This is a genomic window from Paracoccus sp. FO-3 (assembly GCF_006386455.1).
Taxonomy (GTDB): Bacteria; Pseudomonadota; Alphaproteobacteria; order Rhodobacterales; family Rhodobacteraceae; genus Paracoccus; species Paracoccus versutus.
Genome location: NZ_VCBQ01000034.1, coordinates 1 through 48,784 on the forward strand (window position 1 = coordinate 1; position 48,784 = coordinate 48,784).

36 protein-coding genes are annotated in these 48,784 nt (G+C 69.5%); 23 read left to right on the forward strand and 13 right to left on the reverse strand.

The genetic code is table 11. From position 1 onward, the window contains the following. The 3 genes from FE811_RS11415 to FE811_RS11425 all read left to right on the forward strand — a co-directional run. Positions 1–398, forward strand: a 398-nt coding sequence (locus FE811_RS11415) for an ABC transporter permease subunit (protein ID WP_140847666.1), incomplete at its 5' end; no start/stop codon positions are given. A 1-nt stretch (position 399) separates the two neighbouring features. Continuing rightward, on the forward strand, positions 400–1,854 hold the full coding sequence (locus FE811_RS11420; RefSeq protein ID WP_116222150.1) for an amino acid ABC transporter permease: 1,455 nt from the start codon (positions 400–402) through the stop codon (positions 1,852–1,854). 10 nt (positions 1,855–1,864) lie between these two features. After that, positions 1,865–2,638, forward strand: a complete 774-nt coding sequence (locus FE811_RS11425) for an amino acid ABC transporter ATP-binding protein (protein WP_036754218.1) — start codon at positions 1,865–1,867, stop codon at positions 2,636–2,638. A 711-nt stretch (positions 2,639–3,349) separates the two neighbouring features. Here FE811_RS11425 and FE811_RS11435 read toward each other — a convergent pair. Then, on the reverse strand, positions 3,350–4,210 hold the full coding sequence (locus FE811_RS11435; RefSeq protein WP_116222151.1) for a D-amino-acid transaminase: 861 nt from the start codon (positions 4,208–4,210) through the stop codon (positions 3,350–3,352). Between the two features lie 166 nt (positions 4,211–4,376). Between FE811_RS11435 and FE811_RS11440 the strand changes: the two genes are divergently transcribed. Further along, entirely contained in the window at positions 4,377–5,333 is a 957-nt protein-coding gene (locus tag FE811_RS11440) for an L-malyl-CoA/beta-methylmalyl-CoA lyase (RefSeq protein ID WP_036754223.1), read from the forward strand. Between the two features lie 411 nt (positions 5,334–5,744). Here FE811_RS11440 and FE811_RS11445 read toward each other — a convergent pair whose 3' ends face one another. The 4 genes from FE811_RS11445 to FE811_RS11460 are packed head-to-tail and all read right to left on the reverse strand — an operon-like array spanning position 5,745 to position 10,791. After that, complete coding sequence (locus FE811_RS11445; RefSeq protein WP_116222153.1) at positions 5,745–7,367, reverse strand: ABC transporter ATP-binding protein; 1,623 nt, start codon at positions 7,365–7,367, stop codon at positions 5,745–5,747. Beyond that, positions 7,364–8,173 (reverse strand): ABC transporter permease, encoded by an 810-nt coding sequence (locus FE811_RS11450; RefSeq protein ID WP_116222154.1) that lies wholly within the window; start codon positions 8,171–8,173, stop codon positions 7,364–7,366. Before FE811_RS11450 ends, FE811_RS11445 begins: the two co-directional genes overlap by 4 nt. Next, positions 8,170–9,108 carry an ABC transporter permease gene (locus FE811_RS11455; protein WP_116222155.1) on the reverse strand — a complete coding sequence of 313 codons (939 nt, stop codon included), beginning with the start codon at positions 9,106–9,108 and terminating at the stop codon, positions 8,170–8,172. Before FE811_RS11455 ends, FE811_RS11450 begins: the two co-directional genes overlap by 4 nt. A gap of 48 nt (positions 9,109–9,156) precedes the next feature. Continuing rightward, positions 9,157–10,791, reverse strand: a complete 1,635-nt coding sequence (locus FE811_RS11460; protein WP_114535292.1) for an MFS transporter — start codon at positions 10,789–10,791, stop codon at positions 9,157–9,159. Positions 10,792–11,043: 252 nt separating this feature from the next. Here FE811_RS11460 and FE811_RS11465 point away from each other — a divergent pair, with 252 nt between their 5' ends. Continuing rightward, complete coding sequence (locus FE811_RS11465) at positions 11,044–12,345, forward strand: D-amino acid dehydrogenase (RefSeq protein WP_116222156.1); 1,302 nt, start codon at positions 11,044–11,046, stop codon at positions 12,343–12,345. 66 nt (positions 12,346–12,411) lie between these two features. On the opposite strand, the gene FE811_RS11470 is transcribed toward FE811_RS11465, so the two are convergent. After that, positions 12,412–12,672: a GlsB/YeaQ/YmgE family stress response membrane protein gene (locus FE811_RS11470; protein WP_024844092.1), complete on the reverse strand. Its 261-nt coding sequence runs from the start codon at positions 12,670–12,672 to the stop codon at positions 12,412–12,414. A gap of 309 nt (positions 12,673–12,981) precedes the next feature. On the opposite strand from FE811_RS11470, the gene FE811_RS11475 reads away from it, so the two are divergent. From FE811_RS11475 to FE811_RS11485, 3 genes are all read left to right on the forward strand, one after another. Then, a complete protein-coding gene (locus tag FE811_RS11475) occupies positions 12,982–13,725 on the forward strand; it encodes a L,D-transpeptidase (RefSeq protein ID WP_072462386.1) in 744 nt (247 codons plus the stop codon). A 129-nt stretch (positions 13,726–13,854) separates the two neighbouring features. Further along, positions 13,855–14,394, forward strand: coding sequence for a hypothetical protein (locus tag FE811_RS11480; protein WP_036754248.1), 540 nt, complete (start codon positions 13,855–13,857; stop codon positions 14,392–14,394). A 71-nt stretch (positions 14,395–14,465) separates the two neighbouring features. Beyond that, complete coding sequence (locus tag FE811_RS11485) at positions 14,466–15,377, forward strand: lytic transglycosylase domain-containing protein (RefSeq protein ID WP_114535277.1); 912 nt, start codon at positions 14,466–14,468, stop codon at positions 15,375–15,377. A gap of 64 nt (positions 15,378–15,441) precedes the next feature. Here the strand turns inward: FE811_RS11485 and FE811_RS11490 are convergent, their stop codons facing one another. From FE811_RS11490 to serB, 3 genes are all read right to left on the reverse strand, one after another. After that, a complete protein-coding gene (locus FE811_RS11490) occupies positions 15,442–16,911 on the reverse strand; it encodes an ABC transporter substrate-binding protein (RefSeq protein ID WP_116222157.1) in 1,470 nt (489 codons plus the stop codon). A gap of 56 nt (positions 16,912–16,967) precedes the next feature. Next, positions 16,968–17,660 carry a phosphatidylcholine/phosphatidylserine synthase gene (locus tag FE811_RS11495; protein WP_036754257.1) on the reverse strand — a complete coding sequence of 231 codons (693 nt, stop codon included), beginning with the start codon at positions 17,658–17,660 and terminating at the stop codon, positions 16,968–16,970. 94 nt (positions 17,661–17,754) lie between these two features. Further along, entirely contained in the window at positions 17,755–18,630 is an 876-nt protein-coding gene (serB, locus tag FE811_RS11500) for a phosphoserine phosphatase SerB (RefSeq protein WP_116222443.1), read from the reverse strand. 194 nt (positions 18,631–18,824) lie between these two features. Between serB and FE811_RS11505 the strand changes: the two genes are divergently transcribed. The 6 genes from FE811_RS11505 (at position 18,825) to hspQ (ending at position 25,804) form a co-directional block, all read left to right on the forward strand. Further along, on the forward strand, positions 18,825–19,979 hold the full coding sequence (locus tag FE811_RS11505) for a phosphoserine transaminase (protein ID WP_072462382.1): 1,155 nt from the start codon (positions 18,825–18,827) through the stop codon (positions 19,977–19,979). 115 nt (positions 19,980–20,094) lie between these two features. Next, positions 20,095–21,684 (forward strand): phosphoglycerate dehydrogenase, encoded by a 1,590-nt coding sequence (gene serA / locus FE811_RS11510; RefSeq protein WP_114535276.1) that lies wholly within the window; start codon positions 20,095–20,097, stop codon positions 21,682–21,684. Positions 21,685–21,736: 52 nt separating this feature from the next. Further along, on the forward strand, positions 21,737–22,465 hold the full coding sequence (locus FE811_RS11515) for a metallophosphoesterase (protein WP_036754262.1): 729 nt from the start codon (positions 21,737–21,739) through the stop codon (positions 22,463–22,465). 148 nt (positions 22,466–22,613) lie between these two features. Further along, positions 22,614–24,242, forward strand: coding sequence for a Na/Pi cotransporter family protein (locus FE811_RS11520; protein ID WP_072462380.1), 1,629 nt, complete (start codon positions 22,614–22,616; stop codon positions 24,240–24,242). A 475-nt stretch (positions 24,243–24,717) separates the two neighbouring features. Further along, a complete protein-coding gene (locus FE811_RS11525) occupies positions 24,718–25,179 on the forward strand; it encodes a CreA family protein (protein ID WP_116222158.1) in 462 nt (153 codons plus the stop codon). A 292-nt stretch (positions 25,180–25,471) separates the two neighbouring features. Then, positions 25,472–25,804 carry a heat shock protein HspQ gene (gene hspQ / locus FE811_RS11530; RefSeq protein WP_072462378.1) on the forward strand — a complete coding sequence of 111 codons (333 nt, stop codon included), beginning with the start codon at positions 25,472–25,474 and terminating at the stop codon, positions 25,802–25,804. Positions 25,805–25,806: 2 nt separating this feature from the next. On the opposite strand, the gene FE811_RS11535 is transcribed toward hspQ, so the two are convergent. The 3 genes from FE811_RS11535 to mutS form a co-directional block, all read right to left on the reverse strand. Beyond that, entirely contained in the window at positions 25,807–26,364 is a 558-nt protein-coding gene (locus tag FE811_RS11535) for an ATP-binding protein (RefSeq protein ID WP_072462377.1), read from the reverse strand. Further along, on the reverse strand, positions 26,361–26,708 hold the full coding sequence (locus tag FE811_RS11540; RefSeq protein WP_036754272.1) for an STAS domain-containing protein: 348 nt from the start codon (positions 26,706–26,708) through the stop codon (positions 26,361–26,363). Before FE811_RS11540 ends, FE811_RS11535 begins: the two co-directional genes overlap by 4 nt. A gap of 195 nt (positions 26,709–26,903) precedes the next feature. Next, positions 26,904–29,540 carry a DNA mismatch repair protein MutS gene (mutS, locus tag FE811_RS11545; protein WP_116222159.1) on the reverse strand — a complete coding sequence of 879 codons (2,637 nt, stop codon included), beginning with the start codon at positions 29,538–29,540 and terminating at the stop codon, positions 26,904–26,906. Positions 29,541–29,696: 156 nt separating this feature from the next. On the opposite strand from mutS, the gene FE811_RS11550 reads away from it, so the two are divergent. From FE811_RS11550 to FE811_RS11570, 5 genes are all read left to right on the forward strand, one after another. Continuing rightward, positions 29,697–30,536 (forward strand): 2-keto-4-pentenoate hydratase, encoded by an 840-nt coding sequence (locus FE811_RS11550; protein ID WP_116222160.1) that lies wholly within the window; start codon positions 29,697–29,699, stop codon positions 30,534–30,536. A gap of 126 nt (positions 30,537–30,662) precedes the next feature. After that, entirely contained in the window at positions 30,663–31,769 is a 1,107-nt protein-coding gene (locus FE811_RS11555; protein WP_116222161.1) for an ABC transporter substrate-binding protein, read from the forward strand. A gap of 53 nt (positions 31,770–31,822) precedes the next feature. Then, a complete protein-coding gene (locus tag FE811_RS11560) occupies positions 31,823–32,671 on the forward strand; it encodes an ABC transporter permease subunit (RefSeq protein ID WP_116222162.1) in 849 nt (282 codons plus the stop codon). Continuing rightward, entirely contained in the window at positions 32,668–33,450 is a 783-nt protein-coding gene (locus FE811_RS11565; protein ID WP_072462372.1) for an ABC transporter permease, read from the forward strand. Before FE811_RS11560 ends, FE811_RS11565 begins: the two co-directional genes overlap by 4 nt. Then, complete coding sequence (locus FE811_RS11570; protein WP_116222163.1) at positions 33,447–34,481, forward strand: ABC transporter ATP-binding protein; 1,035 nt, start codon at positions 33,447–33,449, stop codon at positions 34,479–34,481. Before FE811_RS11565 ends, FE811_RS11570 begins: the two co-directional genes overlap by 4 nt. 10 nt (positions 34,482–34,491) lie before the next feature. Here FE811_RS11570 and FE811_RS11575 read toward each other — a convergent pair whose 3' ends face one another. Next, on the reverse strand, positions 34,492–35,256 hold the full coding sequence (locus FE811_RS11575) for a WecB/TagA/CpsF family glycosyltransferase (RefSeq protein WP_116222164.1): 765 nt from the start codon (positions 35,254–35,256) through the stop codon (positions 34,492–34,494). Between the two features lie 108 nt (positions 35,257–35,364). Between FE811_RS11575 and FE811_RS11580 the strand changes: the two genes are divergently transcribed. The 4 genes from FE811_RS11580 to FE811_RS11595 all read left to right on the forward strand — a co-directional run. Then, positions 35,365–36,789 carry a hypothetical protein gene (locus FE811_RS11580; RefSeq protein ID WP_116222165.1) on the forward strand — a complete coding sequence of 475 codons (1,425 nt, stop codon included), beginning with the start codon at positions 35,365–35,367 and terminating at the stop codon, positions 36,787–36,789. Between the two features lie 99 nt (positions 36,790–36,888). Further along, on the forward strand, positions 36,889–43,188 hold the full coding sequence (locus FE811_RS11585; protein WP_116222166.1) for a type I polyketide synthase: 6,300 nt from the start codon (positions 36,889–36,891) through the stop codon (positions 43,186–43,188). 2 nt (positions 43,189–43,190) lie between these two features. Next, positions 43,191–44,183: a glycosyltransferase family 2 protein gene (locus tag FE811_RS11590; RefSeq protein ID WP_116222167.1), complete on the forward strand. Its 993-nt coding sequence runs from the start codon at positions 43,191–43,193 to the stop codon at positions 44,181–44,183. Beyond that, the coding region (locus tag FE811_RS11595; protein WP_140847669.1) for a MupA/Atu3671 family FMN-dependent luciferase-like monooxygenase at positions 44,180–48,784 on the forward strand (4,605 nt) is incomplete at its 3' end. The genes FE811_RS11590 and FE811_RS11595, both read left to right, overlap by 4 nt.

Sequence of the window (48,784 nt, forward strand, 5' to 3'; positions counted from 1 at the left end):
AGCGACTTACTTGGAGAATGTGGGTTTATACCGGCGCCTTCATCGCCGAGATCGTGCGCGCCGGCATCCTGGCCGTCAGCAAGGGCCAGACCGAGGCGGCCTTTGCCCTGGGCCTGCGGCCGCGCCGGACCATGTCGCTGGTGGTGCTGCCGCAGGCGCTGCGGGTGATCGTGCCGCCGCTGATCTCGCAATACCTGAACCTGACCAAGAACAGCTCGCTGGCCATCGCCGTCGGCTACATGGACCTGCGCGGCACGCTGGGCGGCACCACGCTGAACCAGACCGGGCGCGAGATGGAGGCGATGGTGCTGATGATGGGCATCTACCTGGCGCTCAGCCTCATCATCTCGGCCGGGATGAACATCTTCAACGCCCGCGTCAAGCTGAAGGAGCGGTGAGATGAGCGAGACGCATTCCGAAACCGTCGCCTATGTGCGCGAGACGATGCTGCCGCCCGAGCCGCCGCCCCTGGCCGAGACCGGCGCGATCAAATGGCTGCGCGAGAACCTGTTTTCCGGGCCGCTGAACATCGCGCTGACCTTCGTCGGGCTGGGCATCGTCTGGCTGGTGGTCAGCACCGTGGGGCCGTGGCTGTCGCATTCGGTCTGGAACGCCGGCAGCATGGCCGAGTGCCGCCAGATCATCGCCCAGACCTGGGGGGAAGGCGCGACGGGCGCCTGCTTCGCCCTGATCAAGCATCGCTGGAACCAGTTCCTGTTCGGCTTCTATCCGCAGGCGCTTTACTGGCGGCCGGTGCTGGCCTTCGGCCTGCTGTTCCTGGCGCTGGCGCCGGTCTTGTTTTCCGAAAGCACCAGGGCGCGGCGCATGGTGCTGGGCTTGTCGCTGGCGCTGACCTTCGTCTTTGCCGCGCTGCTCGGGGCGCCCATGGGCGCGCTGCTGGGCATGGCGGTGCTGATGCTGCTCTGGGCCGCGCTGATCGAGACGCGCCCGCGCTGGTCGCTGCTGGCGAGCCTGGCCTATCCCTTCATCGCCGTCTGGCTGCTCTGGGGCGGCTCGCTCTGGAGCGAGGCGATGGTGCTGGCGGGCTTCTGCCTGGGGTTCGTGGTCTGGCGGCTGCTGGCGGCGCGGTTCGGGCTGCTGGCCTTTGCGCTGGCGGTGGTGGCGACGGCGGCCTGGTGGCTGCTCTTGGCCGGCCCGCTGGCCTCGGCGCTGGCCGGGGTGCTGCCCTTGCGGCTGCGTCCGGTGTCCTCGGACCAGTTCGGCGGCTTCGTGCTGTCGATCACCATCGGCGTCGCCGGCATCGCGCTCTCTCTGCCGCTGGGGGTGATCCTGGCCTTGGCGCGGCGCTCGGACCTGCCGGTGATCAAGCTGCTGGCGGTGATGTTCATCGAGTTCATCCGCGGCGTGCCGCTGATCACGCTGTTGTTCGTGGCCTCGCTGCTGCTGAACTATTTCCTGCCGCCGGGGACGAATTTCGACATCATCCTGCGGGTCATCATCATGGTGACGCTGTTTGCCGCCGCCTATATGGCCGAGGTGATCCGCGGCGGCCTGGCCGCCCTGCCCAAGGGCCAATACGAGGCCGCCGACGCGCTGGGGCTGGACTACTGGAAGGCGCAGCGGCTGATCGTGCTGCCGCAAGCGCTGAAGATCAGCATTCCCGGCATCGTCTCGACCTTCATCGGCATGTTCAAGGACACGACGCTGGTCGTCTTCGTCGGGCTGTTCGACCCCTTGAAGGCCATGGCCGACACCATCCGCGCAAGCTTCGAATGGAAGGGTGCCTATTGGGAGCCCTATATCTTCGTCGGCGCGATCTTCTTCATCCTCTGCTTCGGCATGTCGCGCTATTCCATGTATCTGGAACGCCGGCTGAAGCGCGACCACCGCTGAGGAGGCGCATATGACCACCCGAACCACCGCGATCCCCGCCGCAAGCGACGAAGCCGCGATCGAGATCGTCAAGCTGAACAAATGGTATGGCACCTTCCACGTGCTGCGCGACATCGACCTGGTCGTCGGCAAGGGCGAGCGCATCGTCATCGCCGGGCCCTCGGGTTCGGGCAAGTCCACGCTGATCCGCTGCATCAACCGGCTGGAGGAACACCAGTCCGGCAAGATCATCGTGGACGGGACCGAGCTGACCCACGACCTGAAGAACATCGACAAGGTGCGCTCCGAGGTCGGCATGGTGTTCCAGCATTTCAACCTGTTCCCGCACCTGACCATCCTGGAGAACTGCACGCTGGCGCCGATCTGGGTGCGCAAGATCCCCAAGCGCGAGGCCGAGGAGACGGCCATGCATTTCCTGACCAAGGTCAAGATCCCCGAGCAGGCGCATAAATACCCCGGCCAGCTGTCGGGCGGCCAGCAGCAGCGCGTGGCCATCGCCCGCGCGCTGTGCATGCGCCCGCGGATCATGCTGTTCGACGAGCCGACCTCGGCGCTGGACCCCGAGATGATCAAGGAGGTTCTGGACACGATGATCGAACTGGCCGAGGACGGCATGACCATGCTTTGCGTGACCCATGAGATGGGCTTTGCGCAGGCGGTGGCGCATCGGGTGATCTTCATGGACCAGGGCCAGATCGTCGAGCAGAACACGCCGAAGGAGTTCTTCAACAACCCGCGGTCCGAACGCACCAAGCTGTTCCTGAGCCAGATCCTGGGGCATTGAGCGGCGCAAGCGGCGCGGCCGCGGGGGACTTCGCGTCCCCCGTCCGCCGCCGGCGCGGCGGACTCCCCCTGCGGGATATTTCTCCACGGAAGAATGCCAGGCGGGCGGGCCGGCGCCGGGAATGACGAGATCGACCTGGGGAGCGACGACGATCTTTACGGCGCCCATGACCTGGGCGCCCTCGACGGCGGCTCGGGCAATCACGCGATCATCGGCGGTGCGGGCCGCGCCCGGATCGAGGATCACGGCGGCGCGGTCTTCATCGATGGCGAGCATGGTAACGACCTGATCTTGTCGCCCGACGCCTCGGACCCCGAGCGGCCCGACACGCTGCTGGGCGGCACGGGCGACGATGCGATCCATGCCGGGGCGGGCGATCTGATCGAGGGCGGCGATGGCGCCGACCTGATCGTGCTGCGCAGCGATGCGGGCGGTGCGGCCGACATCGCCTATGCCGGCGAAGACACGATCGCCATCAGCCTGGCCGAGGACTATGCCGGCGCCGAGGAATATGTGCTGGTGCAGGACGGCGACGATATGCGCGTGGTGCTGGACGGCGACGACGTGGCCATCCTGCGCGATACCCTGGTTCGCGACGTCGGCACGATCACCCTGGACGCAAGGGCGCGGAGACCTGATCGGGGGCAGGGGTCATGGAGAAGGCGCGCGGGGCCGGCCCGTGCGCCTTTTCGACTATCTGCGCCCAGGGGGTCAGATCGCGGACTTGCGCGATTCCTCGAGGTAGATCTCGCGCAGGCGGGTCGCCACCGGGCCGGGCCGGCCGCTGCCCAGCGCCACGCCGTCGATCTCGACCACCGGCATCACGAAGGCCGAGGCCGAGGTGAAGAAGGCTTCGTCCGCCGCCTGCGCCTCGGCGATGGTGAAGGGGCGTTCCTCGATCTGCATCTGCGCCTCGGCCGCATAGCGCAGCAGCGAGGCGCGGGTGATGCCGTGCAGGATGTCGTTGGACAGCGGGCGGGTGACGATCCGGCCGTCCTTGACGATATAGGTGTTGTTCGAGGTGCCCTCGGTCACGAAGCCGTCCTCGGTGAACCAGGCGTCGTCGACGCCCTGGTGCTTGGCCTCCATCTTGGCCATCGAGGGATAGAGCAGCTGCACCGTCTTGATGTCGCGCCGGTGCCAGCGCAGGTCGGGGATCGAGATCACCCGGATGCCGGTCTTGGCCTGCGGATTGTCGGCAAGGCCGGGCTTGGACTGGGTGAACATGACCACGGTCTGCGGCGTGTCCTCGGGCGGATAGGCGAAGTCGCGGTCGCCGGGATTGCCGCGGGTGACTTGCAGGTAGACCATGCCCTCGACCACCTCGTTCAGCGCCACCAGCTGGCGATGCGCGGCCAGCCATTCGTCGTCGCCCAGCGGATTGCCCATGCCGAGTTCGGCCAGCGAACGGGTCAGCCGCGTCATGTGGCCGGCAAAGTCCAGCAGCTTGCCCCCCAGCACGCTGGTCACTTCGTAGACGCCGTCGCCCATCACGAAGCCGCGGTCGAAGATCGACACCTTGGCTTCGGCTTCCGGCAGATAGTCGCCATTCAGATAGACGGTGCGGGTCATGTCGTTTCTCCTGTCCCAGGGCCTGCTAGCGCGGTCCTGCGCCGAAAGCGGCAGGGCGTCAAGATGCGGGGGTTTTCGCAGGTGCAAAATCAGCTTGATGCAGCCGCAGCAATTATCTATCAGTTTCGCAGCGCCGTTTGAAACATCCTTACCCGAAAGGCAAGCCATGTCCTTCCGCACGCAACCCCCCGCGCCCGCCCGCCTGAACCGCTGCCAGCTTTTCGGCCCCGGCTCGCGCGCGGCGCTGTTCGAAAAGATGGCCGGCTCGGCCGCCGATGTCATCAACCTGGACCTGGAGGATTCGGTCGCCCCCGACGACAAGGAGCAGGCGCGCCGCAACGTGATCCAGGCCGTCGGCGACATCGACTGGGGGACCAAGACCCTGTCGGTCAGGATCAACGGGCTGGACACGCCCTGGTGGTATCGCGACGTGGTCGACCTGCTGGAGCAGGCCGGCGAGCGGCTGGACCAGATCATGATCCCCAAGGTCGGCAATGCCGCCGACATCTATGCGGTGGACGCGCTGGTGACGGCGATCGAGGCGGCCAAGGGCCGGCAGAAGCGCATCGGCCTGGAGGTCATCATCGAATCCGCCGCCGGCATCGCCCATGTCGAGGAGATCGCGGCATCCTCGCCCCGCCTGCAGGCGATGAGCCTGGGTGCGGCGGATTTCGCCGCCAGCATGGGCATGGCCACCACCGGCATCGGCGGCACCCAGGAAAACTACTACATGCTGCATGAGGGCGCGAAATACTGGTCCGACCCCTGGCACTGGGCGCAGACCGCCATCGTCGCCGCCTGCCGCACCCATGGCGTGCTGCCGGTGGACGGCCCCTTCGGCGATTTCAGCGACGACGAGGGCTTCCGGGCGCAGGCCCGCCGCTCGGCCACGCTGGGCATGGTCGGGAAATGGGCGATCCATCCCAAGCAGGTGGCGCTGGCCAACGAGGTCTTCTCGCCCAGCGAAAAGGCCGTGACCGAGGCGCGCGAGATCCTGGCCGCGATGGAGGAAGCCAAGCGGACCGGCGCCGGCGCGACGGTATACAAAGGTAGACTGGTTGACATAGCGTCCATCCGTCAGGCACAAGTGATCGTGCGTCAGGCAGAGTTGATCGAAGCCTGATCGGCAAGAGATACCTGGGCGGCTACGCGGGGAGGCTGGCCGCCATGACAGGGGAGGAGCAACAGGCCCTGCGGCTGCGCGGGGCCTGTTGTCATTCAGGCCCCGCGGCTGGAATTTCGCCGATTTTCATGCAGATTCAATGCGGTTGCCGCAGCGTTCCCCCCGCGCCGGCAGGGGTCCGGCTTTCCGCGCCGTCCATGGCCGGGCGCGGCTGCAGCGGATCGGGCGTGCGGTTGCGCCGGGCCAAGTCGGGAATCGGTGATTCGGGCATGGCCGGCAGGCCGCTGCCCATCAGGGAACGGAAGGCGGGCTTTCCCGCGGAAGCCGGGCGATTCCTGCGGCCGGCGGCGGGGCCCTTGCCGTGATCTTCGCGTGTCATGTCCCGTCTCGCTTAGAACAAGTCCGCAGCAGTTATGGAGCGGGTGGCGAAAGCGCAAGGCCGTTGACCGGAATGTGAGCCTGCCACGCCGCCGGGATGCGGGGCGTCGCCGCCAGCAGGCTTTGCGTATAGGGATGCTGCGGCTGCCCGAGCACCTGGTGGGTGGGGCCGGCCTCGACGATGCGGCCCTTTTCCATCACCAGCACCCGGTCGGTGATCTGGCGCACCACCGACAGGTCGTGGCTGATGAACAGATAGGCCAGCCCGTGGCTGCCCCGCAGCCGCGCCAGCAGGTCCAGCACCTGCGCCCGCACCCGCACGTCCAGCGCGCTGACCGCCTCGTCCAGCACGATCAGCCGCGGCTTGATGATCAGCGCGCGGGCGATGGCGATGCGCTGGCGCTGGCCGCCGGAAAATTCGTGGATGTGCCGGCGCATGGCGTCGCCGGTAATGCCGACCTCGTAAAGCGCCTCGGCCACCTGCTCGCGCCAGTCGCGGGGCAGGCCGGTCAGGTGAAAGGGCTCGGCCACCAGCCGCTCGACCCGCCAGCGCGGATCGAAGCTGCCGAAGGGATCCTGGAACACCACCTGCATCCTGGCGCGCAGCTCCGCGGCCATGGCGCGGCCGGCGCGCACCTCTTGCCCGTCCAGCAGGATGCGGCCGCCCTGCAGCGGGTCGAGCCCCAGGATCGCCCGCGTCAGCGTCGATTTCCCGCAGCCGGATTCGCCGACCAGCCCGACCGATTCCCCGGCGTCGAGGCGAAAGCCGACCCCGTCCACCGCCCGCAGGGTTTCGCGCGATGCGGCCAGGCCGCGGCGGGGCAGGGGGTATTCGCGCACCGCCCCCTCGACCTGCAGCAGCGGCCGCGGCTGCGCCGGGGGCAGCACCAGCCGCGGCTGGTGGGTCGAGGCGGCGAAGAGCGCGCGGGTATAGGCGTGGCGGCGCTGGCGGAACACCTGCTCGGTCGGGCCTTCCTCGACGATGGTGCCGCGCTGCATGACCGCCACCTGGTCGGCGATGCCCGCGACCACCGCAAGGTCGTGGGTGATCAGCAGCAGCGCCATCCCCTCGTCCCGGACCAGCCCCTTGAGCAGGTCGAGGATGCGGGCCTGCGTGGTCACGTCCAGCGCCGTCGTCGGCTCGTCGGCGATCAGCAGGTCGGGACGCAGCGCGATGGCCAGGGCGATGGCGACGCGCTGGCGCTGGCCGCCCGACAGCTCGTGCGGGTAAAGCGTCAGCGGAAAGCGCGGCGCGGCCAGGCCGACGCGGTCCAGCCGGTCGCGGGCACGCTCCTGCGCCGTCTTGCGGTCCAGGCCCTGGTGGATGCGCAGCACCTCGGCCACCTGATCGCCGATGGTCATCAGCGGGTTCAGCGCCGTCATCGGTTCCTGGAAGATCATGCCGATGCGCTTGCCGCGGATGCGGCACAGCTCGCGCTCGGGCAGCTCCAGCAGGTTCTGGCCGTCCAGCTCCACCCGGCCGTCGGCAGCCATGCCCTGGGGCAGCAGGCCCATGATCGCCAGCGCCGCCATGGACTTGCCCGAGCCGCTTTCGCCGACCAGCCCGGTGATCCGGCCGGGCGGCAGCGCCAGGTCGATGCCGCGCAGGATGTCATGCCCGCCGATGCCGACGGCCAGCCTGCCGGTCCTGATCATGGCGACCTGCGCAATCTGGGGTCCAGCGCGTCGCGCAGCCCGTCGCCCAGCAGGTTCAGCCCCAGCACGGTCACGACGATGGCCAGGCCGGGGATGACGGCGACATGCGGGGCCAGCGCCACCATGGTCTGCGCCTCGGCCAGCATCCGGCCCCAGCTGGGCGTCGGCGGCTGCGCGCCAAGGCCGACATAGGACAGCCCCGCCTCGGCCAAAATCCCCAGGCTGAACTGGATGGTGCCCTGCACGATCAAGAGGTTGGCGATATTGGGCAGGATGTGCTGGATGCTGATGCGGCTGGCGCCCTTGCCGGCCACCTGCGCCGCGCGGATATAGTCGAGCGTCCAGATCGGCAGCGCGCCTCCGCGGGTGACGCGGGCAAAGACCGGGATGTTGAAGATGCCGATGGCGATGATCGCGTTCAGCGCCGAGGGCCCCAGCGCCGCGGTGATCAGGATGGCGATGACCAGGCTGGGGAAGGCAAAGACCAGGTCGTTGCCGCGCATGACCACCTCGTCGATCCAGCCGCCCCGCGCTGCGGCGAGCAGGCCCAGCGGCACGCCGAATCCCATGCCGATGCCCACCGCGACCAGCGCCACCGCGATCGAGGTGCGTGCGCCGACCATGATCATCGACAGCATGTCGCGGCCGAAATGGTCGGTGCCCAGCCAATGCTGGCCCGAGGGCGGCAGCAGCTTTTGCGCGATGGCAAGCTGCGTCACGTCGGCCGGCGTCCACAGGAACGAGACCAGCGCCGCGACCAGCGCCAGCCCGGAAAGCAGCGCGCCCAGGATCAGCGATGCCCTCATCTGCGCAGCCTCGGGTCGACCAGCGCATAGGACAGGTCCACCAGGAACGTGACCAGGATCACCGCCGCCACCAGCACCAGCACCGCGCCCTGCACCACGATCAGGTCGCGCTGGGTGATGGCCTGGAAGATCAGCCGGCCAAGGCCGGGCAGGTAGAACACGTTCTCGATGATGATCGCCCCCGCCAGCAGGAAGGAAAACTGCATCCCCATGATGGTCAGCACCGGGATCAGCGCATTGCGCAGAGCGTGGCGCGACAGCGCCTGCCCGGCGCTGAGCCCCTTGGCGCGGGCGGTGCGGATGTAGTCCTGCCCCAGCGTCTCGACCAGGGCCGAGCGCAGCACGCGCGCCAGGATCGCCGCCTGCGGCAGGGCCAGCGCCACGGCGGGCAGCAGCAGCGATTTCAGCGCCGCGGCGGGATGGTCCCAGCCGGGAAAGCCGCCGGCGGGCAGCCAGCGCAGCTTCACCGCGAACAGCAGCACCAGCAGCATGGCGAACCAGAAATTCGGCAGCGCGATGCCGACCTGCGTCGCCGCCATGACCCCGGTGTCGCCCGCCCGGCCGCGCCTTGCGGCGGCGAACATGCCGATGGGCAGGGCGATCAGCACCGCCAGCGCCAGCGCCATCAGCGCCAGCGGCAGCGAGACCTGCATCCGGTCGAGGATCATCCCCGCCACCGGCGTCTTGTAGGTGAAGCTGTGGCCCAGGTCGCCCGCCAGCAAGCCCCCCAGCCAATGCAGGTAGCGCAGCGGCAAGGGCAGGTCCAAGCCCATCTGCTGGCGCAGCGCCGTCACCGTCTCGGGCTGGGCGCCGGTGCCCAGCATGAAGCTGGCCGGATCGCCCGGCACCAGCTCGACCACCGAAAAGATCAGCGCCGAGGCCAAAAGCAGGCTCAGGCCAAGCGAGATCAGGCGGCGGATCACATAGCGCAGCATGGGGAAACGCTAGTGCGGCGCCGGGGCGCGGTAAAGCGGCCTTTGCGCTCAGGGCACTTCCAGCTTGCCGATCAGCGGCACGTCGTCGTCCAGGCTGACGGTGTGGCGCTCGATCATGCGGTGGACCATGGGCGGTTCGGTCCCGCGATGCAGCTTGTTCAAGTCCTGGTAGGTCTCGAAATCGGCCTTGGTGCGGCGCAGGTTGTGGCGCACGTATTCGTCCCAGGTGGCGATGTGATAGCTTTCGGTCCAGCGCTCGGGATGTTCCAGGTCGCGCAACAGCGCCCAGTTGCGCGCGCCGTCGCGGCGGCGGATGTTGCGGCGCAAGGCCATCAGCCGCAGGAACTCGGGCACGTCGAGCTGGTCGATCTCATAGTCGATCATCACCATGATCGGCCCCGAGCGGCCGCGCAGGTCCAGCGCCAGCTCGGGCTCGCGAAAGCGGTTCACCGGGTCCAGGTCCAGCGTGCCGAATTCGGGGATGCGCAGCCAATGGCCCAGCACCGCGCCCAGGAACAGCGGCACCGAGGCGGCGATCAGCGCCGTGTTCACGTCGTAATTGTTGGCGACCGAGCCCCAGATCCAGGCCCCCGCCGCCATGCCGCCGAAGACCGCGGTCTGGTAAAGCGCCAGCGCGCGCGCCACCACCCAGCGCGGCGTCGAAAGCTGCACGGTGACGTTGAACAGCGACAGCGCCAGCACCCAGCTGGCCCCGGCGGGCAGCATGGCCAGCGCGTGCAGCCAGGTGCTTTCGGTCAGCGCCAGCATCAGCGCCGAGGCGCCGAAGGCGGCAAAGGCGACGCGGACCACGTTCTCGTTGTCCAGCCGCTCGCGCACCAGCGGGTTGATCAGCGCGCCGGCGATCGCGCCCAGCCCGAAGCAGCCCAGCAGCAGCCCGAACAGCAGCGAGCCCCCGGCGGGGTTCTGCTTGGCCACCAGCGGCAGCAGCGCCATGACCACGATGGCCGAAAAGCCGAACAGCGCCCCGCGCGACAGCACCCGCATCAGGTTCGGCGACAGCGCCACATAGCGCAGGCCCGCGCCCACGGCGGCGACAAAGGGCTCGGGCGTGGTGGTGCGGGGCGGCGTCACCGGATGCCAGCGGATCAGCGCGCCGAGCAGCGGGATATAGCTTGCCGCATTGACCGCGAATGCCGCCGCCGCGCCGAAGGCGGCGGTGATGATCCCGCCCACCGCCGGCCCGACCGAACGCATCAGGTTGAAGCCCACCGAGTTCAGCGACACCGCCGCCGGCAGGTCGTCGCGCGGCACCAGGTCCTGCATGCTGGCCTGCCAGGGCGGGTTGTAGATCGCCTGCCCGACTCCGATCAGGAAGGTCAGCGACAAGAGCAGCAAGGGCGTCATCCAGCCCTGCCAGGTCAGCACCGCCAGCAGCACCGAGACCGCGGCCATGAAGACCTGCGCCCCCAGCAGCAGCGTGCGGCGGTCGAAGATGTCGGCCAGCGCCCCCGAAAGCAGCGCGAACAGCATGATCGGCAACGTGTTCGACGCCTGCACCAGCGCGATCAGCGTCGCCGAATCGGTCAGCTGCGTCATCATCCAGGCCGCGCCCACCGCCTGCACCAACCCGCCGAAGTTCGAGATCAGCGTCGCCGACCACAGCAGTCGGAAGTCGCGGTGGCGGAACGGGGCAAAGGGGCTCTTGCGGGCTGTTGCTGGCATGATCCGAAAAACCTGGGACAATCCGGCCAAGCTTAGGCAGAGCCCCGCCGGGCCGCAATCCGGCCGGCCGATTCTTGCCGTATCGCGGCGATCTTTCGTCTATCCGCAATATGATCGAAGAATATTCGAGAAAATACCGTATATACGACGATTATGTGATGCATGAAGCCTATTTTCCGCCGGAATCGGGATTTCATTTCCGCGCCGGCTGCTATCCTTGCCCTCGACTCGGATTTTGGGGGGTGCGCGACTATGAAGATCATCGTTCTTGGGGCCGGTGTCCTGGGCGTCACGTCGGCCTGGTATCTGGCCAAGGCCGGGCATGAGGTGACGGTGATCGACCGGCAGGACGGGCCGGCGCTGGAGACGAGCTTTGCCAATGCCGGCGAGATCTCGCCCGGCTATTCCTCGCCCTGGGCGGCGCCGGGCGTGCCGCTGAAGGCGCTGAAATGGATGTTCCAGCGCCATGCGCCGCTGGTGATCCAGCCCAGGCTGGACTGGCAGCGGGTTTCCTGGATGGCGCGGATGCTGGGGAACTGCACCTCTTCGGCCTATGCCGTCAACAAGAGCCGCATGGTGCGGCTGGCCGAATACAGCCGCGACTGCCTGGGCGAGCTGCGGGCCGAAACCGGCATCCGCTATGACGAGCGCACGCAGGGCACCTTGCAGATCTTCCGCAAGCAGCAGCAGCTGGATGCGGCCGGCAAGGACATCGAGGTGCTGCGCACCGATGGCGTGCCCTTCGAGGTTCTGGACCGCGACGGCTGCGTCGCCGCCGAGCCGGGGCTGGCCGGTTCGGCCGAGCGGATCGTCGGCGGGCTGCGCCTGCCGGGGGACGAGACCGGGGACTGCTTCCTCTTTACCAACCGCCTGGCCGAGATGGCCGTGGCGGCGGGCGTGACCTTCCGCTGGGGCGTCGGCATCGAGGCGCTGGAGGCCGAGGGCGGCCGCATCAGCGCCGTGCGCACCGACAAGGGCCGGCTGACCGCGGATCGCTATGTTCTGGCGCTGGGCTCCTATTCGCCGCGCATGGTGCGGCACCTGGGCCTGAAGCTGCCGGTCTATCCGCTCAAGGGCTATTCGCTGACCATCGACATCCAGGACGAAAGCCGCGCCCCGGTTTCGACGGTGATGGACGAGACCTACAAGGTCGCGATCACCCGCCTGGGCGACCGCATCCGCGTCGGCGGGCTGGCCGAGATCGCCGGCTACGACCTGAGCCTGAATCCGCGGCGCAAGGAAACGCTGGCGAAATCGGTGGGCGAGCTGTTCGGCGGCGCGGGCGATGCGGAAAAGGCGCTGTTCTGGACCGGGCTGCGGCCGATGACGCCGGACGGCACGCCCATCGTCGGCGCGACGCCGATCCCGAACCTGTACCTCAACACCGGGCACGGCACGCTGGGCTGGACCATGTCGGCGGGCTCGGGGCGGCTGATCGCCGACCTGATCTCGGGGCGCAAGCCCGACATCGCGGCCGAGGATCTGGGCTATGCCCGCTACCTGCGCGGCGCCAAGGCAGCCGGCCGTCCGGCGCTGCAACCCGCCCGCGCCTGAAAATCGCGGCAAGCATGGAAAAAGGGGGCCTTCCAAAGGCCCCCTTTCTTGCCGTCCGGCGCGGTGTCAGGCCCGCTTGACGAGGCGCAGCACCACCAGCAGGATCACCGCGCCCAGGGTGGCGAAGATGATCGTGCCGAGGATGGGGGCCGAGGCGCTCATGCCCAGGCCGAGCATCGGGAACAGCCAGCCGGCGATCACGGCGCCCAGGATGCCGATGACGATGTTCATCAGCAGCCCCTCGCCATGGCCCTTGACGATCAGCCCGGCCAGCCAGCCGGCGATCGCCCCGATGATGAGCGTGATGAGCAAGGCGGTCAGGGTCATGAAAAGCTTCCTTTCCTTGCGGGTTTGCGGCGCTTGGCCGATCGGCAAGCCAACGTCGCTGGCCCCGCGCCGGTTCCGAATCCCGCGGATCGGGCCCGGCAGGCGCGGAAAATCGCGCGTTTGGGCAACAGTTCGGTAACGATTGCGCATGTCCGGCGGGTCCAAGGCTTGACGCCGCAGAACCGGAAGGGCTGATAAGGGGTTGCAACTCTTGCCCGCCCTCTGCTCGGGTCGGGCGCGTCATTCGACGCAATCTCACAGCTGCCACCGCCGCGCCCCTGGGCGCGGTGCGCTATGAAGGGAAAAACGATGCGCCTTGTTCCGCTTTTGCTGGTGGTGGGCCTTGGCCTTGCCGCCTGTGCGCCCGCCGCCGAGACCCCGACCCAACCGCCGCCCGACCACGGCGTCTATGGCGCGCGGACCGATACCGGCCCCAATGGCGAGCCGATCGAGATCAACGCCGTCCGCCCCGCCTATCTGACCGAGCGCAACCGCCGCCAGCGCGTGCCCTACAACGGCCCCGAAGGCGCCGGCACCATCGTCGTCGATCCCTATGCGCGCTTCCTTTATCACGTGCTGGGCAGTGGCGAGGCCATGCGCTATGGCGTCGCGGTCGGCCAGGCGGGCAAGAACTTCCAGGGCAGCGCAACCATCGGCCGCAAGCATGCCTGGCCCAGCTGGACGCCCACCGCCAACATGGTCCGCACCCAGCCCGAGCTTTACGGCCCGCTCAAGGGCGGGCTGCGCGGCGGGGTGGACAACCCGCTGGGCTCGCGCGCGCTCTATCTCTACAAGGGCGGCCGCGACACCATGTATCGCATCCATGGCACGATGGACCCATCCTCGATCGGCAAGGCGACCTCGGCCGGCTGCATCCGGCTGTTCAACCAGGACATCATGGACCTGTTCGACGAGATCCCCAGCGGCACCGCGGTCAAGGTCCGCACCCGCGCCGAAAGCCTGGCGCTGGAAGGGCCGCTGGTCGAATTGCCCAACGGCTACCTGGCGCCCGCGGGCGAGGTGCAGACCGCCGAGGCTCAGGCCGCGCAATAACCGCGCCTTCCGGTTCCGACTCCATGCCCGCCCCGGTCCGTCCACGGCCGGGGCGTTCTTTTTCTGGCCAGCGCCGGCCGGGCGTGGCAGATTCCGCCCTGATCCGCCCAGCCTGAAAGGAGAGAGCCCATGGCCAAGCCCGCCGATCCGACCGCCTCCGCCTCGCGCGACCTGGATGCGATTGCCGAGCAGACCCAGACCGCGGCGCTGCGCCTGCTGGATCAGGCCGCGCTGGCCGCCTTGCAGCGCGACCTGCGCGCGATGAAGCAAAGCGAACAGGACGAGGCGGTGCGCAAGGCGCTGGCCCAGGCGATGCGCCGCGCCGCCGCCGAAAAGCGCCGCCGAGCCGAACAGGCCGAGCCCGCCGCGGATGTGGCTGCCGAGCCCGCCGCCCCCGCTTCTGCCGCGCCGTCCAAGTCCCCGCGCCCGGTGCGGCCGCTGCCCGACAAGGCCGAGAGGAAGCGCATCAAGGAGGCCGAGAGGGCCGAGAAGAAGCGGGTGAAGGAGGCCGAGAAGGCCGAGCGCAAGGCCGCGAAACAGGCGGCCAAGGCGGCCGAGAAAGAGGCCGCCCGCGCCGCGCGCAAATCGGCCAGGGCGGCGGAAGCCGGAAAACCCGCCGGGAAGGGCAACGGGCAGGGCGGCAAGGGCAAGGGCAAGAAGGCCCAGTAAGCGCGCAGGCACGGTTCCCAAGCCGTGCCTTGCCTGCTATTGGACATCCGACCACTCCATCCGGGTTCACCATGCGCCGTCCGGTTCTGGCCCTTGCCGCCGCCGTTTCCGCCGCTTTCCTTGTCCTCCCCGTCCAGGCGGTGGAGGACGCGGTCCATGGCCCGCCGCCGCCCCCGGACCAGTTGCGCTGCACGGATGACGGCACCTATTGCATTTCGGTCGCCGCCTATGTGCCCGATGTCTGCTCGGCCATCGAGCGGGCGGCGGGGAAGAACGGGCTCGACCCGCATTTCCTCGCCCGGCTGCTGTGGAAGGAAAGCCTGTTCGAGCCGGGCGCGATCAGCCCGGTCGGCGCCATGGGCATCGCGCAATTCATGCCCGGCACCGCCGAGATGGTCGGGCTGGACGATCCCTTCAACCCGGCCAAGGCCATCGAGGCCTCGGCGCGCTACCTGGCGACGCTGACGGCGAGCTTCGGCAATGTCGGCCTGGCCGCCGTCGCCTATAACGGCGGCGAGAACCGCGCCGCGCGCTTCGTCTCGCAGGGGGGCGGCCTGCCCTGGGAGACGCAGGACTATGTCCAGGCGATCACCGGCCAGACCGCCTGGATCTGGCGCGACGATCCGCCCCAGCGGCTGGACGTGCGGCTGGACAAGGAGCGGCCCTTTCGCCAGGCCTGCATCGACCTGGCCAGCGCGCGCAAGCTGCGCGAGTTCCAGACCCCCGACCATCCCTGGCCCTGGGGCGTGATCGTCGCCACCCATCCCAGCCAGTCGGGGGCCAGCGCGCAGGTCGCGCGGCTGAACCGGCAGCTGCGGCCGATCCTGGGCGGCAAGCGCGTGAGCTATGTGCATCGCAAGATCTCGGGCGGGCCGAGGAAGCTTTTCACCGCGCAGATCGGCTATTCCTCGAAGTCCGAGGCCCATGCCTTCTGCAACCGGCTGCGGGGCCTGGGCGGGCGGTGCCTGGTGCTGAAGAACTGAAACGCCGCGCGGGTGGCGGCGTTCCTTGGGTATTTGGGGAACGAAGAAGCCGGACTCGACGCCCCTATTGCGTCCAGTGCACCTGGGTCAGGTCGTTTGCGGGCATCGGGGCGTTTTCCCACAGCCCCTCGATTTCCGCCTTGGCGACGCCGGTCTTTGCCAGCTGGAACAGGAAGGCGTTGGCATGGTCGCCGGCGATGATCTCCTGCGCCTGTTTCAGCAGCGCCGAGCGTTCCGCCGGGTCGGTGGCGGCGTCGAGCCGGGCCATGGTCTCGTCGAAGGCCGGGTTCCGGTAGTTGAAGTAATAATCCTTGCGGGCGTAGATGCCGATGTCCATCGGCTCGACATGGCTGATGATGGTCAGGTCGTAATCGGCGTTCTTGAACACCTGTTCCAGCCATTGCGCCCATTCCATGTTGGTGATCTGGGTCTGGATGCCCACGGCGCGCAATTCGGCCGCCACGATCTCGCCGCCGCGGCGGGCATAGGGCGTCGGCGGCAGGGCGAGGCGCAGGGTCGGGATCTGGGTGCCCGACTCGGCCAGCAGCGTTTTCGCCAGTTCGGGGTCGTATCGCGATTTCGCGGTCAGGTCGACGTAATCGGGATGGTGCGGCGCGAAATGCGTGCCGATGGGCGTGCCATAGCCGAACATGGCGCCGTCGATGATTTCCTGGCGGTTGACGGCATGGGCGATGGCCTCGCGTATTTTGGCCTGGGCCAGCGCCGGGTGCTTGTGGTTCATGGCCAGGATCGTCTCGCCCTCGGTGGTGCCGACCAGCACCTTGAAGCGTGGATCGGCCTGCAGCTGCGCCAGGGTTTCCGGGGCGGGATAGATCGGGAAGGCGTCGATGTCGCCCGCCATCATCGCCGCGAAGGCGGCGCTGGGATCGGCGATGAAGCGGAAGGTGGCGGCTTTCAGCGCCGGCTTTTCGCCCCAGTAGCCCTCGAAGGCGTCGAGCCGGATATGGTCGCCCTGCCGCCATTCGCCGAAGCGGAACGGGCCGGTGCCGACGGGCCTGGTGGCGATCCCGGCCACGCTGGCCTCGTCCACCATCACCGCGTCGCCCCAGGCCATCTTGAACGGAAAGCCGCCGTCCGGCGCCTTGAGCGTGACGCGGACGGTCAGCGGGTCCAGGGCCTCGACGGTCTCGATGCCCTCGAACAGGGTTTTCTGGGCGTTGGTGCTGTCGGGCGCGCGGGCGCGGTCGAGCGAGAAGACCACGTCCCGCGCGTCGAAGGTGGCGCCGTCGTGGAAGGTCACGCCGGGGCGCAGGCGGAAGGTGTAGGTCTGGCCGTCGGCGCTGTCCCAGCTTTCGGCCAGGCCGGGCTTGACGCTGCCGTCGGGGGCGATGCGGGTCAGGCCCTCGAAGACATTGGCATAGACCACCTCGTCGATGGCGGCGGCGGTGCCCCCGGTCGGGTCCAGGTTCGGCGGCTCCAGCACCATGGCCAGCGTGATCGAATCCGGCGCCGCCAGCGCCGGCGTGGCCAGAATGGCCGCCAGCGCGGCCGTCTGCATCAGTTTCGCAAGCATCCCCGTCCCCCTTGGGCTGATCCCTGGGCGCAGCTTCCCGGCAAAACGGCCGGCGATCAAGCCCGCCGCTCGGTCAGCTGCTGGGCGAGGCCCGCGAACATCAGCCACAGCGAGCTGAGCAGCAGCCCCCAGCGGGCAAAGCTTTCGGGGTGGAAATCGACCAGCACCGCCCAGACCGAGAACCCCACCCAGGCCACGGTCACGGGCAGCGAGACCAGGCGCCAGCGTTCGGTGCGCATCGGGTGGATGAACTTGAGATTGGTGAACATGGCGATCGCCAGCGCCACGACGATGGCCAGCGTCAGCCAGAAATCCGGCTTGATCGCGAACAGCACCAGCACCACCATGTTCCAGCAGGCGGGGAAGCCGGCAAAGGAATTGTCGCGGGTCTTCATCCGGGTGTCGGCGAAATAGATCACGCTGCCATAGGTGATGGCGATGATCGCGATCCAGCCGGTCCAGCCCGGCAAAAGCCCCGACATGAACAGCGCATAGGCCGGGATGAAGACATAGGTCAGGTAGTCGATGATCAGGTCCATCAACACGCCGTCATAGGTCGGCCAGTTGGTCTTGACGTGATAGCGCCGCGCCAGCGGGCCGTCGACGCCGTCCACGATCAACGCGATGACCAGCCAGAAGAACATCTGCGACCATTCGCCCCGGACGGCGGCCAGCAGGGCAAGCATGGACAGCACCGCTCCGGTCGCGGTCAGCAGGTGGACGGTCAGGGCTTTGAGGCGCGGATTCATCCCCTGCTTCTGTCACCGATGGGTCATGATCGCAAGTTCGTGCGGGTCCGCGCCCTGCGCTTTTGCCGCGGGGTGATGCGGGCGGCCGACGGTCCTATGCGGCGAATTCCTCGGCCGCATAGCCTTGCAGATAGAGCAGCGCGGTCAGGTCGCCGTGGTTGATTCGCAAGCCCACCTGGGCTGCGACCACGGGTTTGGCGTGCAGCGCGACGCCCATGCCGGCCAGCTTGAGCATGTCGAGGTCGTTGGCGCCGTCGCCCACCGCCAGCACGTCGGCGGGGGCCAGGCCGCGGGCGGCGGTGATGTCGCGCAGCGCCTCGACCTTGGCCTCGCGGCCCAGGATCGGCAGGGCGACATGGCCGGTCAGCACGCCTTCCTCGGCCAGGAGCGTGTTGGCGCGATGCTCGTCGAAGCCGAGCGCGCGGGCGACGGGGCCGGTGAAATCGGTGAACCCGCCCGAGACCAGCGCGGCATAGGCGCCCTGCGCGTGCATCGTCGCCACCAGCTGCCGGCCGCCGGGGGCCAGGGTGATGCGATTGTCCAGCACCTCGGCGATGGCCGATTCGCGCAGGCCGGCCAGCAGGCCGACGCGGGCCAGCAGGGCCTCGTGGAAGTTCAGCTCTCCGTTCATGGCGCGGGCGGTGATGGCGGCGACGCGCTCGCCCACGCCGGCGACATCGGCCAGCTCGTCGATGCATTCCTGCTGGATCATGGTCGAATCCATGTCGGCCAGCAGCACCGCCTTGCGCCGGCCGCGGGTGGGCTGGATCGCCAGGTCGAAGCCCTCGGCCTGCAGCCGTTCCCATGTCTGCCAGAAATCCGCCGGCTCGGCGGCGAGGGGAAATTCGGCGGCGGTGCCCTGGGCCAGCCAGATGACATGCCCGCCATCCCAGGCGCGGCGCAGGTCGTCGACCAGCGCGGCGGACAGGTCCGCGCGGCTGGGCGCGGCAAGGATGGTGACGGTGAACATGCTGGCCCCCTTGGCGGTTGTTTCCGGCAGCACTAGCCAATGCGCCGCGGCGGATCAATCAGTCGGATTCATGCCGAAAAACTGTCGCATGCATGGCTTGCAATTTTTTCTTGCGGGAATCCTTCGGCGGCGCTAAGGCCATCAGCGGGACACGCCGCCCCAACGCGGCGCTTCATAGCTGGAAGGCTAACATCATGGGCAAGACTGCTCCGGCCGCGCGGCCGGCCAATCCGCGCTTTTCCTCGGGCCCCTGCGCCAAGATCCCCAATTTCTCGCTGGACATGCTTGCCGACGCGCCGCTGGGCCGCTCGCATCGGGCCGCCGTGGGCAAGGCCAAGCTGGCCGAGGCCATCGACCTGACCCGCGACGTGCTGGGCGTGCCGGCGGATTACCGCATCGGCATCGTTCCCGCCTCGGACACCGGCGCCGTCGAGATGGCGCTGTGGTCGCTGCTGGGCGCGCGCAAGGTCGAGATGCTGGCCTGGGAAAGCTTCGGCGAGGGCTGGGTCACGGATGTCGTGAAGCAGCTCAAGCTGGATGCGGTGGTCCGCAAGGCCGATTACGGCAAGATCGTGGATTTCGCCGAGGTCGATTTCGACAACGACGTGGTCTTTACCTGGAACGGCACCACCTCGGGCGTGCGGGTGCCGAATGGCGATGCGATCCCCGCGGACCGCGCCGGGCTGACCATCTGCGACGCCACCTCGGCCGCCTTCGCGATGGAGCTGCCTTTCGACAAGCTCGACGTGGTGACTTTCAGCTGGCAGAAGGTGCTGGGCGGCGAGGGCGCGCATGGCGTGCTGATCCTGAGCCCGCGCGCCGTCGAGCGGCTGGAGAGCCATACCCCCGCCTGGCCGCTGCCGAAGATCTTTCGCATGACCAAGGGCGGCAAGCTGATCGAGGGCATCTTCAAGGGCGAGACCATCAACACGCCCTCGATGCTGTGTGTCGAGGATTACCTGGTGGCGCTGAAATGGGCGCAATCCCTTGGCGGCCGCAAGGCGCTGGTCGCCCGCGCCGAGGCCAATGCGAAGGCCGTGCGCGACTTCATCGCCGGCAAGGATTGGATCGCCGACCTGGCCGAGGATCCGGCCACGGCCTCGACCACCTCGGTCTGCCTGAAGTTCACCGATCCGCGGATCCGGGACGGCGCCGCCTTCGCCAAGGCCGTCGCCAAGCGGCTGGAGAAGGAAGGCGTGGCGCTGGATGCCGGCGCCTATCGCGACGCGCCCCCCGGCTTGCGGATCTGGTGCGGCTCGACCGTCGAGACCGCCGATGTCGCGGCGCTGATGCCCTGGATCGAACATGCCTTCGAGGCCGAGATCGAGGCGCAGGCGGAAGTCGCCTGAGCGCGCTGCCGGACCGGGGCGCTGCCCCGGACCCCGGGATATTTGGACACGAAAGAAGCCGAGTTGCAGCGCCTGCGGCGCGCTGCCGGCCCCCGCATATCCAGAGGATAGAGAAATGCCCAAGGTTCTTGTTTCGGACAAGCTTTCGGAAACCGCCGTCCAGATCTTTCGCGACCGCGGCGTCGACGTGGACTACCTGCCGGATGTCGGCAAGGACAAGGAAAAGCTCGCCGAGATCATCGGCCAGTACGACGGGCTGGCCATCCGCTCGGCCACCAAGGTGACGGCGAAGCTGCTGGAGAACGCCACCAACCTGAAGGTGATCGGCCGCGCCGGGATCGGGGTGGACAATGTCGATATTCCGGCGGCCTCGAAGAAGGGCGTCATCGTGATGAACACGCCCTTCGGCAACTCGGTGACGACGGCGGAGCACGCCATCGCGCTGATGTTCGCCGTGGCGCGGCAATTGCCCGAGGCCAGCGTCTCGACCCATGAGGGCAAGTGGGAGAAGAACCGCTTCATGGGGGTCGAGGTCTTCAACAAGATCCTGGGCGTCATCGGCGCGGGGAACATCGGCTCCATCGTCATCGACCGGGCGCTGGGGCTGAAGATGAAGGTGCTGGCCTATGACCCCTTCCTGTCCGAGGAGCGGGCCAAGGAGCTGGGCGTGAAGAAGGTCGAGCTGGACGAGCTGCTGGCCCGTGCCGATTTCATCACCCTGCACGTGCCGCTGACCGAGAAGACCCGCAACATCCTGTCGCGCGAGAACCTGGAGAAGACCAGGAAGGGCGTGCGCATCGTCAATGCCGCCCGCGGCGGGCTGATCGACGAGGAGGCGCTGGCCGCGCTGTTGAAATCGGGCCATGTCGCCGGCGCCGCGCTGGACGTGTTCGCCACCGAGCCCGCGACCGAGAGCCCGCTGTTCGGCCTGCCGAACGTGGTGGTGACGCCGCACCTGGGCGCCTCGACCACCGAGGCGCAGGAGAATGTCGCCCTGCAGGTCGCCGAGCAGATGTCGGACTACCTGCTGACCGGCGCGGTGCAGAATGCGCTGAACATGCCCTCGGTCACGGCCGAGGAAGCGGCGGTGATGGGGCCCTGGCTGAAGCTGGCCGGGCACCTGGGCGCCTTCATCGGCCAGATGACCGACGAGCCGATCAAGGCGATCAACGTGCTTTACGACGGCGTCGCCTCGGAGATGAACCTCAAGGCGCTGAACGCCGCGGTGATCGCCGGGGTGATGAAGGCCACGAACCCGGACGTGAACATGGTCTCGGCCCCGGTCATGGCGGCCGAGCGCGGGGTGCAGGTGGCGACCACCACCCAGGCCAAGTCGGGCGTCTTCGACGGCTATATCAAGGCCACCGTCGTCACCGACACGCGCGAGCGGTCCATCGCCGGCACCGTGTTCAGCGACGGCAAGCCGCGCTTCATCCAGATCCGCGGCATCAATGTCGATGCCGAGATCGGCGAGCATATGCTTTACACCCGCAACCGCGACGTGCCGGGGGTCATCGGCGCACTGGGCATGACCCTGGGCGACCTGGGCGTGAACATCGCCAATTTCACCCTGGGCCGGACCAAGACCGGGGACGATGCCATCGCCATCCTCTATCTCGACGAGACGCTGAAGCCCGAGGCGCTGGAGGCGCTGCGCGCCACCGGCAAGTTCCTGCAGGTGCGGCCGCTGCAATTCGAGGTTTGAACCTTGCGAACCCCCGGACTAGGCTCCGGGGGTTTTCATTTGCGGGGCTTGCATGCGGACCTATGCCATCGGCGACATTCACGGCCATCTCGACCTGCTGCGCGCGGCGCATGAGTTGATCGCGCGCGACGATGCCGCGCATGGTGGCGGCGGCAGGCTGGTCCATGTCGGCGACCTGCAGGACCGCGGCCCGGATTCGCGCGGCGTGGTCGATTACCTGATGCGCGGCCAGGCCGAGGGGCTGCCCTGGATCGTCCTCAAGGGCAACCACGACCGTTTCCTGCCGCGCTTTGCCTGGCAGCCGGAATGGATCGACCCCGGACTGGCCTCGGGGCGGCACTGGCTCGAGCATCCCTCGCTGGGCGCGGCCGAGACGCTGGCCTCCTACGGCGTCGAGATCCGCGACCCCGCCCGCACCCATGCCGAGGTGCTGCGCGCCGTGCCCGAGGCGCATCTGCGCTGGCTGGATGCGCTGCCGCTGTGGCACCTGGTCCCGCAGGCGCTGTTCGTCCATGCCGGCATCCGCCCCGGCGTCGACCTGGCCCGGCAGACCGAGCACGACCTGGTCTGGATCCGCAAGGGTTTCCTGGACGATGCCAGCGATCACGGCCTGCTGGTGGTGCATGGCCACAGCCCGGTCAAGCAGGTGACGCATTTCGGCAACCGCCTGGCCATCGACACCGGCGCGGCCTATGGCGGGCCGCTGAGCGTGGTCGTCTTCGACGAAACCGGGCTGCATCTGCTGACCGAGGCGGGGCGCGAGCCGATCCCGGCCCCCTGAGCCCGGCCCCTGAGCCCGGCCCTGTGGCAGGCTTGCCAGGGCACCGGCGGGAAATGTCTCAAATCCCACGCATCCATTGACCCCTTGGCACGAGGGGCCAAATATCAGCCCTATGCGCCATGCGTGGCGTGTCAGGAGGTGAGGCGCCGTGCAGTCCCTTTCCGTCATCTTCCAGCTCGCCGGGGCCGTGGCGCTGCTGCTTTTCGGGCTTGGCCTGGTCCGCGACGGGATGGTTCGCGCCTTCGGCGTCAGGCTCAAGATGGCGCTGGGGCGGGGCACGCGCACCGGGCTGCGGGCTTTTGCCTCGGGGCTGGTGGCGACGCTGGGGCTGCAAAGCTCGACCGCGACGGCGCTGATGACGGCCTCATTCGTGGATCGCGGCATGATCCGGCCGCGCATGGCCCAGATCGTGCTGCTGGGCGCCAACCTGGGCACGGCGCTGACCGCCTGGATCGTCGCCTCGGGGATCGAGGCGCTGGTGCCGGTGCTGCTGCTGGCCGGCTATGCCATGCGCCGCCAGTCCCGGCGCGGCTGGTCGGGCGGCGGGCTCGCGCTGATCGGCATCGCGCTGATGCTGCTGTCGCTGGGCCTGCTGGGCCATGCGACCGAGCCCCTGCGCGAATCCGCGGCCATGGCGGCCTTCCTGGCCATGCTGGGCAATGCCTGGCCGGTGGCGCTGGCCATCGCGGCGGGGCTGGCGGTGATCTGCTCGTCCTCGCTGGCGGTGGTGATGCTGGTGCTGTCGCTGGGGATGGAGCCGGCGCTGACCGTGGTGCTGGTGCTGGGCGCCAACCTGGGCGGGGCGATCCCGCCAGTGCTGGCCACGGCCGGGCAGGGCATCGCCGCCCGCCGCGTCGCCCTGGGCAACCTGGTCGTGCGCGCCGTCGGTTGCCTTGTCGCGTTGCCCTTGGCGGGCCAGGCGGCGCAGGTGCTGACCGCCGTGCCCCTGCCGGAAACCGGGCTGGCGGTCGAGGCGCATCTGGCCTTCAACCTGGTGTTGGCCGCGGCGATCTGGCCCTTCTCGGGGCTGGTCACGCGGCTGACCGGGCTGATCCTGCACGAGGATGAGGCGCCGCCGCCGATCGAGGCGCAGCTGCTCGACGGGCAGGCGCTGGACACGCCGGCGGTGGCGCTGGCCCGCGCCAGCCGCGCGGCGCTGGCCATCGGCGATGTGGTCGAACGGATGCTGCAGCAAGCCCACACCGCCTTCGACCGCGGCGACGACGCGCCGCTGGCCGAGGTTTCCGTGCTGGAAGAGCGGGTGGATCGCATGCAGCAGGAGGTGAAGAGCTTTCTCTCCCGCCTGGGCCGCGAGGCGGGCGAGGATCAGCGGCGCCAAGCCATCACCATCCTGGATTATGTCATCAACCTGGAACATGTCGGCGACATCATCGACAAGGGGCTCGGCCCCGAGATCCGCAAGAAGGCGGCGCTGGCCCTGCGCTTTTCCGACGAGGGCTATCGCGAACTCGACGGGCTGTTCCTGATGACCATCGAGAACCTGCGGCTGGCCCAGACCGTCTTCATGACCCGCGACCGCGACCTGGCGCGGCAGCTGATGGAGGAGAAGGTCGAGATCCGCCGACTGGAGCGCATGTCGGCGCAGCGCCACCTGATGCGGCTGCGCGAGGGGCGGGCGGAGAGCCAGCAGACCTCTTCGCTGCACCTGGACATCCTGCGCGACCTGAAGCGGGTGAATGCGCATATCGTCTCGGTCGCGCATCCGATCCTGGACGAGGCCGACCTGCTGATCGAAAGCCGGCTCAAGCGGGGCTGACGGCCGGATCGGGCGAAGCCATCGGGCTGACGCCGCCGGACCGTTCGCGGGCGCATCGCGGGTTGCGGTCCTGGCGGGAGCTGCTGTCCGGCGAGCCGCGCGGCCCGGACCGGCTGGATGGCCCGCCGTGCCGGGTGGTGGAGATGCATCGGTCGAGCGCGGGAAACCTTTATCCGGCGGGGTGGGCGTTTCGGTGCGCGGCCTTTGAACCCTTGCGCGGCGTGTGTCCAGGGATCCCGCGCGGCCGGCACGGGGCAGCCCCGGTCTTGGGCGGGCCGGTTCTCGGGGGCCGGCATGGCGATCCTGCCGGCAGGGGACGGGCGGCTTTCGCGCCGCGCTTTGCCGGGGCGCCGCGGCTGGCGCGATTCGCCCGCGGTGCCGGGCCCATGCCTGGGGGGTGCCGCGGGCAGCGGGGCTTGCGGCGGCGGTGCGGGCTTGCCATGCTTGGTCCGGTTTCGCTGCCCCGGAGAACGAGATGAAGACATGGATTGTCGCCCTGGCGCTGATGGCCGCGCCCGTTTCGGCCGAGGTGGTCGGCAAGGTCGGCGTGGATTGGGTCGGCAACGACATCATCGTCGAGGCCATCGCCGATCCCCAGGTGCAGGGCGTGACCTGCCACCTGGCCTATTTCGACCGTTCGGTGATCGACCGGCTGAGCCAGGGCAACTGGTTCGAGGATCCGTCGAACTCGGCCATCGAATGCAGCCGGACCGGCCCGGTCACGATCGGCGACATCCGCCGGGGGCCGAAGGGCGAGGACGTGTTCAGCGCCTCGCGCTCGCTGATCTTCAAGTCGCTGCGGGTCAAGCGGATCTATGACGAGGAAAACCAGGTGCTGGTCTATCTTGCCCATGCCGATCAGGTGAAGGAAGGCTCGGCCAAGATGTCGATCTCGACCGTGGCGCTGGAGCCGGGCGAGGCCTTGCCGGCCCGGTGAAACTGCGGCATTCGCAGCCCGCAGCCCGCAGCCCGCAGCCCGCAGCCCGCAGCCCGCAGCCCGCAGCCCGCAGCCCGCAGCCCGCAGCGCGGGCCTGGCCGGTGGGGGCCAAGCCGCAGCGCGAGCGTGGCCGTCGATAGGGCGGGCCCTGTGGCCCGGCGCTGCGGCCCCGTCCCGATGCGGAATGTCCCGGCCCTCGCGTCAACGCCAGGGCGGGCAGGTGGTTTGCGGCCCCACAGGTGGACAGCGGCGCCCGGTGGTTGTAAGAGCCGCGCCAAACAGGAACGGTGAGATGCGGATTCCGTCCAAGAGCGCGAAATACAGTCTGGGCCAGGTAGTGCGCCATCGCGAACATCCGTTCCGCGGCGTGGTGTTCGACGTGGACCCGGAATTTTCCAACACCGAGGAATGGTACGAATCCATCCCCGAGGAATCGCGCCCCTCGCGCAACCAGCCATTCTATCACCTTTATGCCGAAACCGAGGCGACCTATTACGTCGCCTATGTCTCCGAGCAGAACCTGGTGCCGGATCATTCCGGCGAGCCGCTGGAACATCCCGAGGTGACGGAGATGTTCGGCGAATTCCAGGACGGCCGCTATCCGCTGCAATTCGGCCTGAATTGAGGTCAGGCGTCCGGGGGGGCGGGCGCGGCTTGCGGCCCCGGATCGGCCACCGGAACGACGAAGGCCAGGAAGTTTCGCCGCCCCTCGCGGAAATAGCACAGCGAGGCGGTCAGTTCCTGGATCAGGAACCAGCCGAAGCCGCCCTCGGGCAGCAGCAGGATCGCCTCGGCATCCTGGGGCGGCGGGCCGGTCCAGGGCAGGTCGTGCATGTCGAGGCAGGAGGAGGGCAGCGGCCGGCCGTCATCCGTCACCGCGCAGGCGATGCCGCCGACATGGCGCGCGACGCAAAGGTGGATCAGCGGCGCATGCGGCCGGCCGCCCAGGCGCAGCGCCTCGTATCGGGTGCCGTGTTCGCAGATGTTGTTCAGCACCTCGGCCAACGCCAGTTCCAGCTTGGCGATGACCTCGTCCCCGGCGCTGCCGTCGAACCTTTCGCGCAGGAACAGCAGCGCGGCGCGCACCGTGGCGGGATCGGCGCGGAAGATGCGGTGGAACATCGGCTGGCGGGGTGGCGGGGGCTGGCGGAGCCGCTTTCCGGCCGGTTCGGGCGAAACGCTCATCTTTCGGGGCCTTCGGGGCGCGCGGCGGGGATCTCGGCGGACTTGCGGATTGTCAGCACGGTGTCCATCCGCGTCAGGTGGAACACCCGCTCGACATTCGGGGTCAGCCCGGTCAGCGTCAGCTTTCGCCCCGCGGGCATGGCCTTGTAGATCGCGATTACCGCGCCAAGGCCGGAACTGTCCATGAACTCGACCCCGCGCAGGTCCAGCGTCACCTGCGCGCCGCCGCCGGCGATCATGCCGCGCACGCGGTCCTTGAAGGCGGTGGCAATGGCGGCGTCGAGGCGTTTTTCATCGACGCGGATCGTCAGCCCGTCGGGCTGGGGCAGCAATGTCAGTTGCATTCTGGCTTCCGCTGTTTTCTGTATGCTCGCCCCCGTTCTAGACCGGCAATCGTTACCGGCCGGTAAGCGTCGCACGGATTTTCGCGCCGGAAGACGCGAAAATAGGGCGCATTTTCATGATCCTTGCGACCGGCACCGGCCCGGTCGGGAAAATCCGAGGAAGCGGATCGGGCCCGCCGGTCCGGCCCCCGCCGTTTACGCCTCGCCCTCCAGCATCCCGCGCAGCTCATAGACCAGGTCCAGCGCTTCGCGCGCGCTGATCATGTCGGGGTTGAGGCCGCGCAGGCGGTCCTCGACCGCCGAGGGCTTGGCCTTGGCCGCGGGCGCCGGGGCCGGGGCGGCGCGGAACAGCGGCAGGTCGTCGAGCAGCGCGGCGGGCTTGCCGGTGCCCTGCCGTTCGCCGCTTTCCAGCTGGTGCAGGATGTCGCGGGCGCGCTCGACCACCGCGGGCGGCAGCCCCGCCAGCCGCGCCACCTGCACGCCATAGGAGCGGTCGGCGGCGCCCTTCCTGACCTCGTGCAGGAAGATCACCTCGCCCTCCCATTCGCGCACGGCGACGGTGGCGTTCTCGACGCCGGGCAGGCGGGCCGACAGGCTGGTCATCTCGTGGTAATGCGTGGCGAAGAGCGCGCGGCAGCGGTTGGTGGCGTGCAGATGCTCCATCACCGCCCAGGCGATGGAAAGCCCGTCCCAGGTCGCGGTGCCGCGACCGATCTCGTCCAGGATCACCAGCGCGTGGTCGTCGGCCTGGTTCAGGATCGCCGCGGTCTCGACCATCTCGACCATGAAGGTGGACCGCCCGCGCGCCAGGTCGTCCGCCGCACCGACCCGGCTGAAGAGCTGGCTGACCAGCCCGATATGGGCGCGGCGGGCGGGCACGAAGCCGCCGGCCTGCGCCAGGATGGCGATCAGCGCGTTCTGGCGCAGGAAGGTCGATTTGCCGGCCATGTTCGGCCCGGTGAGCAGCCAGATCGCCGGGGTTTCGCCCTCGGTCAGGGCGCAGTCGTTGGCGACGAAAGCCTCGCCCTTGCGCTTGAGCGCACGCTCCACCACCGGATGCCGGCCGCCCTCGATCACGAAGGCGCGGCTGGCGTCGACCTCGGGGCGCACCCAGCCCTCGCCCGAGGCGAGGTCGGCGAAACCGGCGGTCAGGTCGATCTCGGCCATGGCGCGGGCCGCTTGTCCCACGGGGCCGGCCTGGTCCAGCACGGCGCGGGCCAGGCGGGCGAAGATCTCGCGCTCGATCTCCAGCGCGCGGTCGCGGGCGTTGAGGATGCGGGTTTCCAGCTCGGACAGCTCGACCGTGGTGAAGCGGATCTGGTTCGCGGTGGTCTGGCGGTGGATGAAGCGCCCGTTCAGCGGCGGGGCCAGCATCCGCTCGGCATGGGTCGAGGTGGTCTCGATGAAATAGCCCAGCACGTTGTTGTGCTTGATCTTGAGGCTCTGGACGCCGGTCTCGGCGATGTAATCGGCCTGCATCCGGGCGATGACGCCGCGGCCTTCGTCGCGCAGGCGGCGGGTCTCGTCCAGGTCGTCGTCATAGTCCGGCGCAACGAAGCCACCGTCGCGGGCGAGCAGGGGCGGCTCGGCCACCAGCGCCTCGTCGAGCAGGTCGATCAGCGCGTCATGGCCGGTCAGGTCGCGCGCCGCCTCGGCCAGCACGGCAATCTGGTCGCAGCCCAGCATGGCGGCGATGGCCGCGCCCTGCGTCAGCCCGGCGCGGATCGCGGCCAGGTCGCGCGGCCCGCCCCGCTCCAGCGCCAGCCGCGACAGCGCCCGGTCCATGTCGGGGGCGCGCGACAGCGCCTCGCGCAGGTCGGCGGTCAGGCGCGGGTCGTCCACCAGATGCGCGACCGCGGCCTGGCGGGCGTGGATTTCGCCCAGGTCGCGCGACGGTGCGCTGATGCGGCGTTCCAAGAGCCGCGCGCCCCCCGCCGTCACCGTGCGGTCGATGGCGGCCAGCAGCGACCCCTCGCGCCCGCCCGACAGCGCCTGGGTCAGTTCCAGGTTGCGGCGGGTTGCGGCGTCGATCTGCATGGAGCCGCCAAGCGCCTCGCGCACCGGCGGGCGGATCAGCGGCATCCGGCCCTTTTGCGTCAGCTCCAGGTAGTCGGCGATGGCGCCCATGGCGGCCAGTTCGGCGCGGGAAAACTGGCCGAACCCGTCCAGCGTCTCGACCTGGAACAGCGCGCAGAGCCGGCGCGTGCCGGCGGCGCTGTCAAAGCTCATCGCCGGCAGTTCGGTCAGCGCCGCGCCCGCCTCGGCGGCGGTCTCGTCCAGCCGCGAACCCTCGGCGGCCAGCAACTCGCGCGGGGCATGGCGGGCGAGTTCGGGGGCCAGCCGCGCCGGCGGGCAGGGCATGACGCGGAAGGCGCCGGTGGAAATATCGACCCAGGCCAGCGCCGATTCCTCGCGCACCGTGGCGAAGCTGGCCAGGAAATTGTGCCGCCGCGCCTCGAGCAGCGATTCCTCGGTCAGGGTGCCGGGGGTGACCAGGCGGACCACGTCGCGGGCGACCACGGATTTCGAGCCGCGCTTCCTGGCCTCGGCCGGGTCTTCCATCTGCTCGGCGATGGCGACGCGGAAGCCCTTGCGGATCAGCGTCAGCAGGTAGGACTCAGCGGCATGGACCGGCACGCCGCACATCGGGATCGGCTCGCCCAGATGCGTGCCGCGCTTGGTCAGCGCGATGTCGAGCGCGGCGGCAGCGGCCACCGCGTCCTCGAAGAACATCTCGTAGAAATCGCCCATGCGATAGAACAGCAGCGCGCCGGGGTTTGCATCGCGGATCGCAAGATACTGCGCCATCATCGGGGTGGGTTGGTCGCTCATGTCCAGCCTTGTCGCCTGCGGTCCCGTTCTTCTAGGGGATGCGCGGGCCGATGCAAACAGGATGCGGGCAAGTTGCGCCGGTGACGCAAGAATCCCGGTGACAGCCGCCTTTTGTTGCGGCATCGTCTGGCGGAAAACAGTCTTTGGGGCGAGGCGATGAAATCGTTGATTCTGGGCGCAATCATGCTGCCATTGGCGGGCGTGGCCGTCGCGGCCTGCCCGGATGTCTCGTTGATGCAGAATGCCGCGCGCGGCTGGATCGCCGGCCAGCGCCTGCCCGACCCCCTGGTGCGCACGCTCGAGGAGGGGGCCTGCGCCTATGCCAGCTTCCGCAGCGTGCTGGAGGCCGAGCTGGGCGCGCCGGTGGGGGTGAAGGTCGGCTTCACCTCTAAGCCGGTGCAGGAACGCTTCGGCGTGACCGAGCCGGTGGCGGGCGCGCTGTTTGCGCCCATGCTGCTGCCGGACGGGGCGCGGCTGAGCCTTGCGGGCAGCCGCGAGCCGTTCTTCGAGGCCGACCTGGTCGTGACCGTGGGCAGTTCCGCCATCATGCAGGCCCGCACCCGCGAAGAGGTGGCGGCCGCGCTTCGGGACGTGCGGCCCTTTGTCGAGCTGCCCGACCTGGCGCTGCAAAAGGACGTGGTGCCGACCGGGCCCCTGATGGTGGCCTATGGCGTGACGCCCTGGCGCGGCGTGCTGGGCCGCGGCATCCCGATCTCGGATCTGCGCGATCCGGTCGCCGACCTGGCGGCGCTGACGGTGAACCTGAAGCTCGACGGCAAGAGCGTCGCGACCGGCTCGGGCGAGATGCTGCTGGGCCATCCGCTGGACGTGGTGCTGTGGCTGGTCCAGCAGGGCGGCTATGAGCTGAAGCCGGGCTCGGTGATCTCGCTGGGCTCGCTGGGCGGCCTGCATCCCGCCCGGCCCGGCCACCGGATCGAGGCCGAATATCGCATCGGCGGCCGGGCCATGAAGGTGGGGCTGGCGCTGGTGCCCTGACCGGGCGGCTAGGGCAGGCTGGAAAAAACCTTTGCCAACAGGGGAGTTCCGTCGCAAGACTGTCACGGGGGGCCGCTAGGTGGCATCCAGCCGCCTATGGGGCGTGTTCTGGAACGGAGTTGACCAATGACCATTCAATCGACCGCGGCGGGGCTGGCCGCGCTGAGCCTGCTGGCGGGTGCGGGTGTCGCCTCGGCGCAGGATCTGGCGGCGCTGGAAGAGGCCGCCAAGGCCGAGGGCATGCTGACCACCATCGCCCTGCCGCATGACTGGTGCAACTATGGCGGCGTGATCGAGGGCTTCAAGGCGAAATACCCCGAGATCCAGGTCAACGAGCTGAACCCCGACGCGGGCTCGGCCGACGAGCTGGAGGCGATCCGCGCCAACAAGGACAACAAGGGCCCGCAGGCGCCCGACGTGATCGACGTGGGCCTGTCCTTCGGCCCGCAGGCCAAGGCCGAGGGGCTGATCCAGCCCTACAAGGTCGCGACCTGGGACACGATCCCGGACGATGCCAAGGACGCCGAGGGCTATTGGTATGGCGATTATTACGGCGTGATGGCCTTTGGCGTGAACAGCGACCTGATCGACGCGGCGCCGAAAAGCTGGAAAGACCTGACCAAGCCGGAATACGCCAACGCCTTTGCGCTGGCGGGCGATCCGCGCGCCTCGGCCCAGGCGATCATCTCGGTCATGGCGGCCGGCATCGCGAATGGCGGCGAGCCGGGCGAGGCCTCGGGCCAGAAGGGCATGGAACTGATGGCCGAGGTGAACAAGGCCGGCAATTTCGTCCCCGTCATCGGCAAGTCGGCGACCATCGCCCAGGGCGCGACGCCGATCGTCACCGCCTGGGACTACAACCTGCTGTCCTGGCGCGACAGCCTGAACGGCAACCCGCCGGTCGAGGTCGTCATCCCCGAGGACGGCGTGGTCGCGGGCGTCTATGTCCAGGCGATCTCGGCCTATGCGCCGCATCCGAACGCGGCCAAGCTGTGGATGGAATACCTGTATTCGGACGAGGGCCAGCTGGGCTGGCTGAAAGGCTATTGCCACCCGATCCGCTTCAACGACCTGGTTGCGGGCGGCAAGGTGCCGCAGGAGCTGCTGGACGCGCTGCCCCCGGCGGACGCCTATGAAAAGGCGATCTTCCCGACGCTGGAGCAGCAGGAGGCCAACAAGAAGGTCGTGACCGAGGGCTGGGACGCCACCGTCGGCGCGGCGGTCCAGGAATAAGGCGCGGCGGCCCCGCCCGCACCGGCGGGGCCGCCCCGAACGGGCGAGGCGGAATGAGACAGATCGGCTGGAACTGGCTGGGCGTCCTGCCCTTTTTCGCCTTCGCGCTGCTGTTTCTGGTGCTGCCGACGATGAACATCGTCATCGGCGCCTTCCAGAACCCGCAGGGCGAGTTCACGCTGGCCAACCTGGCTGGGCTCGCCTCGCCGCGGATCGTGTCGAGCTTTGCCATCTCGATCAAGATCTCGCTGGCCTCGGCGCTGCTGGGTTGCCTGATCGGCTTTGCCATGGCGGCGGCGGTGGTGATGGGGGGCGTGCCGGGCTGGATCAAGGGGCCGCTGATGACCTTTTCCGGCGTCGCCTCGAATTTCGCCGGCGTGCCGCTGGCCTTTGCCTTCATCGCCACGCTGGGGCGGGTGGGGCTGGTCACGACGCTGCTGCGGCAATGGTTCGGCATCAACATCTATGCCATGGGCTTCAACCTGCTGTCGTTCTGGGGCCTGACGCTGACCTATCTGTTCTTCCAGATCCCGCTGATGATCCTGATCATCACCCCGGCGCTGGAGGGGCTCAAGCGCGAATGGCGCGAGGCGGCCGAGGTCTTGGGCGCCAGCACCTTCCAATACTGGCGCATGGTGGCGCTGCCGATCCTGTTCCCGTCGCTTCTGGGCACCTTCGCGCTGCTCTTTGCCAACAGCTTCGGCGCGGTGGCGACGGCCTATGCGCTGACCGGCTCGTCGCTGTCCATCGTGCCGATCATGCTGTTCGCGCAGATCCGCGGCGACGTGCTGCAAGACCCGCACCTGGGCTATGCCATGGCCTTCGGCATGATCGTCGTCACCGGGCTGGCGAACCTCGCCTATGTCGTCATGCGCGCCCGCGCCGAGCGGTGGATGCGATGAGGCGGGTCTGGTCCTGGGCGGCGCTGATCGTCGGCGGGCTGTATTTCCTGCTGCCGCTGATCGGCACCATCGAGTTCTCGCTGCGGATGCGGCGCGGGGAATATTCGCTGGACGCCTATCGTTCGGTGCTGTCGGACCCGAATTTCCGCGCCACCTTCAGCTATTCGGTGGCCATGGCGGCTCTGACCATCCTGCTGGGGGTGCTGATCGTGGTGCCGACCGCCTATTGGGTGCGGCTGCGCCTGCCGCGGCTGCGCCCGGTGATCGAGTTCATCACCCTGCTGCCGCTGGTCATTCCGGCCATCGTCGTGGTCTTCGGCTATATCCGGCTCTACAACACCAGCTCGATCCTGCCGCTGACCGGCACCGCGTCGGGCACCAACCTGCTGCTGCTTTGCGGCTATGCCACGCTGGCGCTGCCCTATATGTATCGCGCCGTCGATACCGGGCTTTCCACGCTGGACGTGCGCTCGCTGACCGAGGCGGCGCAATCGCTGGGCGCCGGCTGGGCGCGGATCATCGGCCGGCTGATCCTGCCCAACGTGCTGGGCGCGGTGATGTCCGGCGCCTTCCTGTCCTTCGCCATCGTCATCGGCGAATTCACCATGGCGGCGCTGCTGAACCGTCCCGCCTTCGGCCCCTACATGCAGCTTCTGGGCGCGAACCGCGCCTATGAGCCGGCGGCGCTGGCGGTGATCGCCTTTGCCGTCACCTGGGGCTGCATGGGGGTGATGCAGCTGATCTCCCGCCTGTTCGGCACACGGATGCAAGCGAAATGACCTTCCTGACCCTCGACCACCTGCAGAAATCCTTCGGTGTGACCAAGGTGGTCCACGACTTCGACCTGGGCGTCGAGAAGGGCGAGTTCGTGTCCTTCCTGGGCCCCTCGGGCTGCGGCAAGACCACGGTGCTGCGCATGGTCGCGGGGTTCGAGACGCCGACGGCGGGCCGGGTGGTGATCGACGGGCGGGACGTGACGCGCCTGCGCCCGAACCAGCGCCAGATCGGCATGGTGTTCCAGTCCTATGCGCTGTTTCCGAACCTGACCGTGGCCGAGAACGTGGGCTTCGGCCTGCGCACCGCGGGCGTGCCGCGCGCCGAACGCGCCGGCCGCGTGGCCGAGATGCTGGCGCTGATCGGCCTGCCGGACCTGGGCGGGCGCTATCCCTGGCAGCTTTCGGGCGGCCAGCAGCAGCGCGTCGCGCTGGCCCGCGCGCTGGCGCCGCGCCCGCGCGTGCTGCTGCTCGACGAGCCGCTGTCGGCGCTGGACGCCAAGATCCGCGTCAGCCTGCGCAACCAGATCCGCGAGATCCAGCAGCAGCTGGCCATCACCACCATCTTCGTCACCCATGACCAGGAAGAGGCGCTGTCGATCTCGGACCGCATCGTGGTCATGCACCAGGGCATCGCCGACCAGACCGGCACGCCGGCGCAGATCTACAACCAGCCCGCGACCGATTTCGTGGCCGGCTTCGTCGGCACGCTGAACCGTTTCGAGGCCGAGGTGCTGGACCCGGCCCGCGGCCTCGTCCGCGTCGAGGGGGCCGAGATCGCGCTGGACCGTCCCTTGCCCGCCGGCCGCATCACCCTGGCGGCGCGGCCGGAAAGCCTGCGCATCGCCGCCGAGGGCATCCCGGCCGAGATCACCGGCGTCGAGTTCCTGGGCTCGGTCCAGCGGCTGCGGGCACGGGCCGCGGGACGCGAGGTGGTGCTGGACCGTTTCAACGAACCGGGGGTGGCATTGCCCCAGCCCGGCGCGCAGGTGCGCCTGGCGGCCGCGCAGGCCGGATGGCTGGTCCTGCCGGGCTGAGGGGCCGGGCCTATTTCCGGTTTTCGCCGCGGATGGCCAGCGCCCGGCGCAGGTGGCCGGGCAGGATGGCGAAGCCCTTGGCATAGCGCAGGAACAGCCGGCGCGGGTTGGACAGCATCCGCCACAGCCATTCCAGCTTGATCCGCCGCACCCATTGCGGCGCCCGGCGCTGGTGGCCCGACAGGAAGTCGAGCCCGGCCCCGATCGAGGCGAAGCCCACATCGCCAAGCGCGTCGCGGGCGCGGATGGCGAAAAGCTCTTGCCGCGGGGCGCCGAGCGCCAGGAAGCACAGCCGGGCGCCCGAGGCGCGAATGCGGGCGATGATCTGGGCCGCTTCCTCGCCCGTCGGGTCGAAGGGAAAGCCCGGCGCATGGGTCAGCGCGACGCGCAGCCCCGGCACCGCCGCCTGCATGCTGCGCGCGGCCAGCGCCAGCGATTCGTCGTTGCTGCCGATCAGCGCCACCGGCAGGCCGGCCCGCGCCGCCTCGGCGGCCAGGGGCAGCACCAGGTCCGAGCCGGGCGCCAGCGCCACCGGCCGGCCGGCGATGCGCGACAGCCAGACGATGGGGTTGCCGTCGGCGCAGACCAGGTCATGCGCGCCGTAGGCGCTGCGAAAGCGGGCGTCCTCGCCCAGCCTTTGCAGGTGGTCCACGTTGATCGTGGCGATGGCGAAGCCGCGCCCCTCGGCCAGCCGCTGCCGCACCGCGGCCAGCAGCGCGGAAGAATCCCGACAATTGACGCGGACGGCATTGCCGTCGGGAAAGCTGAAATGCATGATAAGCCCTCGGGTCCGGCCGGAATCGACGGCAGGATGTGTTGGCGGCGAGGGGATTGCAACGTCCTTCGCACCGCCGGTCGACAAGGCGGGGACGGGAGTCGGGCCATGCCCATATTGGCCTTCATGGTGCTGGTGACCTGGCCGGTGGTGGTGGCGGTGCTGTTCCAGCGCATGGAGCGGGCGCAGGCGATGATCTGGTCGATCTTTGCCGGCTACCTGCTGCTGCCGCAGCTGGTCGAGATCGACGTGCCCGCCTTTCCCGGCCTGAACAAACACATGGTCCCGGCGCTGGCCGCTGCCATCATGGTCTATTTCGTCACCAAGGAGCGCGCCCGCAACGAGCCCGCGCCGCCGCCCATGGGGCCCTGGGTGATGCTGCTTCTGGCGATGAACTTCGCCGCGCCCATCCTGTCGGCGCTGACCAATCCCGATCCGCTGATCGACGGCGTCAACTATCGGCCGGCCATGTCGATCAGCCAGGGCGTGGCCGACCTGATCGTGCAGACGCTGCTGCTGCTGCCCTTCTTCCTGGGCTACAAGCTGTTGTGGAATGCCAGGGGCGCCCAGCTATGGGCGCGCAGCCTGCTGCTGGGCGTCCTGTGCTATACCGTTCCCATGCTGATCGAACTGCGGATGAGCCCGCAGATCAACGTTTGGGTCTATGGCTATTTCCAGCACGATTTCGTCCAGACCATCCGCTATGGCGGCTATCGCCCCATCGTCTTCCTGGAGCATCCGCTGTGGGTGGCGCTGATGACGATGACCGCCTTCCTGGCCGCCATCGCCTTTGCCCGCAACGAGCCGACGCGGCGCAACATCCTGATTGCGGTCTACCTGGCCTGCATCGTCTTTCTGTGCAAATCGGCGGGGGCGCTGGTGCAATCGCTGATGGCGGCGCCGCTGGTGGCCTTTGCGCGGCCGCGCACGATGGTGCTGGTGGCGGCGCTGGTGGCCACCGCCGCCGTCTCTTATCCGACGCTGCGCACCACCCCGTGGATGCCGCTGCAGGGCATCGTCAACCTGGCCATGTCCATCTCGCCCGAGCGGGGGCGCTCGCTCGAGTTCCGGCTGATGAACGAAGAGGAGCTGCTGGAGCGCGCGATGGAGCGGCCGGCCTTCGGCTGGGGCGGCTGGGGGCGGTCGCTGTTCTACGATCCCTATAACGGCCGGCTGACCTCGGTCCCGGACGGGCAATGGGTGATCCTGATCGGGGCGCGGGGCATCTTCGGCTACCTGGCGCAGTTCCTGCTGCTGCTGACGCCGATCCTGGCGCTGCTGCGGGCGATGCCGGGCGGCCGGCATCCGCCGCGCAAGGCCGAGATGGTGGTGCTTGGCGCGATCTCGCTGATGCTGGCGATGAACATGCTGGACCTGATCCCGAATGCGACCCTGACGCCGCTGACCTGGCTGACCGCCGGGGCGCTGCTGGGCAATGCCCGCCGGCTGCGGCAGGGCGCGGCCGAGTCGGCCGATCTGCCGGCGGCCCAGCGGATTCTGCCTAAAAAGGCAGGCCTGCGGACGGTTTTATAGGTTGGTCCGAAGCGCGGGATTCGCTATGCCGGATACGCGCGCCAGTTGTTAAGTCATTGCTGCCCACAGGGGCATTCCACGAGTTCAATGAGGCACCGCATGGCCTTTGACAAACCCGCCGTCGAAGACGGTGATATCGCTATCATCGGCATGGCCGCCCAGTTGCCGGGGGCCGCGGGGATCGCCGAATACTGGGACAACCTGTGCCGGGGCGTCGAGGCGATCCGCCGCATCCCCGAGGCCGAGTTGATCGCGCGGGGCGAGTCGCGGGCGCGGCTGGCGGACCCGAACTACGTCCCCTCGGCCGCCGTGCTGGAGCAGTTCGACGAGTTCGACGCCGAGTTCTTCGGGCTTTCGCCCAAGGAAGCGGCGATCATGGACCCGCAGCACCGCAAGTTCCTGGAAACCTGCTGGCACGCGCTGGAGGATGCGGCGCATCCGCCCGAGCGTTTCGCCGGCAATATCGGCGTCTGGGCCGGCTGCGGCATGGGCAGCTATTACTACTGGAACGTCTGCTCGAACCGCGACCTGGTCGATGGCGTGGGCCATTTCCTGCTGCGCCATACCGGCAACGACAAGGATTTCCTGTCCACCCGCGTCAGCCATGTCTTCGACCTCAAGGGGCCCAGCATCAGCGTGCAGACCGCCTGTTCCAGTTCGCTGGTGGCGATCCACATGGCCTGCCAGTCGCTCAACTCGGGCGAATGCGACATGGCGCTGGCCGGCGGCGTGACCATCGAGCTGCCGCATGGCCTTGGCTATCTCTACAAGGAAAACGAGATCCTGTCGCCCGACGGCCATTGCCATGCCTTCGACCATCGCGCGCAGGGGACCGTCTTCGGCAGCGGCGCGGCGGTGGTGACGCTGCGCCGGCTGCGCGACGCGCTGGCCGATGGCGACCATATCTGGGCGGTCATCAAGGGCTCGGCCATCAACAACGACGGCGCGGCCAAGGCCGGCTACCTGGCCCCCAGCGTCGAGGGCCAGGCGCAGGCGGTGGCCGAGGCGCTGGTCATGGCCGGGGTTTCCTCGGACAGCATCGGCTATGTCGAATGCCACGGCACCGGCACCGCGCTGGGCGACCCGATCGAGGTCGCGGCGCTGAACCAGGCCTATGCGCGGGTTTCGGACGGCACGCGGCAGGGGCCGTGCCGCATCGGCTCGGTCAAGACCAATATCGGCCATCTCGACACCGCCGCCGGCAGCGCCGGGCTGATCAAGTCGGCCCTGGCGGTGCATCACGGGCAGATCCCGGCCAGCCTGGGCTACGAGGCGCCGAACCCCGCCATCGATTTCGAGGGCGGGCCGTTCCAGGTCAACGACCGGCTGTCGGACTGGCCGGTGCCGGGGCCGCGCCGCGCCGGGGTGAACTCGCTGGGTGTCGGCGGCACCAATGCGCATGTGATCGTGCAAGAGCCGCCCTTGGCCGAGGCGTCGGGGGAATCCGACTGGCCGTTCCACATCATCGCCGTCTCGGGCCGCAGCAAGGCGGCGCTGGACGCCAATTCGGCCGCGCTGGCGGGCTGGCTGGCGGCCAACTCGGCCGTGGACATGGCCGACCTGTCCTTTACCCTGACCCAAGGGCGGCGGCAGTTCGACCGCCGGCGCGTGCTGGTCGCGCATGATGCGGCCGAGGCGGCGCGGCTTCTGGCCGATCCCGACCCGCTGCTGGTCTTCGACCACCAGCAAGCCGGCGACCCGGCCGAGGCGGTGTTCATGCTGCCCGGCGGCGGTGCGCAATATGCCGGCATGGCGCGCGGGCTTTACGAAACCGAGCCGGTGTTCCGCGAATGGATGGACCGCGGCCTCGACCACATGGTGGCCGCGCATGGCGCCGACCTGCGCGCGCTGTGGCTGCCCGAGCCGGGGGCCGAGGCCGAGGCCGAGGCGGACCGGCGGCTCCTGCAGCCCTCGCTGCAACTGCCGCTGCTGATGATCACCGAATATGCGCTGGCGCAGCTGTGGATCAGCTGGGGCGTGACCCCCGCCGCGCTGATCGGCCATTCCATGGGCGAGAATACCGCCGCCTGCATTGCCGGGGTCATGTCCTTCGAGGATTGCATCGGCCTGGTGCGCCTGCGCGGCCTGCTGTTCGACCGGGTGCCGGCGGGCGGCATGCTGTCGGTGCCGCTGGCCCCCGAGGATTTCGCGGCCGAGCTGGCCGAGCTGGGGCTGGACCTGGCGGCGGTGAACGGGCCGGGCCTGTCGGTGGTCTCGGGTCCCGATGCCGCGCTGGACCGCTTTGCCGCGCGCATGGCAGCGCGCGAGGTGGAATGCCAGCGCATCGCCATCTCCATCGCCGCGCATTCGCGGCTGCTCGACGGGATCCTGGCCGAATTCCGCGCCTATCTCGCCTCGATCCCGCTGAATGCGCCGCAGATCCCGATCATCTCGAACCGCTCGGGCCAGCCCTTGACCGCGGCCGAGGCGACCAGCCCCGACTATTGGGTCGCACATCTGCGCGGCACGGTGCGCTTTGCCGATGGCATCGCCCATCTGGCGCAGGTGCCGGGGCGGGTGTTCGTCGAGGTCGGGCCGGGCCGCGCCATGCAGGCCATGGCCAAGGCGCATCCGGCGGTCGCCGCCAACCAGGTGATTTCCACGCTGCGCCACCGCGACCATGCGACCAGCGACGACAGCTATTTCATGGGCGCCCTGGCGCGGTTCTGGGCCTGCGGCGGGCAGATCGACTGGGACCAGGTCTGGGGCGGCGCGCGGCGCCGGCGCCTGTCGCTGCCGGGCTATGCCTTCCAGCGCAAGCGCTATTTCATCGAACGCGCCACCCATGCCGCGGCCGAGGCGGCCTCGGAACTGGCCCGGATCGACGCGCCCGCCGATTGGGGCTGGCGTCCGGCGTGGAAACTCGCCTCGCCGAATATCGAGATCGGGCTGCAGGGGCCGGTGGCGCAGGGCGCGCGGACCTGGCTGGTCTTTGCCGACGAGCTGGGCCTTGCCGCGCGCCTGACCGAGGCGCTGCGCGCCCGCGGCCAGCGCGTCGCCGTGGTCGAGGTGGGCGATACCTTCGCCGACAAGACGGTTGCGGGCGGCGACGGCCGTTTCCTGCTGCCGGTCGAATCCGATCGCGAGGGCTATGAGATGCTGCTGGCCGCGCTGGCCGGGCAGGACATGGTGCCCGACCGCATCCTGCACCTGTGGTCGGTGACGCAGGGGGCTAAGTTCCGCCCCGGCTCCAGCCTGCTCAACAGCCAGCTGGAGCGCGGTTTCTTCGGCCTGCTGCACCTGGCCCAGGCCATCGGCGCCGAGCTGCCGGATGCAAAGCTGGACCTGATCGCCATCTGCAACGACGCGCTGCGCGTCGCGGACGAACCCGCCCCGGTGCCGGAAAAGGCCACCGCCGCCGGGCCGATCCGCGTCATGCCGCATGAGATGCCGAATATCCGCGCCCGCCTGGTGGACATCCGCCTGCCGGCGAAGGGCCTGGACGCGCTGGCCGCCAACCTGCTGGAAGAGGCGCTGGCCCCCTCGGGCGCTGCCGTCGCCGCATGGCGCGACGGGCGGCGGTTCGAACAAAGCCTGGAGCGGGTGGCGCTGGAGGATGACGGCATGGCCGCCATCCCGCAGGGCGCGGCCTGCCTGATCACCGGCGGCTTCGGCGGCATCGGCCAGGCCATCGCGCGCGAACTGGCGCAGCGCGGCGGCGCGAAACTGGCGCTGACCACGCGCGGCCGCGTGGATTCGCCCGCCGTCATGGCCTCGGTCCGGCAACTGGAATCGCTGGGCGCCGAGGTGCTGGCGATCCGCGCCGACGTGACCAGCCCCGAGGACATGGCCCGCGCCGTGGCCGAGACGCGGGCGCGCTTCGGCAGCCTGGACGTGGTGCTGCACGCCGCGGGCGTGATCCGCGACAGCCTGATCGCGGCCAAGACCGACGACGAGGCCTGGGACGTGCTGGCGCCGAAGCTGCTGGGCACCCGCGCGCTGATCGAGGCGCTGGCGGACAATCCCGCGAAGCTGACGGTGCTGTTCTCCTCGACCTCCTCGGCGATCGCGCCGGCGGGGCAGGCGGATTACGTCGCCGCCAACGAATACCTGAACGCGGTGGCGCGCTCGGCACCGCAGGCGCTGGGCCGGGTTGTCGCGGTCAACTGGGGCGTCTGGGCCGATGCCGGCATGGCGGCGCGGGCGATGGGGCTGGACACGGCCTCGGCCGTGGCGGTGCCGCAAGGGCGGCCGCTGCTGGACGAAAGCCTGCCCATGCCGGGCGGGCGCGAGTTCCGCACCGCGCTGAAGATGCAGGACTGGATCATCGGCGGCCACAAGACCGCCCAGGGCCAGGCGCTGATGCCCGGCACCGGCTGGATCGAACTGGTGGCCGAGGCGGCGCTGGAATGCGGGCTGAGCCTGCCGCTGGCGATCCGCGACCTGGAATTCCGCCGCCCGGTGCTGGTTTCCGACACCGCGCTGGTCAGCACCCGCGTTTCGCCCGAGGGCGATGCCATGCGCATCGATATCCTGGACGATCCGCAGGGCGAGCCGAATGTCTCGGCCCTGGTCGCGGGCTTGCAGGAACCGGCGCCCGAGCCGCTGGCCGGCGGCGGGCCATGGGACCGGGACGGGCAGGGCGCGGCGCTGCCTTCGGCGCAGGAAGGCCGGATGGCGTTCGGCCCGCGCTGGCAGGTGCTGCGCCGCTTCCGCGTCACCGGCGACGAGGGCGTGGCGGAGCTGTCGCTTGCGCCCGAATACGCCGCCGAGGCCGGGGAATGGCTGGCGCATCCGGCGCTGATGGACATCGCGACCGGCTGGGCCATGCAGCTGATCAAGGGCTGGACGCCCGAGAACCTGTGGGTGCCGATGGGCTATGGCGCGATCCGGCTTTACGCGCCCTTGCCGGCGCAGGTGGTCAGCCGCATCCGCAATGCGGGCGAAAACACCGATGCGCAGGGCATGGCGCAATTCGACATCACCCTGGCCGCGCTGGACGGCACGGTCGTCGCCGAGATCCGCGGCTTTGCCCTGCGCAAGCTGGCGGCGGCCATCGCCGCCACGCCCGCGCGCAGCCAGCCGCCGCGCAGCCTGTCCCCGGCCGAGCGCCGCTTGCAGCACAACATCAGCCAGGGCATCCCGGCCGCCATCGGGCCTGCGATGCTGAGCCGGGCGATCTCGACCGGGCTTTCTCAGGTCTATGTCTCGTCGCTGGACCTGCCGGCTCTGATCGCCGAGGCGGGGGTGGTCGAGGATGCCGCGCCCGCCGAGGGCGGGTTCGAGCGTCCCGACCTCGACAGCGATTTCGTCGCCCCGGCGCCGGGCATCCAGGCGGAACTGGCGGCGATCTGGTCCGGGCTGCTGGGCATTGCCCAGGTCGGCGCGGCGGACAGCTTCTTCGACCTGGGCGGGCATTCGCTGATCGCGGTGCGCATGTTCGGGCAGCTGCGCAAGGCGTTCGGCGTCGACCTGCCGATCTCGACCCTGTTCGAGGCGCCGACCATCGCGCAGCTGGCCGCGCTGGTCGAGGAACGCACCGGCCCGCGCGAGCTGGTCTCGCCCGACAACGTGCGCGAATTGCCGGTCGCGGCCCGGCCGCGGTTCCGTTTCCTGGTCGACATGGGCGGGCGGGGCGAGGGCACGCCCTTCTTCATGGTCGCCGGCATGTTCGGCAATATCATGAACCTGCGCCAGCTGGCGCAGCGGCTGGGGCCGGATCGCCGCTTCTGGGGCATCCAGGCGCGCGGCCTGCTGGGCGACGACAAGCCGCATGAGGATTTCGCCGAGGCCGCCCGCGACTATATCGCGGAACTGCGCCAGGTGCAGCCGACCGGCCCCTATCTGATCGGCGGCTTCTCGGGCGGCGGGCTGACCGCCTATGAGATGGCGCGGCAGTTGCGCGCGGCGGGCGAGGAGGTGGCGATGCTGGTCATGCTCGACACGCCCCTGCCGCTGCGCGAGCCGGTCGGCCGCAAGGACCGGCTGATGATCCGCCTGGGCGAATTGTGCGAGGGGGGCGCGGGCTTCGTCTGGAAATGGCTGCGCGACCGCGTCGCCTATGAATTCCAGCGCCGCAGCAAGGCCAAGGCGGTCGAGGCCGAGGTCGGCGCCGAGGCGACCGGCGCCTTCCACGACCTGGCCATCGAGGCGGCCTTCCTGGCGGCGCTGCCCCGGATGCGGCTTTCGGTCTGGGACGGGCCGGTGGCGATGTTCCGCCCGCCGCTCGACAAGCGCTGGAAGGTGACGGGCGGGCGCTGGATCAATTCCGGCCGCGACTATGTGGTCGAGGACAACGGCTGGACGCCCTGGATGCCCGACCTGCGGGTGATCGAGGTGCCGGGCGACCACGATTCCATGGTGCTGGAGCCGAACGTGCGCCGCCTTGCCTCGGTCCTGCGCGAGATCCTGCGCGATGCCGATGCGGACGCCCCGGCAAGGATCAAGGCGGCAGAGTGACCATGGACCCCGATGCAGCCCCGCCCAGCGTTCATGTCATCGTGCTGAACTGGCGCACGCCAGAGATGTCCTTGCAGGCCGCCGAGGCCGCATTGCGCGAAATGCAGGGCATCGACGGCGGGTTGATCATCGTGGACAACGATTCCGGGGACGGTTCGTTTGAACGGATGCAGGCGGGCGTGCAGGCGCGCGGCTGGCCTTCGGATCGCGTCGCGGTGGTGCAATCGGGCTGGAACGGCGGCTTTGGCGCCGGCAACAACCATGGCATCCGCCAGGGCCTGCCGGACGGGCGCCGCGCCGACCTGGTCTATCTGCTCAATTCGGACGCCATCCCGCAGCCCGGCGCGATCCGGGCGCTGGTCGATTACCTGGGCGTGCATCCGCGGGTCGGGATCGCCTGCTCGCGGCTGCGCGGCACCGACGACATGCCGCACAGCACCGCCTTTCGCTTTCCCTCGGCCTTGGGCGAGTTCGAATCGATGAGCCGCACCGGGCCGATCTCGCGCCTGCTCAGCCGCAAGGTTGTCTCGCTGCCCCAGCCCCAGGTCTCGGGACGGGTGGACTGGTCGGCGGGGGCCTCGATGATGATCCGCATGGCGGTGCTGGACCGCATCGGGCTCTTCGACGAGGGGTTCTTTCTCTACTACGAGGAAACCGACCTGTGCCGCCGCGCGGCGCGGGCGGGCTGGCAGACGCATTACGTCGTCGAAAGCCTGGTGCTGCATATCGGATCGGTCAGCACCGGCATGAAGGAATGGAAGCGCGCGCCGGATTACTGGTACGATTCGCGGCGGCGCTATTTCGAGAAACATCATGGGCGGCTGGGTGCGCTTTGGGCCACGGTCGCCCATCTGGGGGGCGCGGGGGTGTTCCGCCTGCGCTGCCTTATGTCGGGGCGCAAGCCGGATGGGCCGCCGGGCCATCTGGCGCAGCTGACGCGCCACGCCTTTCGCCCGCAACCAAAGCCCGTTCATGTTGAAAAGGGTAAGCCATGACGCAATTTTCCGCGATTCTGGTGGGTAACGAATCCTTGCTGCGCCACGCGGCCGAAACGCTGCTGGCGCGCGGGCATCGCATCAATGCCGTGGTGACGCGCAATCCCGACCTGCGCGACTGGGCGCAGGGCGCCGGGCTGGCGGTCGAGGACCAGGACGCGCCGCTGCCCGCCGATGCGCCCGCGGCCGACTGGCTGTTCAGCGTCGCCAACCTGTCGATCCTGCGCCCCGAGATGCTGGCGCGCGGCCGGTTGGGCGCGATCAACTTCCACGACGGGCCGCTGCCGCGGCTGGCGGGGCTGAACGCCCCGGTCTGGGCGATCATCGGTGCCGAGCCGCAGCACGGCGTCACCTGGCACATGATCGAGGGCGGCGTGGACGAGGGCGACATCCTGACCCAGCGCCTGTTCGAGATCCGCGAGGACGACACCGCGCTGACGCTGAACGCGCGCTGCTTTGCCCGCGGGGCCGAAAGCTTTGCCGATGTGGTCGCGCAGCTCGAGGGCGCCGGCCCGCAGCGGCAGCGCCAGGATCTGTCGCAGCGGACCTATGTCGGCCGCGACAAGCGCCCCGAGGCGGCGGCGGTGCTGGACTTCACGGCTGCCGCGGCGCGCATTGGCGCCTTGGTGCGCGGCCTTGACCATGGCGGCTACTGGAACCCGCTGGCCATGCCCAAGGTCCGGCTGGCCGACCGCGTGCTGCTGGTCGCGGGTTTCGAGGGCATCGAGCCCGCCGTGGCCCCGCCCGGCACGGTGCTGTCCCATGACGGCGCCTCGGCGCTGATCGCGGCGGCGGACGCGGCGGTGCGGCTGCGCTTTGCCGGCGACTTGCCCCCGGTGGGCACGGTGATCCCGCCGCTTTCCAGCGAGGAGGCCGCGCGGCTGACCGACCTGGCCGGGCAGGCGGCGAAGCATGACGGCTTCTGGCGGGCGCGGCTGGCGCGGATGAACCCGGCGGTGCTGCCGGGCGAGGGCTCCGGTTCCAGCCAGCGCGTGCAGCTGATGCCCGGCGCGGGGCCCGAGCGGATCGCGCTGGCCGCCTCGCTGATGGCGCGGCTGGCGGGGCAGGCCGCCTTCGACCTGGCGCTGCGGCCCGCGGCCCAGCCCGAGGCGGCCGGGATCGTCGCCGACTGGCAGCCCCTGGCGGTCGAGGCGCCGGGCGAGCGCACGCTGGCCGATCTGGGACAGGCGCTGGCCGGGCAGATCGCCGAACAGGCCAGGCGCGGCTTCTTCATGGCCGACCTGCTGCACCGCGCGCCCGAACTGCGCGACATGGCCACGCCGGACCTGGCGATCAGCCTGGATGCCCGCGGCCCGGTCCGGGATGCGGCGCTGTGCGTGACCCTGACCGAAACCGGCGCCTGGCTGGACCATGATCCGGCCCGCGTCACGCCCGCGCAGGCGCAGCGGCTGGCCCGCGCGCTGGACGGCGGCCTGGCGCTGCCCGGCTCCACCACGCTGCGCGACATCCCCCTGATGGACGCGGATGAGCGCGAGGCGCTGCTGGTCGCCCGCAACGCCACCCAGGCCGAGGTGCGGCTGGCCTGCATCCACGGGCTGATCGCCGAGACGGCCGCGGCCGACCCGGATGCCGTGGCGCTGGCCTTCGAGGATCGCACCCTGACCCGCGGCCAGCTTGACCGCGCCGCGAATGCGCTGGCGGCGAAGCTGGTGGCGATGGGCGTGGGCCCGGACCAGCCGGTCGGGCTGTTCGCCCGCCGCTCGCCCGAGCTGGTGATCGGTGCGCTGGCGATCTGGAAGGCGGGCGGCGCCTATGTGCCCCTGGACCCGGACTATCCCGCCGACCGCATCGAGCTTTACATCCAGGACAGCGGGGCCGGGGTGGTGCTGGTGCAGGACGGGCTGGCCGACCGGCTGCCGGCGCATGGCGCGCAGGTGGTGGGCATCCCGACCGACCTGCCGCATGGGCTGGTGGCGGCGCCGGTCAGCGCCGTCGGGCCGCAGAACCTGGCCTATCTGATCTATACCTCGGGCTCGACCGGCCGGCCCAAGGGGGTGATGGTCGAGCATCGCAACGTCGCCAATTTCTTCGCCGGCATGGACGCGGTGATCCCGCACCGGCCGGGCGATGCCTGGCTGGCAGTCACGAGCCTGTCCTTCGACATCTCGGTGCTGGAGATCTTCTGGTCGCTGGCGCGCGGCCTTCGGCTGGTGATCGCGGGCGAGGAATCGCGGCTGGCGGTGTCCTCGGTCCCCGCCCAGCCGCGGCGCGAGGTTTCGGGCGGCATGGATTTCAGCCTGTTCTATTGGGGCAACGACGACGGGCCGGGGCCGAAGAAATACCAGCTGCTGCTGGAGGGCGCGCGCTTTGCCGACCAGAACGGTTTCGTCGCGGTCTATACGCCGGAACGGCATTTCCACGCCTTCGGCGGTCCCTATCCGAACCCGGCGGTTTCGGGCGCGGCGGTGGCGGCGGTGACGAAGAACATCTCGGTGCGCGCCGGCAGCTGCGTGCTGCCGCTGCACCACCCGGCCCGCGTGGCCGAGGAATGGGCGGTGATCGACAACCTGACCTCGGGGCGGGCGGGGCTGGCCATCGCCTCGGGCTGGCAGCCGGACGATTTCGTGCTGCGCCCGGAAAACGCGCCGCCGAACAACAAGGCGGCGCTGGCCCAGGGCGTCGAGCAGTTGCGCCGGCTGTGGCGCGGCGAGGCGGTCGAGTTCCCGCGCAAGGACGGCAGCATGTTCGGCGTGGTGACGCAGCCGCGCCCAGTGCAAAGGGAACTGCCGCTGTGGTTGACCGTTGCCGGCAACCCGGAAACCTGGATCGAGGCCGGGCGGCTGGGCATGAACGTGCTGACCCACCTGCTGGGGCAAAGCATCGACACGGTGGAAAGCCGCATCAAGGATTACCACGCCGCGCTGCGCGAGGCCGGCCATGATCCGGCGCGCTTCACCGTCACGCTGATGCTGCATACCTGCCTGGCCGAGGATCGCGAGACCGCGCGCGAGATCGCCCGCGAGCCGATGAAGAACTACCTGAAGAGCGCCGCGGCGCTGGTCAAGCAATATGCCTGGGACTTCCCGGCCTTCCGTCGCCCGGCTGGCATGACCAACCCGATGGCCATCGACCTCGGCTCGCTCTCCGAGGAAGAGCTGGACGGCATCCTGGAATTCGCCTTCCTGCGCTATTTCGAGGATTCGGGCCTGTTCGGTTCCCTCGAGGACGGGATCGCGCGGGTCGAGCAGCTGAAGGCCATCGGCGTGGGCGAGATCGCCTGCCTGATCGACTATGGCATCGCGCCCGAGCAGGTGATGGCCGGCTTTCCGCTGCTGGCGCGGCTGCGGGCCGAGGTGAACCCGCATGGCGCCGAACCCGAAGAGGGCGATTTCTCGATCGCGGCGCAGATCCGGCGCTGGAAGGTGACGCATCTGCAATGCACGCCCAGCATGGCGCGCATCCTGGTTTCGGACCCGCAGGTGGCGGCGGCCATGGCCGGGCTGACATGCGTGATGGTGGGCGGCGAGGCGCTGTCGCCCTCGCTGCTGGCCGAGATCAAGGCGGCGACGCGGGCGCGGGTGCTGAACATGTATGGCCCGACCGAGACGACGATCTGGTCCACGGTGGCCGACCTGAGCGACGGCGGCGCGGTGACGCTGGGCGGGCCGATCGCCAATACCCAGGTCTATGTGCTGGACGGCGACGGCGTGCCGGTGCCCCCCGGCGCTCAGGGCGAGCTGTGGATCGGCGGTCATGGCGTGACCCGCGGCTATTGGCGGCGCGAGGATCTGACCGCCGCGGCCTTTCGCCCCGATCCCTTCGTGCCGGCGGATCGCGCCGCGCCTTGGGGCGCGCGCATCTATCGCACCGGCGACCTGGTGCGCTGGCGCGAGGATGGCGGGCTGGACTATATCGGCCGGGCCGACCACCAGGTGAAGCTGCGCGGCTTCCGCATCGAGCTGGGCGAGATCGAGGCGCAGTTGGCCAGCCTGCCCGGCGTGCGCGAGGCGGTGGCGCTGGTGCGCGAGGACGTGCCCGGCGACAAGCGGCTGGTGGCCTATGTCACCGGCGCGGCCGAACTGTGCGAAAAGGCGCTGCGCGAGGCTCTGCTTGCGCATTTGCCGGCGCATATGGTGCCGGGGCGGATCCTGCGGCTTGAGAAGATGCCGCTGACGCCGAACCGCAAGATCGACCGCAAGCATCTGCCGGTGCCGGGGGCCGTCGCACAGGCTCCGGCGGGGGCGGCGCCGGCGGCGGCCATCGAGGCCGCCACCGCCGCTGCGGCTGTCGCCGCAAGCGCCGCCCCGACCGAGGATCTGGCGCAGGCGGTGCAGGCGCTGTGGTCCGAGGTGCTGGGCGTCGAGCAGATCGGCCCGCGCGACAATTTCTTTGCGCTCGGCGGGCATTCGCTGCTGGCGATCCAGCTGCACCGGACCATGCGCGACCGGCTGGCGCTGCCGCGGCTGGGGGTGACGGACATCTTCCGCTTCCCGGTCATGGCGGATTTCCTGAAGCATGTCGCTTCGCTGGCGCCGCTCGGCACGGTCGCCGCCCCGGTGGCGCCCGCACCCGCGCCGGCGCCGGCAGCGGTGGTGCCCGAGCCTGTGCTGGCGGCCGAGGATGCCATGGCCCGGCGCCGG

Bases quoted from the DNA above. Each gene is read 5' to 3' on its own strand.
- FE811_RS11505 (WP_072462382.1), top strand. From the start codon at position 18,825: ATGGGCAAGACTGCTCCGGCCGCGCGGCCGGCCAATCCGCGCTTTTCC.
- FE811_RS11460 (WP_114535292.1), bottom strand. From the start codon at position 10,791: ATGCCAGCAACAGCCCGCAAGAGCCCCTTTGCCCCGTTCCGCCACCGC.
- FE811_RS11540 (WP_036754272.1), bottom strand. From the start codon at position 26,708: ATGCAACTGACATTGCTGCCCCAGCCCGACGGGCTGACGATCCGCGTC.
- FE811_RS11435 (WP_116222151.1), bottom strand. From the start codon at position 4,210: ATGACCCGCACCGTCTATCTGAATGGCGACTATCTGCCGGAAGCCGAA.
- FE811_RS11525 (WP_116222158.1), top strand. From the start codon at position 24,718: ATGAAGACATGGATTGTCGCCCTGGCGCTGATGGCCGCGCCCGTTTCG.
- FE811_RS11480 (WP_036754248.1), top strand. From the start codon at position 13,855: ATGGCCAAGCCCGCCGATCCGACCGCCTCCGCCTCGCGCGACCTGGAT.
- FE811_RS11570 (WP_116222163.1), top strand. From the start codon at position 33,447: ATGACCTTCCTGACCCTCGACCACCTGCAGAAATCCTTCGGTGTGACC.
- FE811_RS11470 (WP_024844092.1), bottom strand. From the start codon at position 12,672: ATGACCCTGACCGCCTTGCTCATCACGCTCATCATCGGGGCGATCGCC.
- FE811_RS11585 (WP_116222166.1), top strand. From the start codon at position 36,889: ATGGCCTTTGACAAACCCGCCGTCGAAGACGGTGATATCGCTATCATC.
- FE811_RS11490 (WP_116222157.1), bottom strand. From the start codon at position 16,911: ATGCTTGCGAAACTGATGCAGACGGCCGCGCTGGCGGCCATTCTGGCC.
- hspQ (WP_072462378.1), top strand. From the start codon at position 25,472: ATGCGGATTCCGTCCAAGAGCGCGAAATACAGTCTGGGCCAGGTAGTG.
- serA (WP_114535276.1), top strand. From the start codon at position 20,095: ATGCCCAAGGTTCTTGTTTCGGACAAGCTTTCGGAAACCGCCGTCCAG.
- FE811_RS11575 (WP_116222164.1), bottom strand. From the start codon at position 35,256: ATGCATTTCAGCTTTCCCGACGGCAATGCCGTCCGCGTCAATTGTCGG.
- FE811_RS11590 (WP_116222167.1), top strand. From the start codon at position 43,191: ATGGACCCCGATGCAGCCCCGCCCAGCGTTCATGTCATCGTGCTGAAC.
- FE811_RS11485 (WP_114535277.1), top strand. From the start codon at position 14,466: ATGCGCCGTCCGGTTCTGGCCCTTGCCGCCGCCGTTTCCGCCGCTTTC.
- FE811_RS11550 (WP_116222160.1), top strand. From the start codon at position 29,697: ATGAAATCGTTGATTCTGGGCGCAATCATGCTGCCATTGGCGGGCGTG.
- FE811_RS11555 (WP_116222161.1), top strand. From the start codon at position 30,663: ATGACCATTCAATCGACCGCGGCGGGGCTGGCCGCGCTGAGCCTGCTG.
- mutS (WP_116222159.1), bottom strand. From the start codon at position 29,540: ATGAGCGACCAACCCACCCCGATGATGGCGCAGTATCTTGCGATCCGC.
- FE811_RS11535 (WP_072462377.1), bottom strand. From the start codon at position 26,364: ATGAGCGTTTCGCCCGAACCGGCCGGAAAGCGGCTCCGCCAGCCCCCG.
- serB (WP_116222443.1), bottom strand. From the start codon at position 18,630: ATGTTCACCGTCACCATCCTTGCCGCGCCCAGCCGCGCGGACCTGTCC.
- FE811_RS11420 (WP_116222150.1), top strand. From the start codon at position 400: ATGAGCGAGACGCATTCCGAAACCGTCGCCTATGTGCGCGAGACGATG.
- FE811_RS11445 (WP_116222153.1), bottom strand. From the start codon at position 7,367: ATGATCAGGACCGGCAGGCTGGCCGTCGGCATCGGCGGGCATGACATC.
- FE811_RS11515 (WP_036754262.1), top strand. From the start codon at position 21,737: ATGCGGACCTATGCCATCGGCGACATTCACGGCCATCTCGACCTGCTG.
- FE811_RS11465 (WP_116222156.1), top strand. From the start codon at position 11,044: ATGAAGATCATCGTTCTTGGGGCCGGTGTCCTGGGCGTCACGTCGGCC.
- FE811_RS11425 (WP_036754218.1), top strand. From the start codon at position 1,865: ATGACCACCCGAACCACCGCGATCCCCGCCGCAAGCGACGAAGCCGCG.
- FE811_RS11455 (WP_116222155.1), bottom strand. From the start codon at position 9,108: ATGCTGCGCTATGTGATCCGCCGCCTGATCTCGCTTGGCCTGAGCCTG.
- FE811_RS11565 (WP_072462372.1), top strand. From the start codon at position 32,668: ATGAGGCGGGTCTGGTCCTGGGCGGCGCTGATCGTCGGCGGGCTGTAT.
- FE811_RS11580 (WP_116222165.1), top strand. From the start codon at position 35,365: ATGCCCATATTGGCCTTCATGGTGCTGGTGACCTGGCCGGTGGTGGTG.
- FE811_RS11495 (WP_036754257.1), bottom strand. From the start codon at position 17,660: ATGAATCCGCGCCTCAAAGCCCTGACCGTCCACCTGCTGACCGCGACC.
- FE811_RS11440 (WP_036754223.1), top strand. From the start codon at position 4,377: ATGTCCTTCCGCACGCAACCCCCCGCGCCCGCCCGCCTGAACCGCTGC.
- FE811_RS11560 (WP_116222162.1), top strand. From the start codon at position 31,823: ATGAGACAGATCGGCTGGAACTGGCTGGGCGTCCTGCCCTTTTTCGCC.
- FE811_RS11475 (WP_072462386.1), top strand. From the start codon at position 12,982: ATGCGCCTTGTTCCGCTTTTGCTGGTGGTGGGCCTTGGCCTTGCCGCC.
- FE811_RS11450 (WP_116222154.1), bottom strand. From the start codon at position 8,173: ATGAGGGCATCGCTGATCCTGGGCGCGCTGCTTTCCGGGCTGGCGCTG.